Below are 55,861 nucleotides of genomic sequence, written 5' to 3'. Positions count from 1 at the left end.
CGACCTCGCCGTTCTTGCGCGTCAGCCGCGCGCGCGCCCAGCCGTTGACCCCGCTCTCGAGGCGATAGCCGACCTGGATGTAATAGCCCCATTTGCTCTTGCCCGAGCTTACGGGTCCGAAGCTGTTGGGCACCAGCGGATCATAGTTCCAGTCGAAGGCGGCAAGCTGGATCGCGGCGAGCAGCTTGTCCTGCGGGGGCGAATAGCCGTCGTACTGCGCCCGGAGATAGTCGTAGGCGCGGACCCGGGCGAGCGCGGCCTGATAGGCGCGCTCCCAGTCCGAGAAGTCCTTGTATTCGACGCTGACCGCGCGGAAATCGAGGTCGACCTTGACCAGCGCGTTGGGCACGCTCGTCACCTTGCCGATGAAATTCTTGCTGTCGCACACGCCCGACCACATCGAGCCGTCGATCGGATCATAGAGGTCGCAGCGGGGGCCGACGCGGCGGCCGATCAGCGTGCTCTCGCGCAGGCCGCCGGTGCCGCGGAACTGGCCCTTCACCACGTCGCCTTCGAACATCAGCTCGATCTGCAGGCTGCCGCCGATCTGCTCGGGGCAGCTGCCGTCGGGGCGGATACAGTCGTTGCGCGGTCCGCCATGGTTGGTCTTGATCGAATAGACCCGGCCGCTGTGGTTGCCGAAATACAGCACCTTGCCGTGGAAATCGGGCGGCAGCACAGTCCCCTGCTCGCCGACGACGGCGGGCACGCGCGCATCCGACTGGGCAAGCGCCGGCGACGCGAAGGCCGCCAGAGCGAGTAGGACACTCGATATCAGTCGGATCATTGGGTCCTCCCTCCGCGAACCGACGTTAACCATATCTCCGATTGTGCAAATCGCCAATGCAGAAGTCGGCGGAAAAAAGGCGGGAGGCTGGAGGCGGGGTTGCATCCTCTGGCGCAACGGCTCTAACGCGCGGCGCCACGAGACACCGAACGACGTCAGGAGTGGTCATGCGCGCATTCATCTTCCCCGGTCAGGGCAGCCAGTCGGTCGGCATGGGCAAGGCGCTCGCCGACGCCAGCGCGGTTGCGCGCGAAGTCTTCCAGGAAGTCGACGAGGCGCTGGGCGACCATCTCTTCCGGCTGATGACCGAAGGCCCCGAGGACCAGCTGACGCTGACCGCCAACGCCCAGCCGGCGATCATGGCGAACGCGATCGCGGTGCTGCGCGTGCTCGAGAAGGAAGGCGGGGTGAAGCTCTCCGAGAAGGCCGATTTCGTCGCGGGGCATTCGCTGGGCGAATATACCGCGCTGTGCGCCGCGGGCGCGTTCGACCTGGCGACGACGGCGCGGCTGCTGCGGCTTCGCGGGCAAGCGATGCAGGCGGCAGTGCCGGTGGGCGAGGGCGCGATGGCGGCGCTGCTCGGCGCCGACCTCGCGAAGGCGCAGGCGATCGCCGCGGCGGCGGCCGAAGGCGAGGTGTGCACGGTCGCGAACGACAATGATCCGAGCCAGGTGGTGATCTCGGGCGCGCGCGCGGCGATCGAGCGCGCGGTGGCGATCGCCAAGGACCATGGCGCCAAGCGCGCGGTGCTGCTGCCGGTGTCGGCGCCGTTCCACTGCCCGCTGATGCAACCCGCCGCCGACGCGATGGGCGAGGCACTGGCCGGCGTGGCGATCCAGGCGCCCTTGGTGCCGCTGTACGCCAACGTCACCGCGGCGCCGACCGCGGATCCGGACGCGATCCGCCGCCAGCTGGTCGAGCAGGTGACGGGGATGGTGCGCTGGCGCGAATCGGTCGCGGCGATGTTCGACGCAGGGGTGCACGACTTCGTCGAGCTGGGCGGCAAGGTGCTCGGCGCGATGGTCAAGCGCTCGGCACCCGACGCGACGGCGACGAGCGTGGTGACGATGGATGACATCGAGGCTTTGGCGAAGGGGATTTGATTTTTTCGCGCGAAGGCGCGAAGGCGCGAAGATGCAGGATCTGGAGGCGATCGCGGCCAATGTCGTCGATGCAGCTCTGCATCTTCACCGGGATTTGGGTCCCGGCCTGCTCGAAAGTGTTTACGAGACGATCTTGGCTGCGAAGCTTGCTCGGCTCGGTCATCGGGTCTCCTGTCAACTACCGATCAGCATCGAATATGACGGACTGACCTTCTCCAAGGCATTTCGGATCGATTTGCTGGTTGATGAGTGCCTTCTCATTGAGATCAAGTCCGTGGAGAGGCTCAACGGCGGACACGCCAAACAGCTGCTCACCTATCTCCGACTGACGAGGCAGCCGCTCGGGCTGCTCATCAATTTCGGTGGCGAGACGCTCAAGGAGGGGCTTTGCCGGTCGTCAACGACTACAAGCCCTCCGCGCCTTCGCGCCTTCGCGTGAACAAATAAAGGATCATCACATGTTCGACCTCACAGGCATGACTGCACTCGTCACCGGCGCGTCCGGCGGCATCGGCTCGGCGATCGCGAGGGGGCTGGCGGCGCAGGGGGCCAGGCTTGCGGTGTCGGGGTCGAACCCCGAGAAGCTCGAGGCCTTCCGCGTCGAGCTGGGCGGGGATCATGTCGCGCTGGTCTGCAACCTTTCGGACGCCGCCGAAGTCGACGGGCTGGTGCCGCGCGCGGTCGAGGCACTCGGCAAGCTCGACATCCTCGTCAACAACGCCGGCGTCACGCGCGACAACCTGGCGATGCGGATGAAGGACGAAGAGTGGGACCAGGTCATCACGGTCAACCTCGAGGCCGCCTTCCGCCTGATCCGCGCCGCCGCCAAGCCGATGATGAAGGCGCGGTTCGGCCGCGTGATCTCGATCACGTCGGTGGTCGGCACCACCGGCAATCCCGGGCAGGCGAACTATGCCGCGTCCAAGGCCGGCCTCGTCGGCATGTCCAAGGCGCTGGCGCAGGAGCTGGCGAGCCGCAATATCACGGTGAACTGCGTCGCCCCGGGCTTCATCCGCTCGGCGATGACCGACGTGCTGCCCGAGGCGCAGAAGACCGCGCTGCTCGGCCGCATCCCGGCGGGCGACCTGGGCAGCGGCGAGGACATTGCTGCGGCGGTCGTCTATCTCGCGAGCAGGGAAGCGGGTTACGTCACCGGCCAGACCTTGCACGTGAACGGCGGAATGGCGATGATCTGATCCGCAACCTGGGGCAGGGAGTGGAGTCGATGCGTCACCTGTGGCTGGCCCTGGTCGGGCTTCTCGTCGCGTTTCCCGCTGTTGCCCAGGTTCCGGGGGGTGATCCCAGCAGCGGCATCCCGATGCGGCAGGACATCCGGCCGCTCGGCGTGCAGATGGGGCATAATTCGGTGCTCGGCATGCCGGCCTATATCGAAGCCGACCAGTGCAGGCAGGCCGGCTGCATCATCGTGATCAACAAGTCGCCCGGCTACGACATCACCGAATTCTACCTGAACGACGGCAAGCGCGACACGGCGCGCACACCGGTGTGGGGCGAGAACCAGTTCCAGGGCTTTGCGCTCCATTACAACAGGGCGGTGTGGACGCCGAAACCGGGCAAGATGAAATGCTCGCTGCTCGTCCGCGTGGTGATGCGCGACAAGGACAGCGCCAAGACGACCTCGAACGTGCGGCCGCTCAGCCTGTGCGACATGCCAAAGGGCGGGTTCGCGGTGCTCGAGGTCGAGGCGTCGCCCAAGGGCGAGATCATCGTGGGCCCGGGCCAGGCGGTGTCGCCCTGAAGCGGCTTGGCTTTGCGGGCGCGATCCGGTAGGCGCCGCGCGCTTTCCGACGCACGCCGAAGGAGGACTGACTTGTCCCTGATGCTCGCCCTGGCGCTCGCCGCCACTCCCATGCCCGCGATGGCGAGCGTTCCCGTCGCTTGCGTCTACGACAGTTTCCGCAAGACCGATTGGGCGACGATGGTGAAGGTCGCCCGCAATGGGCTGAACGGCACCACCGCCGACGAGAAGGACATGGTCTCGCGCATCGGCGAGACGGCGCAGATGTGCCGCGTCCGCTACGGCTGGAGCACCGAGCGGATGAACGTCGCGATCGGGTATTTCGTCGGCCGCGTGCTCTCCAGCAACTGCACCCATGACCTCAGGGATCGCGGAGTCGACTTCGACAAGCTCAAGACGATGCTCGGCGCGCTGAGCAAGGAGGAGCGCGAGCAGCTCATCGGCGGCGCGCAGGCGCAGATGGCGCCGCTCTACTCCAAGGCGCTGGCGGCCGGCGGAATCGATCCGGCGAGCATCCCCGAAGCCGATCGCGCGGCGTTCGACGAGAAGCTGAAGCAGGGCTTGCTCGGGCTGATCATCGAGCAGGACGCCGAGGCGCGCTTCGCGGCGATGTGACGATGGGACGCCCGCTGATCCTCGCCGCCCTGCCCGCACTGCTCGCGATCGCAGGGCCGGTGCGCGCCGCCGACCTCGCGACGATCGGCTGCGTTTCCGATAAGCTCGACGCAGCGGGGCATGAGAAGCTCGTCGCCGACATCGAGCGCAACCTGCGCGAATCGGGCAAACGCCATACATATGCGCCCGAGACCACTGCGGCGCTGAGCGCGGCGGGCAAGGCCTGCGCGGCGGAGAACGGCTGGTCCGACGCCGCGATCCGTCCGGCGCTGCTCTACACGATCGCGACCGAGGGCCAGCCGGTCGCCCGGCGCTTCCTCGCCGAGCGCAAGTTCGACACCGGCGCGCTCGAGGCGATCTGGTTCGGCCTGCCCGAGGAAGTGCGCCAGAAGCCGGTAACGCCCGAGGTCAACCGCAAGCTCTCCGACGCGACCAAGGACAGTCCCGACCAGTCGCCGGAGGCGGCCGAGCTGGTTGGCGAGTTCTTCGGGTTTCTCAGCATGGCGGAATATAGCAGCTACGATTTCTCGCAGGCGTGAGTTTGGAAACGCGCGAAAGGGCGCGTTTCAGGCGGTGCCGGCCCGCTCCCCCACCCGGCCACCCATCGGCAGTATCTTGTGGGTGGCCGGGTGGGGGAGCGGGCCGGCACCGCGATGCGCCGTGAGGCGCATTCCAATCAACACGACGCCCCCCTTGCAAGGGCACCAGCGCCGTTCTACGTGCGTTGCGATTCAAACGGCTCCCAGTGGAAGAAGGAAAATAGGGATCATGTCCGATACCGAGCAGCGCGTGAAGACGATCGTTGTCGATCACCTCGGCGTCGAAGCGAGCGAAGTGAAGCCCGAGGCGAGCTTCATCGACGACCTGGGCGCCGACAGCCTCGACATCGTCGAGCTCGTGATGGCGTTCGAGGAAGAGTTCGGGGTCGAGATCCCGGACGATGCCGCCGAGAAGATCACGACCGTCGGCGACGCGATCAAGTACATCAGCGAGCACCAGGGAGCCTGAGCGGATTCCCGCAGAGTGTGGCCGCATGGCCCGCAAGCGATTATAGGCGGCTTCCCGTCCCGGGCGTGATGGCACGAAGGGGACGGGAAGCCGTTTCGTTTTCTGGATGATTTTGCGTTCCCAAGTGAATGCGTTGAACGTTTACGGAGAGATGCGATGCGCCGCGTAGTCGTGACCGGACTCGGGCTCGTCACCCCCCTGGGGGCCGATGTCGAGACCGCCTGGAAGAACATCATCGCGTCCAAGTCGGGCGCCGGCACGATCACCAAGTTCGACGCGACGGACTTCCAGAGCAACTATGCCTGCGAAGTGAAGCCGGCCGACCATGAATATGGCTTCGACGCCAACAAGCGCGTCGACCACAAGGTTCAGCGCCAGGTCGACCCGTTCATCGTCTATGGCATCGACGCCGCGGGCCAGGCGATCGAGGACGCCGGCCTCACCGACATGACCGAGGAGGAGCGCTATCGCGCCGGCTGCTCGATCGGCTCGGGGATCGGCGGGCTGCCGGGGATCGAGAGCGAATCGCTCGTGCTCGCCGAAAAGGGCCCCAAGCGCGTCTCGCCGCACTTCGTCCATGGCCGTCTCATCAACCTGATCTCGGGCCAGGTCTCGATCAAATACGGCCTGATGGGCCCCAACCACGCGGTGGTGACTGCCTGCTCGACCGGCGCGCATTCGATCGGCGATGCGGCGCGGATGATCTCGGACGGCGACGCCGACGTGATGCTCGCGGGCGGCGCCGAGGCGGCGATCTGCCCGATCGGCATCGCCGGCTTCGGCCAGGCGCGCGCGCTGTCGACCAACTTCCGCGACGAGCCGTGGCGCGCCAGCCGGCCCTATGACAAGGACCGCGACGGCTTCGTGATGGGCGAGGGCGCGGGCGTGGTCGTGCTCGAGGAATATGAGCACGCCAAGAAGCGCGGCGCGAAAATCTATGCCGAGGTGGTCGGCTATGGCCTGTCGGGCGACGCCTATCATGTCACGGCGCCGCATCCCGAGGGTTCGGGCGCGTTCCGCTCGATGGAGATGGCGATGCGCAAGTCGGGCCTCGAGCTCGGCGACATCGACTATATCAACGCGCACGGCACCTCGACGCCGCTCGGCGACGAGCTCGAGCTGGGCGCGGTCCGCCGGCTGTTCGGCAACAACATCGGCCATCTCTCGATGAGCTCGACCAAATCGGCGATCGGCCACCTGCTCGGCGGCGCGGGTGCCGTGGAGAGCATCTTCTGCATCCTGGCGCTGCGCGACCAGATCGTGCCGCCGACGCTCAACCTCGACAATCCGAGCGAGAATTGCGCGGGCGTCGACCTCGTTCCCTTCAAGGCGAAGGAGCGCAAGGTGAAGGCCGTGCTCAACAACTCCTTCGGCTTCGGTGGCACCAACGCCAGCCTGGTGATGAAGGCTGTCTGAGGACGCGCCCGCGGCTGCCCCCAAGCGGCCGCGACGCCGCCGCAGGGGCGGCTGTTTCCTGTTCCTGCTCGTCCTGCTGCTCGCGGCGGGCGCGTTCGGCGCACTCCAGATATGGACCTGGGCGGGGCCGGCGCAGCAGAACGTCACGGTGCTGATCCCCGAAGGCGCGAGCCTCAGCCGCGCCGCGACCGAGCTCGAAAAGGCCGGCGCGATCCGCTCGGCGCGGATGTTCGTGCTGCTCTCGCGCGTTTTCGGTGGGAGCGACCCGATCAAGGCGGGTGAATATCGCGTGCCGGCGCGGCTCAGCCAGGCCGACGTGCTCAAGATGCTCCAGGGCGGCAAGACGCTCCAGCGCATGGTGATGATCGCGCCGGGGACGCCGTCGATCCTGGTCTATGAGGCGCTGATGAAGGCGCCGCAGCTGACCGGCACGATCGAGGTGCCGGCCGAGGGCACGGTGCTCCCCGACAGCTATGCCTATAACCGCGGCGACACCCGCCAGTCGGTGCTCGATCGGATGCAGCGGGCAATGACGGACTATCTCGCCAAGGCCTGGGCGGCGCGCAAGCCGGGCGCTGTGGTGACCTCGCCCGAGGCGGCGCTGGCGCTCGCATCGATCGTCGAGAAGGAGACGGGCAAGGCGAGCGAGCGGCGGATGGTGGCGGCGGTCTATTCGAACCGGCTGCGCACGGGGATGATGCTCCAGGCCGATCCGACGATCATCTACCCGGTCACGCACGGCAAGCCGCTGGGGCGCCGCATCCTGCGCTCCGAGCTCGAGGCGCGGAACGACTACAACACCTACCAAATGGTCGGGCTGCCCAAGGGGCCGATCGCCAATCCCGGGCGCGAGGCGATCGACGCGGTGCTGGACCCGGCGCCCTCGGCAGCCCTGTACTTCGTCGCGGACGGGAGCGGAGGGCATGTGTTCGCCGACACGCTCGAGCAGCACAATGCCAATGTGCAGAAATGGTATGCGATCCGGCGGGCTCGGGGGGAGATGTAGCATCTCCTCGACTGACGCACGACCAGCCTAATTTCCGTCATCCCGGCGAAAGCCGGGACCCAGGGCCACCAGCGATATCGCCTGCTGCCCCTGGATCCCGGCTTCCGCCGGGATGACGATTTATGGGATTGGGTTGGCTCAGGTCTTCACCGCGCCCGTCACCAGCACTTCGGCAATCTGCACCGCGTTCAGCGCCGCGCCCTTGCGGAGGTTGTCGCCGACCACGAACAGCGCCAAGCCGTTCGCCACACCGTCGTCGCGGCGCACGCGGCCGACGAACACCGGGTCCTTGCCCGTCGCCTCGAGCGGGTTCGGGACCTCCGACACCACCACCCCCGGGGCCTGCTCCAGCAGCGCCAGCGCCGCTTCGGGCGATAGCGGCCGCTCGAACTCGACGTTCATCGACAGCGAATGCCCGGTGAACACCGGCACGCGTACACAGGTGCCCGACACCGCCAGCTCGGGCAGCTCGAGGATCTTGCGGCTCTCGTCGCGAAGCTTGAGCTCCTCCTCGGTATAGCCGCCCTCGCCCAGCACATAGTTGAGCGGCACGACATTATAGCCGATCGGCACCGCCCATTTGCGCAGCGGCGGGAAGTCGGCCGCGTCGCTGTCGCGGGCGAGCGCTTCCATCGCGTCGGCACCGGCGCGGAGTTGCTCGGCAAGGACCTCGATCCCCTCGATCCCCCCGCCCGACACCGCCTGATAGGTGCTCGCGACCACGCGCTTGAGCCCCGCCGCCTCGTGGAGCGGCTTGAGCACCGGCATCGCCGCCATCGTGGTGCAATTGGGGTTGGCGACGATGCCCTTGGGGATGACGGCCAGCGCATGGGGATTCACTTCGGCGACGACCAGCGGCACCTTGGGGTCGCTGCGCCACGCCGAGCTGTTGTCGATCACGATCGCGCCCGCCGCGGCGGCCTTGGGCGCGAGCGCCTTCGAGGTACTGCCGCCTGCCGAGAAGAACACGATGTCGAGCCCGGCGAAATCGGCGGTGCTGGCGTCCTCGACGGTGATGCCGTCGACCACGCTGCCCGCCGAGCGTGCCGAGGCGAAGAGGCGCAGGCTGGCGAGCGGGAAGCCGCGCTCGGCGAGCAGCGCGCGCATCATCGAGCCGACGAGGCCGGTCGCGCCGACGATGCCGACGTTGGGGCGGGCGGGAAGGCTGTTCGGGTCACGCATGCTCACTCAACTCCTCGGGTCTGGGCCGAGGCGCGGGGAGCTTTGCCGGTTCCTGGATGGAGCCGCCCCGCGCTTCGGCGGGGCTCTTGCTCAGGTCGTCGCGAGGATCAACCCGCGCAGACACCCCAAGCCGCCCCGCACGCGCGGGTCGGTTTGGTGGTAATCGGCTTGATCGTCGACATGGACATTGCGGAGGCGCCTCTAGAGGCGCTCGTTGCGGATGTAAACTGCGAATTGCGCGGTCACGAAGATGCGAAGGGGTGAAAGAACCCGTGCAGAAGCTCCGCATCGCCGGCGCGCACGCGGCGCACCTTCGGCGCCTGCCACCGGGCCTTCGCGTCTGCCCGACGCTGATCGTTCGAGCTGCTCATTTCCTTCTCCATTCCTTCAGCGCCCCAGCGCCGTCGCCTCGCGGGCGAGCTGCTCGACCTGATCCATCGTCGCGCCCTTGGGGGTCACCCAGCTGCCGCCGACGCAGAGGATCGGGTCGAACGCCAGCCACTCGGGCGCGGTCGCGGCGCTGATGCCGCCGGTGGGGCAGAACTTTGCTTCGAAGAAGGGTGCTGCCAACGCCTTGAGCGCCTTCAGTCCGCCCGAGGTTTCCGCCGGGAAGAATTTGAAGTGACGCAGGCCCAGCTCATAGCCGCGCATGATGTCGCCCGCGGTGGCGACGCCTGGTAGGAAGGGGACGCCGCTCTGGACGATCACTTCGCCGAGCGTCGAGGTGAGGCCGGGCGAGACGATGAACTCGGCGTCTTCCTTCATCACGGCGTCGAACTGCGCGGTGCTCACCACCGTGCCCGCGCCGATGATCGCGCCGGGGACCTGCTTCATCTCGCGGATCGCGTCGAGCGCCGCCGGGGTGCGCATCGTGACCTCGAGCACCTTGAGCCCGCCCTTCACCAGCGCTTCGGCGAGCGGTCGCGCGGTCGCGGCGTCCTCGATCACCAGCACCGGGATTACCGGGCTGGTGCGCATGATGGTCTCGATCGGCGACATTATTGGGCATGCTCCTGCGCGAAGGCCGCCGCGGCGCCGTAGAGGCCGGGCTGGGCATAGGTGATCAGCTTGACGGGGATCGAGGCCATCAGGTTGCGGAAACGCCCCTTGGCGACGAAGCGCTCGCCGAAGCCCGATTGCAGCAGATGGTCCTTGAGGCGCAGGCCCAGGCCGCCCGCGATCACTACGCCACTGGGGCCGTGGCACAGCGCGAGGTCGCCCGCGACCGCGCCGAGGCTGAGGCAGAAACGGTCGAGCGCGGCCATCGCCAGCTCGTCCTTGCCCTCGAGCGCGAGCTCCCACAGCTTCTTGTCGTCGAGCCGTACGATCGCCTTGCCCTCGATCTCGGCGAGCGTCTCGTAGATCGCGACGATGCCGGGCCCCGCGACGATCCGCTCGGCCGAGACGCGCGTGAAAGTCTTGCGCAGTCGTTTGAGGATCGCGTCTTCGAGCGGGTCGAGCGGCGCGAAGTCGATATGGCCGCCCTCGGTCGCGATGATGTCGTAGCCCGAGCGGTGGCGGAACACCTGCGCGACACCGAGGCCGGTGCCGGGGCCGCAAACGGTGATCGAGCCCTTGTCGGGCAGCGCTTCGTCGGGGCCGCAGAGGTGCTGGAAATGGCCGGCGTCGGCATGCGCCACGAAATGGCCGATCGCGGCGAAGTCGTTGACCAGCGTCCAGGTATCCGCGCCCAGCCGCTCGGGGATGAGCTGCGGGCGGATGATCCAGGGATTGTTGGTGAGCTTGATCAGCTCGTTGTTGATCGGCGAGGCGACTGCGATCGCCGCAGCCTTGGGCAGCGCCCGCCCCAAGTTCTCGCCATAAGCCTGCCAGGCGAGCTGGAGGCTGGCATGTTCGGCCACTTTCTGGGTGACCGGCTCCGTGATCGAAAGGACGCGGCCGCCCTCCACCTCCGCGATGGCGAAGCGTGCGTGCGTTCCCCCGATATCGACCGCAACGACTTCCATTCCTACTCCTAGCTTTTCTGTTCTGCCTGTTGTCTGTTCTCTAGAGCCCCGCCGCCGCGAGCATCGCCGAGGCGCCGAGCTCGGCTTCGTCGGCCTGGCGGAGCATCGCGAAGAGCTCGCGGCCGGTGCCGTCGGCGGGCGGAGGCGCGACGCATTGCTCGCGCGCCTCCCATTCGGCCGGATCGACGAGCGCTTCGAGCACGCCATCCTCGGCGCAGAGCCGGATCATGTCGCCGTCGCGGACCTTGCCGATCGGGCCGCCGCCGAGGGCTTCGGGCGAAAGATGGATCGCGCAAGGGACCTTGCCGCTTGCGCCCGACATCCGCCCATCGGTGACCAGCGCGACCTTATAGCCGCGGTTCTGGAGCACGCCGAGCGGCGGCGTCAGCTTGTGCAATTCGGGCATGCCGTTGGCCCTGGGTCCCTGGAAGCGGACGACGACGACCACGTCGCGATCGAGCTCGCCGGCCTTGAACGCGGCCTGGACCTCGGCTTGGTCCTGGAAGACGCGCGCCGGCGCCTCGATCGTCCAGCGCTCGCGCTCGACTGCCGAGACCTTGATGCAGGCGCGGCCGAGATTGCCCTTGAGGATGCGGAAGCCGCCCTCGGGCGAGAAGGGCGCGTCGATCGTGCGGATAACGCTGTCATCGCCGGACGCCGCAGGGGAATCCCGCCAGACCAAAGCGTCCTCCTGGAGGGTCGGCTTGCGCGCATAATCGGCGAACCCGCCCGCCGAGATCGTCAGGATATCGGCGTGCATCAGCCCACCCTTGACCAGCTCGCGGATCACGAAGGTGGGGCCGCCGGCATCCTCGAAGGCGTTCACGTCCGCGGAACCGTTGGGATAGACGCGGGTGAGCAGCGGCACGGCGCGCGAGAGCCGGTCGAAATCCTCCCAGTCGATCACCACCCCGGCCGAGCGCGCGATCGCGGGCAAGTGGATGAGGTGGTTGGTCGAGCCGCCGGTGGCGAGCAGCGCGATCGCGGCGTTCACGATCGCCTTCTCGTCGACGACATGGCCGATGGGGCGATAGTCGTTCCCCGCCCAGCCGATGTCGGCGAGGCGATGGACCGCGGCGCGGGTGAGTTCCTGGCGCAGCTTCGTCCCCGGATTGGCGAAGGCGGCGCCGGGGACATGGAGGCCCATCGCTTCCATCATCATCTGGTTCGAATTGGCGGTGCCGTAGAAGGTGCAGGTGCCCTTCGAATGATAGGCGGCGATCTCGGCCTCGAGCAGCTCGTCGCGGCCGACCTTGCCCTCGGCATACAGCTCGCGGACTGCGGCCTTGTCCTTGTTCGACAGGCCCGAGCGCATCGGGCCGCCGGGGATCAGCACCATCGGCAGGTGCCCGAAGCGCAGCGCGCCGATCAGCAGGCCGGGGACGATCTTGTCGCAGATGCCGAGCAGCGCCGCTCCCTCGAAGGTGCGGTGGCTGAGCGCGACCGCGGTACCCAGCGCGATCGTGTCGCGGCTGAAAAGCGAGAGCTCCATGCCCTGATAGCCCTGTGTCACGCCGTCGCACATCGCCGGCACGCCGCCCGCAACCTGCGCCGTCGCGCCGGCTTCGAGCGCCCAGACCTTCATCTGCTCGGGGTAACGGTAGTAGACCGCATGCGCAGAGAGCATGTCGTTATAGGCGGTGACGATGCCGATGTTCATCCGGTTCGCCGGCTTCATCAGGTCACGCTGCTCGTCGGTGCCGGCATAGGCATGGGCGAGGTTGGCGCAGCCGAGCCGCGGCCGGTCGGCGCCGCTGTCGCGCTCGCGGTGGATCAGCGCGAGATAGGCGGCGCGCTTGTCCTTCGAGCGTTCGATCACGCGATCGGTGACGGCGGCGATCTCGGCGTTGAGGGCCATCATGCGCTCCAGTGAATATCCACGGGCAGTTCGGCGGCGGCGAGCACGCGGCCGATGGGGTAGGGCGAGCCGGTGCCTTCGCGGATCGCCGCTTCGAGCACGGCCTTCTTCTTCTCGCCGATCAGCGCGACCATCAGCGCGCGCGCCGAAGTGATCGCGGCGAGCGAGAGGGTGACGCGCGCGACCGGCGCCTCGGGGGGCAGCGGCTCGGGCATCACGCCCAGCGCGCGGCGGTCCTTCGGGCCGTTGAGCGCTTCGTCGAGGTCGGGGCCGGGGAAGATCGAAGCGGTATGCCCATCGGCGCCGATGCCGAGCAGGCAGAGGTCGAGCGGCCAGTGCAGTTCCTTGAGCCGCGCATCGGCGGCGCGGCCGGCGGCCTTGTAGTCCTCGGCCTTCTCGCTGGTGATCGGGATCACGCGCGCGCCCAGCGGCAGAAAGATCTTGGCGATGCCGGTGACGTTCGACAGCGGATCGCCCATCGGGACGAGGCGATCGTCGGTGGGGACGATCGTCACGCGCTTCCAGTCGAGCTTGGCCTTGGCGAGATGCTTGTAGAGCACCGCAGGCGTGGTGCCGCCCGGCGTCGCGATCACGGCGCTGCCGCGCGCGTCGATCGCGCTCTCGATGATGAACTGCACGTCACCGGCGAGCGCTTCGCCCATCTCGGCGGCGTCCTCATAGTCCCACCATTCGACTTCGTCGGTCACGCGTTCAGCTCCATCATTCGTTCCAGGTCACGCCGTCGCGCTCGGTGAGCGCGATGCCGGCGCTCGGGCCCCAATTGCCCGAAGCATAGGATTTGGGGTGCATGTCGCTGGCTTCCCAGCCCGCGCGGATTGCATCGATCCATTCCCATTGCGCCTCGACCTCGTCACGCCGGACGAACAGCGTCGGATCGCCCTCGATCAGGTCGAGCAGCAGCCGCTCATAGGCGATGCGGCGGCGGGCATGGGCGAACTCATGGTCGAGGCTGAGGTTCAGCGGCACTTCCCTCAGGCGAATGCCCTCGCGGTCGAGCCCCGGCTGCTTCGCCATCACCAGCAGGCGGACATATTCCTCGGGCTGGAGGCGGATGATCAGCGTGTTGGCGTGGAGCAGCCCGCCGCGATCGGCGAAGATCGAATGCGGCACCGGCTTGAACTGGACGACGATCTCCGAACGGCGCTCGGCGAGGCGCTTGCCGGTGCGCAGGTAGAAGGGCACGCCCTGCCAGCGCCAATTGTCGACATGCGCCTTGATCGCGACATAGGTCTCGGTGCTCGAGGGCTTTTCGAGTTCGTCGAGATAGCCCGGCACGATCTTCCCGTTCACCGCGCCGCCGGTGTATTGGCCGGTCACGGTCAAGTGCGGCACTTCGGCGGGCGTAATCTTGCGCAGCGAGCGCAGCACCTTGACCTTCTCGTCGCGGACCGACGTGCCGTCGTAGCGGGCAGGGGGCTCCATCGCGATCAGCGCGAGCAGCTGGAGCATGTGGTTCTGCACCATGTCGCGCAGCGACCCCATGTCGTCGAAATAGCCGCCGCGGCCCTCGAGGCCCACCGTTTCGGAGACGGTGATCTGGACATGGTCGATCCCGCGCGCGCTCCACACCGGCTCGAACAGCGAATTGCCGAACCTCAGCGCGAGGATGTTCTGGACCGTCTCCTTGCCGAGATAGTGGTCGATGCGGAAGGTCCGCTCCTCGGGAAAGGCCGAGGCGACAATGTCGTTGATCTCGCGGCTGGTCTTCAAGTCGTTGCCGAGCGGCTTCTCGAGCCCGATGCGGACGTTGCCGCAGGCGAGACCGGCGGATTGGAGTCCCTTGATCGTCGGACCGAACAGCCAGGGTGCGGTCGACAGGAAGATCGCGAGGCCGTTCGAGATGTCGCCCAGCTTCTCGGCGAGCGCGGCGAAGCCCTCTGTCTTGGAGGCGTCGAGCGGCTGGTAATGGAGCCGCTCGAGGAAGGATTTGACAGCGCTGTCGTCCTTGCGGTCGGCAGGCAGGAATTCGGCGAGCGCTTCCCCGGCGAAGGCGCGGAAGGCGTCGTCGTCATGGTCCGAGCGCGCGGTGCCGGTGATGGTGAGCCCCTCGGGGAGGAGGCCATCGGCGTGAAGGCCGTAGAGCGAAGGAAGCAGCATGCGCTGCGAGAGATCCCCGGTCGCGCCGAACAGAAGCAGTTTACCAGCCGGCTGAGTCATCGGCGCGCCATTCCTTCACGCAATTCGCTCGCTGTCTCGACACGAAGCGGCCGGAAAGATCAAGCGTTCGAGGGTGCAAAACGTGCCCAGGGCATTCATTCCCTTCCGGATCGCTGGCGCGCTCGTCATCGGACCGGACTCCGATTATGCGTCCGTGGCCCAGCCGAGGAACGCGTCGTGAGCGATGAACCGCCGTCGAAAGCAGATCCCGCCGACGTCTTTCAAAGCACCGTCTATCGGCTGGTGGTGCTTTTCTTCGCCGCGTATCTGGCGGCGTTCTGGTTCGTCCTCGGGCCGAGCAGCCCCTGGTATGCGATCAGCGTGGCGATGGGCACGTTCAGCCTGGGTCCTGCGATCGCCAGGCCCGTCGCGCGATGCGTTCCGCGCCGATGGTTCCGGGTGCCCAGGCGCGAGCGCATTCTCCACCTCGTCCTGGGCATCGGGGTTTTCGAATGGCTGCTCGACGTCTCGGGGTGGAATCGCCACGTGGCCGAACCCATCCGGGGCTTCTCGGGCACCCGGGCGGGTCTATCCGCCCTGGAAGAGAGCATTCGCGCCAATATCAGCGCTCATGGGACCTGCTTCGCCATTCACCTGCTGCTGGGCGCGGCCTGGCGCTGCTGGGGAGGCATCCCTGGAGCGGCGTGCTATGGATGGTGGCGCCGGCGATCGTCCTGCATCTCTACCCGGTGCTCCTGCAGCGTTCGATCCTGCTGCGGCTTCAGCCGCTGCTCGACAAGGCGATCAGAGCACCAGCCCCGCGACCGGGTCGAGCCCGGCCATGATGTTGAGGTTCTGCACCGCGGCGCCCGAGGCGCCCTTGCCGAGGTTGTCGAGCGTCGCGACCAGCCGCGCCTGGCCGCGCTCGGCGTTGCCGAAGACGCGCAGGTTCATACGGTCGGTGCCGGCGAGTTCCTCGATCGTCAGCATCTCGGTGCCTTCGACGTCGAGCACCTGGACGACCGGACTGTCCTTGTACGCGTCGCGCAACGCGGTGGTGATCGCTGCGAGCGACGGCCGGCGGGGGAGGGCATGGAGCGGCAGCGGGACCTCGACGATCATCCCCCGATAGGTGTTCGCCACCGCGGGCTCGAAGATCGGCGGATGCTCGATCTTGGCATGCTTGAGCATCTCGGGCACATGCTTGTGCGCGAGGCCGAGGCCATAGGGGCGGAAGACGGTCTTCGCCTTGCCGCTCTCGAACTCCTCGATCATCGAGCGGCCGCCGCCCGAATAGCCCGAGGTCGCGTTGACGCTCAGCGGGAAGTCGACCGGGATCAGCCCGGCGCGGACCAGCGGACGGACGAGCGCGAGAAAGCCGGTGGGGTAGCAGCCGGGGTTGGTCACCCGCGATGCCGCGGCGATCGCGGCCGATTGAGCGGGCTCGAGCTCGGCGAAACCATAGACCCAGCCGTCGCCGGTGCGGTGCGCGGTCGAGGCGTCGATCACGCGGACCGAGGGGCTCTCGATCAGTGCCACCGCTTCGCGCGCGGCATCGTCGGGCAGGCACAGGATGACGAAGTCGGCGGCGTTGAGCGCCTCGCGCCGCTTGACGCTGTTCTTGCGCAGCGCCTCGTCGAGCAGGAGGATCTCGATCTCGGGCCGGTCCTTGAGCCGATCGCGGATCTCGAGGCCGGTGGTGCCGGCGGCGCCGTCGATGAAGACGCGGATGCTCATGCGGCGTCCTCCCCAAGCGATGCAGCGTCGACATAGCCGACGAGGCCAGTGCCGGGGGAAACGCCCCACGCGCGGTCGCCGGCGAGTTCGAGCAGCTCGAACACATCACCCGGCACGAGCGCGGCGAGCGATTCGGACTCCTTCTGCGGCGCGGCGCGCAGCGTCGTCGCGACCTTGATCACGCGGGAAAGCGGCGCGGCGTAGTGCGGCGCAAAAACGCGGTCCGCCAAGCGGATATCCGCAAGATCGCGGCGCACGGCGCTGGTGCGCGGGTCGACCTGTACCGAACGTCCCTGGAGCGCGAAACGATTACGCGCTGGCCCGCCGGGCTGCTGGCTCGACGTCGTGCCCACCAGCGAGGAAATGCCCGAATTCTGCAAGAAACTCTGCCCCTTCCGCGGTACGGACGACGAAAATGTTGCGCTTGTCGCTGTCGTCTCGTTGCCGGCGCAGATAGCCGAGCGAGCCCAAACGATTCAAGGCACGCGTCACGACGGGCTTCGACACGTTGAGCGAACGCGCGAGTCCGCGGACGGTGTGCGGGCCGACATCCAGGTAAACCAGCAGCAAAAGCGCCATCTGGCGGTTCGTGAGGTCGGGTTCACCCGAGCGAACATAGTCGATCAGGGTGTTCTTCCAGCTCGAAAGCGAGTGGTCGGTCATCGCATTCACGGCACATACTCTTTTACTGGACACTTGTTGCGAAACCGATCCGTTGCCGGACCTTCCGCCAACAACGCACTTGGGCGGGGGAAGGTTTCAGTACAACTGCGGAATGTTCCTGATCGGTATCATTGCAGGGGCGTCATGGGTGACTCGCGGGCGCGGCGAGGCCGTTTTCCGAAGGGGCGGTTGATCGCGCGGGCCTGCTCCCCTATGTCGCGCCTTTCCCGAACAAGGTCCGATCCGCTCCGATGCTCTTTACGCTCCTGCTCGTCATCCAGTTCCTCATCGCGCTCGCGCTGGTCGTCGTGATCCTCGTGCAGCGCTCGGAAGGCGGCGGCCTGACTTCGGGCGGCAGCCCATCGGGGCTGATGTCGGCGCGCGGCGCTGCGGATTTCCTGACGCGCGCGACCGCGATCCTCGCGACCGCGTTCATCCTGATGAGCATCCTGCTCGCGGTGCTGGCGGCGAATCGCCACTCGACCGCGGTCGACACCACGCTCCAGCGTACCGCGCCGGCGCCGGCCGCGCAGCCGACCCCGGTCGACCAGGTGCCGTTCCAGTCGAGCGGCAACGCCACCGGCCCGGTCGTCCCGGCGCAGCAGCAAGCACCGGCGCCGCAGGGCAATTCGGCCGTCCCGCTCGGCCAGTAAGCCGTCGGAGCTTCGGCTCCATTCACAGATTTTTGTGCACCCGCCCGGATTCGGGCGCTTGCCGGTGCGCGTCCATTCAAGCTAGGGCTGTTCTCCCATGGCGCGGTATGTTTTTATCACCGGCGGCGTGGTCTCCTCGCTCGGCAAGGGTCTGATGGCGGCAAGCCTCGCGGCATTGCTGCAGGCGCGGGGCTATTCCGTTCGCATCCGCAAGTTCGACCCGTACCTCAACGTCGATCCCGGGACCATGTCGCCGTACCAGCACGGCGAAGTCTATGTCACCGACGACGGGGCGGAGACCGACCTCGACCTGGGGCATTACGAGCGCTTCACCGGCGTCGCGTCGCGCCAGTCGGACAACGTCACCTCGGGGCGGATCTACCAGACGATCATCAACCGCGAGCGCAAGGGCGACTATCTCGGCGCCACGGTGCAGGTGATCCCCCACGTCACCGACGCCATCAAGGCCTTCGCGCAGGACGACACCGAAGGGCTCGACTTCGTGCTCTGCGAGATCGGCGGGACGGTGGGCGACATCGAATCGCTGCCGTTCATCGAAGCGATCCGCCAGCTCAAGAACGAGCTGGGCCGCGGCCAGTCGATCAGCATCCACGTGACGCTGGTGCCGTACATCTCGGCGGCGGGCGAGCTGAAGACCAAGCCGACCCAGCACAGCGTGCGCGAGCTCGCTTCGTTCGGGGTGCAGCCCGACGTGCTCGTCTGCCGTTGCGAGCAGCCCTTGCCCGAGAGCGAGCGCGCCAAGATCGCGCTGTTCTGCAACGTGCCCAAGGAAGCGGTGATCGAGGCGCGCGATTCGAGCAGCATCTATGCGGTGCCGCTGCGCTACCATGCCGAAGGGCTCGACGAGCAGGTGCTCCGCGCCTTCGGGCTCGAACCCGGCCCGGCGCCGCGGCTCGACCGCTGGTCGGACATCGTCGAGCGGATCGAGAACCCCGAGGGCGAAGTGACGATCGGCGTGGTCGGCAAGTACGTCGGCCTGCCCGATGCCTACAAGTCGCTGCATGAGGCGCTGGTCCATGGCGGCATCGCCAACCGCGTGAAGGTCAATATCCGCTGGATCGACGCCGAGATCTTCGAGGGCGACGAGACCGAGACCGCCGCGAGCCTCGAGCCGATGCACGGCATCCTGGTGCCGGGCGGGTTCGGCGAGCGCGGCAGCGAGGGCAAGATCGCCAGCGTCCGCTTCGCGCGCGAGCGCGGCGTGCCCTTCTTCGGCATCTGCCTCGGCATGCAGATGGCGTGCATCGAAGGCGCGCGGGCCGAAGGGATCGAGGGCGCCTCGACCACGGAGTTCGGCCCGACCGACACGCCGATCGTCGGCATGATCACCGAATGGATGAGCCCCGAGGGGCTGCAGAAGCGCGAGGCCGGCGGCGACCTGGGCGGGACGATGCGGCTCGGCGCCTATCCGGCGAAGCTTGCGGGGAACAGCGTCGCGGCCTCGGTCTACGACGCGACCGAGATCAGCGAGCGCCACCGGCACCGCTATGAGGTCAACACCGCCTATCGCGAGGTGCTCGAGGACGGCGGGCTCGTCTTCTCGGGCATGTCGCCCGACGGGACGCTGCCCGAGATCGTCGAGCGGCCGGACCATCCGTGGTTCGTGGGGGTGCAGTTCCATCCGGAGCTGAAGTCCAAGCCCTTCGACCCGCACCCGCTGTTCAAGAGCTTCATCGGCGCGGCGCTGCGGCAGAGCCGGCTGGTTTAGTCACGCTACTTAATCGTCATCCCGGCGAAAGCCGGGACCCAGGGCCACGAGCGATACCCTCTGCAACCCTGGGTCCCGGCCTTCGCCGGGATGACGTTCCGGGGAGGGGGCGGACGAGAGCGCGTCGGTGTAATGCCGATATAATACAGTTTACACGGTTGACACTCACAATGTGAAAAACCGCCTTTGGCATGAACGAACGCGCAACCGCCCGAAAGCACTGTCGGCGCGGATCGACGATGCGAAAGAGCGACGCCGAGGTTCGCGCCTCAAATCCTATTTTGCAATCCGCCTCGAGCGCGCGAATCAAAAGGCGCCCGGACCGATCGGTCCGGGCGCCCCTGCCGCGGCGCCCAAAGGGAGGAAGACGCCGCTAGCCGTGGTGGGACTGGTTCAGGCCGCGTTGGCCGTGGTGTCGCCGCCGTCGATCGCGCGGAGCGCCGGCGCGCCGTTGACCGCGATCTTGCGGGGCTTCATCGCCTCGGGCACTTCGCGCACCAGTTCGATCGTCAGCAGGCCGTCCGACAGGCCCGCATTCTCGACCCGGATGAAATCGGCGAGCTCGAAGCGGCGTTCGAAGCTGCGGTTGGCGATGCCGAGGTGCAGGTAGCTGCCCTGGTTCTCGCCCTCTTCCTTCTTCCTGCCCGCGACGAGCAGCAGGTTCTGCTGCGCGGTCACGTCGATCTCGTCGGGCTTGAAGCCGGCGACGGCGAGCGTGATCCGGTAGCGGTCTTCCGCCACGCGCTCAAGGTTGAAGGGAGGATAATTCTCGGACGCCGAATGACGCGCGCTGGCTTCGAGCAAGTCGAAGAGACGATCGAACCCGATCGTCGAGCGGCGGAACGGCGTGAAATCAATCTGACGCATACTCAAGTCCTCCAGAGAGCAAAATGAACGTCTTCCCCGGCGCCCGATGCTTCGCGACGCCGACTTCGCCGCGGCCCTCCAAGGCACCGCGACACGCTTAATTTGGGAGCAGGGAAGGGGGTTTCAAGAGCGCCGCCCGCGAGAGACGGAGCTGCCCCGTTAACCCTTCGCTGCGCCGAAACGGGGCGGTCGCACGGCCAACAAATGCGCTTTGGGGTTTGCAAAGCGATTATTTGTCGATTATTCCTATCGGAGAAGTAGGCATTAGGACAGCCACTCTCTAGGGGGATTGCAATGAGCCTTTCGACCGTCACCGCCATGTTGCTTGCCAGTGCCGCTCCTGTTCCGGCCCCGGACACGCCTGTGCAACCCGTTGCCGCGGCGCCCGACGCCGTGACCGATACCGCTGCTGCTGCCGCCGACGATGGTCAGGCCGAGGCGGGCCAGGACATCATCGTCACCGCGCAGCGCCGCGAGGAGCGCGCGCAGGAAGTGCCGATCGCGCTCTCGGTGCTGGGTGGCCAGGAACTCGCCCAGACCGGCTCGAGCAGCGTCGCCAAGCTCCAGCAGCTCCAGCCGGCGCTGCAATTCTATTCGAGCAACCCGCGCAACTCGGCGATCAACATCCGCGGCCTCGGCGCGCCGTTCGGCCTCACCAACGACGGCATCGAGCAGGGCGTCGGCCTCTATGTCGACCAGGTCTATATCGGCCGCGTCGGCGCCGCGACGCTCGACTTCGTCGACGTCGACCGGATCGAAGTGCTGCGCGGGCCGCAGGGCACGCTCTACGGCAAGAACACCACTGCCGGCGCGGTCAACATCACCACGCGCGCGCCGAGCTTCCAGCCCGAAGCCAAGGTGGAGCTGACCGGCGGCAACTACCAGTTCTTCCAGCTCAAGACGTCGCTCTCCGCGCCGATCGCCGACGACACGCTGGCCGTCCGGCTCTCGACGACGCTCACCAAGCGCCACGGCACGGTCGACAACGTCCGCACCGGCGAGAAGCTGCACAAGCTCGACAACATCGGCGTCCGCGGGCAGCTGCTGTGGCGGCCGTCGAACAACCTCGATTTCACGCTGTCGGGCGACTTCAACCTGCAGAACCCGCTGTGCTGCGTCCAATATTACGTCCGCACCGGCGCGACGCAGCGCCCGCTGAACCGCCAGTACGCCGCGCTCGCCGCCGCGTTCAACTACAAGCCCGCGAGCTTCGATCCGTTCGACCGCAAGACCGATGTCGATGCCGACATCAATTCGCGCCAGGAGATCGGCGGCGTCGGGCTGGTCGGCAACCTCGACCTCGGCTTCGCGACGCTGACCTCGGTCTCGGCGTGGCGCTATTGGGACTGGAAGCCGGCGAACGACCGCGACTTCATCGGCCTGCCGATCACCACCGTGTCGCAGAACCCGTCGCACCAGACGCAGCTCTCGCAGGAGCTGCGCCTCTCGTCGAACGGCAACACCCGGCTGAAGTACACGCTGGGCGCCTTCTGGTTCAAGCAGACGATCAACACCCACGGCTCGCAGGTCCAGGGCTCGGCGGCGAGCCGCTGGCTGCTCAATCCGGGCAACGTCGCGGTGGGCTCGAGCGGCTGCGCCACGCCCACGGCAAACGCCTGCAACCCGCTGGTGCTCGACGGCCTGACCTCGACCAACGAGATCCACTTCGACAACACCAGCTTCGCCGTCTTCGGCAAGCTCAACTGGGAAGTGGTCGACGGGCTGAAGATCCAGCCGGGCCTGCGGCTCAACTACGACAAGAAGAGCGGCTCCTATGTCGCGACGGTGAGCATCAACAACTCGGCCTTCCCCAACAAGGTCGCGACCTGCGCCAACACCAGCGCGCTCAATGCCGACCAGCTCAACACGCTGGCGCCGCAATGCTATTCGCCGAAGTTCAGCGACTGGAACATCTCGGGCGACGCGACGATCTCCTATGACTTCTCGCGCGACGTCCACGGCTATGCGACCTTCGCGCGCAGCTTCAAGTCGGGCGGCATCAACCTCTCCGGCCTGCCGCTCAATGCGACCAACACCGGAGTCGATCTCTCGACCCAGACGGTGAAGCCCGAGAAGGAGAACCACTTCGAAGTGGGTCTCAAGACGCAGTTCCTCGATCGGCGCGTGACGTTCAACCTCGCGGGCTTCCTGACCGACATCAACGACTATCAGGCGACCGTGAACAACGGCCAGCTCACGGTGATCCGCGGCTATCTCGCCAATGCCGGCAAGGTGCGGGTGAAGGGCTTCGAATGGGACGCCTCGTTCCAGCCGAGCGAGCGCGCGCGCGTCTACTTCAACGGCGCCTACACCGATGCGAAATACGTCAAGTTCGTCAACGCGCCGTGCCCGCCCGAGCTCTCGGGCGGCAACCCGGCGCTGAACGGCGCGACGCCGGCCGCGCCGGGCACGCCCGGCCTCAGCCCGCTGGTCTGCGATATCTCGGGCCAGGTGCTGCCGGGCATTTCGAAATGGTCGCTGTCGTTCGGCGGCGAAGTGAACCAGCCGGTCGGCGAGGGCGAAGTCTATTTCGGCTATGACGGCAGCTATCGCACGAAGTTCTCGTCGAACCCGTCGCCCTCGGCCTACACCTGGATCAACGGCTATTCGCTCTCGAACTTCCGCCTGGGCTACCGCAAGGGCGACCTCAACGTCTTCGCCTGGGTGCGCAACGCCTTCGACCAGCATTATTTCGAGCTGCTCACGGTCCAGTCGGGATCGACCGGCCTGATCGTCGGCCAGCCGGGCGACGTCCGCACCTTCGGCGCGACGGTGAGCAAGACCTTCTGATCCATCGAGCTTGGCCCGCCACCATGGCCGGGGCGGTCCAGGGGAAGGGGAGTCGCGGCAACGCGGCTCCCCTTCTTGCATCCCTCCCGCCCGCGTTCGGGCGAGGGTCGATTGACGGCTGTGGCTTAATTGCCACGGGTCGGAGGATTTGGATGGAAGGGCTGTGAAAAATTGCAGAATGATGCAGTGAAGTCGATCGCAATTCGTCAATGATTATGAAGGAATTGTGACAAGTTATTCTGTGGATAATCTTGATCTATTCGGAAGATGAAGCGAAAATGAAATCGTGGATAGTTTAATGTTACGAACCGTGTAACATTAGTGTCTGCGAATCATCCTAGGGCCCCGCCGCGACGACAACACGCGAAATGGGGATTCCCAACTATGAACGACCGAACGGCTCTCCGCCTGCGCCTGCTCATGGGCGCGGCACTGATGACGGCTTGCGCCGCGCCCGCGCTCGCCGCGCCGGCGAACGACGCGACGCCTGCCGTCACGGCCGCCGACGACCAGCCCGATGCGACCGCCGGCGAAGGCGATTCGAACGGCGTCGAGGAAATCGTCGTCACGGCGATGAAGCGCGAGACCAACCTCCAGAAGACGCCGATCGCGATCTCGGTGATCGGCAGCGAGGACATCAAGGACCGCCACGTCGAGAGCCTGATCAACCTGGCGGACGGCAGCGTTCCCTCGCTGCGCATCGCCACCTTCGAGGCGCGCCAGTCGGCGCTCACCGTCGGCATCCGCGGCATCGTGCCGTTCGACCAGAACCAGACTGCGCGCGAGCCGGGCGTCGGCGTCTATATCGACGGCGTCTATCTCGGCCGCTCGCAGGGCCTCAACGCCGCGCTCTACGACGTCGAGCGCATCGAAGTGCTCAAGGGCCCGCAGGGCACGCTGTTCGGCCGCAACACCGAAGGCGGCGCGCTGAGCATCGTCACCAAGGCGCCGTCGGGCGAGTTCGAGGGCCGCGCCAGCGCGGGCGTCGGCAACTACGGCAGCTACAATGGCGAGATCCACCTCGACATGCCGGCCTTCGCCAATGTCGCGCTCAAGTTCGACGGCGTGATCCAGCACCAGGATCCGACCACCAGGGACCCGCTCGTCGGCTCGATCGGCTGGGACGCCTACAACCGCGTCGGCGGCCGCGTCGCCGCGCGCTGGCAGCCGTTCGACGGCCTCACCGCCGACTTCGCGTTCGACAAGGCGCGCGACGAGAATACGCCCTTCTACAGCCAGCTGGTCAACTACAACCCGACCGGCCTGCCCGTCGGTACCTATGTCGGCACGCAGCTGACCTACAATGGCGCGAACTGCACCGCCGGCTCGACCTGCATCGCGCCGCTGCCGGCATCGGTGAAGGTCCATCCGGAGCGCCAGGACGTCGCCGATATCGGCGTGCCGCAGCAATGGTCGGTCGACAAGACTCAGGGCGTCAGCGCGAACCTCAAGTACAAGGTCTCGCCCGCCGTGGAACTGCGCTCGATCACCGCGTGGCGCCGCGTCTCGACCAACCAGTTCGACAATTCGGGCGGCCCCGAGCGCACCCCGGCCTTCTCGCCGTTCGACCCGACCAAGGTGAAGCCGAACGGCACCTACACCACCAACGCGAGCGGCGTGTTCAGCCGGTACAGCCTTTCGGACCTGTACCAGAGCCAGTTCAGCCAGGAGTTCCAGGCGGTCGGCAGCCTGCCGCAGCTCGATTACGTCGCCGGCCTCTATTACTTCACCGAGCAGGCGCGTGAATCGGCGGCGACGCCGAGCTCGAACCTGTGGACCGACGCCACCGGCGCCACCTACACGATCCTGCCGGCGCAGGTCTCGGGCCCGATCAGCGCGGGCAACCAGGGCTGGGCCTATGGCTCGCGCCTACTGACCCGCGCCAGCTATGCCAAGGCGCGCAGCTATGCGGCGTTCGGCCAGGCGACCTATTCGCCGGACTGGGCACCCGATTTCCACCTGACCGCCGGCGGCCGCTACACCAAGGACAAGCGCAACGGCACGCTCTACATCGTCAACAACACGGCGACGAACTTCAAGCTCCACTATGACAAGGGCCGGTTCGACCCGATGGTGACGCTGGCGTTCGATCCGTCGTCGGACATCGACCTCTACGCCAAATATTCGACCGGCTACCGCGCCGGCGGCGCCAACGACCGCTCGTCGAACTTCAGCGCCTTCGGTCCGGAGACGGTCAAGTCGTACGAGCTCGGCGCGAAGATGGACTTTTTCGAGCACAAGGCGCGGCTGAACCTCGCGGGCTACATCATGGACCGCACGGGCACCCAGATCGACTTCGACTTCATCGACTCGACTCCGGGCAGCCCGACGCTCAACGCGCACACGCAGAACACCGCGAATGCCTCGGGCATCACCAAGATCCGCGGCCTCGAAGCGGACCTCACGCTGCGCCCGGTGGAGCATCTGACGCTCGGCGCGTCCTATGCCTATACCTACACGCACGTGCCGGCGACGCCGAACCCCAACCCGGATCCCGCCGGCCAGCCGGCCGGCACGATCCATGGCAAGCTGACGCAGGTGTTCATCGTCTACACGCCGGAGAACGCCGCCTCGGGCTACATCGACTATGAGATCCCGGTGGGCAGCGAGGCCAGGGTGCGCCTGCACCTCGACGCCGCTTATTCGGATCCGCAGCACAGCTTCGACTCCGAGACGACGATGACCGACTCGAGCTTCATCGTGAACGGCCGCATCGCGCTGGCCGACATCCCGGTGGCGAGCAACGGCAGCAAGGTGACGCTGTCGGTCTGGTCGCGCAACCTGTTCAACGAAGAGCATATCTATCGCATCGACAATGCGAATGCGAAGACGCTGGGCTATTATGCGAACTTCAACCCGCCGCGGACCTTCGGCGTGGACGGTTCGGTGAGCTTCTGATCCACCTTCCGGCGGCCGGTGCCCTTCGGTGCCGGCCGCCGATCCCGGTTCTCTGGGGGGAAGTCCGGCCTGGATGGCGCGAGCCGTCCGGGCTGGATTTGTTTCATTCACTCCGGGCCGTGATCCCGGCGAAAGCCTGGACCCCGGGGTTACTGAGGATATCGCTCGTGGCCCTGGGTCCCGGCTTTCGCCGGGATGACGATTTAATCGAAGGCGAAGGCTTAATCGAAGGCGAAGACTTAATCGAAAGGCGAAGACATCTCAGGCCCGCGGCACGCGCATCACGACGCGCAGGCCGGGCCTCGCATCCTCGAGCGTGATCGATCCGCGGTGGAGCCGCGCGATCGCCTCGACCAGCGGCAGGCCGAGGCCATGGCCGGCGCCGCCGCGGCTCTTGTCGAGCCGGCCGAAGCGGCGGAGCGCGAGCGTGTGCTGGCCCTCGGCGATCCCCGGGCCATCGTCGCTGACCGTCAGCAGCGCGCAACTGCCTTCGCTCGACACCGCCACGGCGATATGCGTGCTCTGCGGGGTGTGGCGCTGGGCGTTGGCGATCAGGTTGATCAGCGCCTGGGTGAGCAGCTGGCGGTCGCCCTGGATCGCGACGGGCGGGCAGGGGCCGACCGCGAGGCTGCGGCCGCTGTCGGCGACCACCGGCTCCATTACGGCGACGACTTCCTCGGCGAGCTCGCCCAGGTCGAGCCGCGCGAAACCGGCGCGGCGGTCGCCGCCCTCGACTTCGGCGATGCGCAATACCGCGGCGAACATCGCGAGCAGCTCGTCGCTCGTCGCGATCGCATCCTCGATCTCGTCGCGCACTGCCGCCGCGTCGGGGCGGCGCGCGAGCCGGTCGAGCTGGCCGCGCAGGCGGGCGAGGGGCGCGCGCAGGTCGTGCGCGACGTCGCTCGAGACATTGTGCATCGCCGCCATCAGGTCGGCGATGCGGTCGAGCATGCGGTTGAATGCATGCGCCTGCTGGTCGAACTCGCTGTGCGAGCCGTCGATCGGCACTCGGCTGGCCATGTCGCCGTCGATGATCGCGTTCGCCGTCGCGCGCAGCGCCCGGCCGCGCCGGCTGACGAGCAGGCCGAAGACCGTGAGCCCCGCGATCACGATCAGCACGATCGAGCCGAAGCCGAGCACATAGATGCGCGCGCGTGCCGCGTGGTAGTTGTCGATCGGCTCGGTCTCGGCGACGGTGGTGAGCGTGTAGCCGCCGCCCAGCTGCCGGACGAGCGCGCGGCCTTCGTTCAGCCCCTTGATCCCCTCGCGCACGCCGATCGTCGAAAAGCCTGGAGGCAGCGTGTGCGAGAGCACGACATTGCCGCCCAGCTGCCGGCCGTCGGGGCCCGTGAGCTCGAAGCCCAAGTCGCCGGTATCGCGCTCGGCGCCGGTGCGGCCGATGCGCGCGACGAGTTCCTGCGCGGTGGTGCGCTGGCCCGCACCGATCACCGCGTCGCTCGCCGCGGCGATGCGCGCGTCGACGAGCCGCTTCAGCGCTCCGCGAGTCGCGGAGTAGGTGAGATAGCCGGTGAGCGTTGTCGCCGTGAAGAAGGCGAGCAGGAAGATCGTGGTCAGCCCGCGCAGCGAGCGAAGCGGCGGAAGGAGCGCCATTCAGCCGCGGAGGAGGTAGCCGACGCCGCGCACCGTCGCGATCGGGTCCTCGCCGCCGTCGGCGGTCAGCTTGATCCGCAGCCGGCGGATATAGGCGTCGACGAGGTTGGTGCCCGGATCGAAATCATAGCCCCAGACGCGCTCGAGCAGCATCGCGCGGGTGAGCACCGTGTCGGGATTGCGGACGAACTCGGCGAGCAGCTTGAACTCGATCCGCGGCAGGTCGATCGCCTTGCCGTCGCGCCAGGCGCGGAAGCGCGTGGGGCTGAGCGTGATATCGCCGGCGCGCAGGGTGTCGCCCGAGCCGCTGCCCGTGCCGGTCCAGCCGCGGCCGCGCAGCACGGCGTGGATGCGCGCGTTGAGCTCCTCGGCGGGAACGGGCTTGACGACATAGTCGTCGGCGCCGGCCTCGAGCCCCTCGATCTTCTCCTTCGACCGGCCGAGCGCGCTGAGCATGATGATCGGCACGGTCACCTGGGTGCCGCGCAGCCGCTCGAGCACGGTCACACCGTCGAGCGAGGGCAGCATCCGGTCGAGGATAACCGCGTCATAGGGCGTCTCGCTGACCGAGCGGATCGCCTCGGGTCCGTCGGCGGCGACCTGGACCTGATGGCCGAAGCTGCGCAGCTCGTCGGCGATGATGCCGGCGAGCGCGGCATCGTCCTCGACCAGCAGGAGGTTGAGGGTAGCGGGGAGGACAGGGGCGTTCATGGCATGGGATCCGGCCGCAGGAGTGCGCGAGGGTGTAGCAGCGAGGCGGGGGCGGGCGAAGCACTACTTAGGTTTTAGGTGCGGTGCAGCAGGCCCATCGCCAGAGCGTCATCGTGCCATCCTCAACCGTCATCCGGCGAAAGCCGGGACCCAGGGCCAGGGCCATGTCGCTTGCTGCCCTGGGTCCCGGCTTTCGCCGGGATGACGAAGAAGGGTGAGGGGTGACGGCACAATAGAGAGGAAAACGGGCCCCAAAAGCGGAAGCGCCCGGGCCGTTTCCGACCCAGGCGCCCGCGTGACGAATGCTTCGTCAGCCCCCTTTGTCAGGCCTCGCCCGCACACTCGCACTTGCCTGCGAGCGGAGCTGAGGACCTCCCCGAACCACGGCCATTGCCTGCGTTTCGACATGGGCTTGCTATGCCCGGCCGGCGGCTTTGTCACCCGTTCGCGGAGCCTCCGGCGCAGATTGGCCGCACCCTGTGTCCCTTTCGCAACAGGGGCTTGCACCGCTTCTCCATTTGCCACGCTCCCCGGACCTGCCCTAGAGCAGGCGCCGTTCCTTCATCTGGCAGGCCGAACCCACCTTGATCCTGTTGTCGCGCTACGAGCGGATGATCGCCCGCCGCTATCTGCTTCCCGGCCGCGGCGAGGCCTTCATCGCCGTGGTCGCCGGCTTCAGCCTGGGCGCGGTGATGCTGGGCGTCGCCGCGCTGATCGTGGTGATGAGCGTGATGAACGGCTTCCGCGCCGAGCTGTTCGACAAGATCACCGGCCTCAATGGCCACGCCGTGATCCAGGGCTACAACGGCCAGCTGCGCAACTGGCAGCAGGTGGTGAAGGAAGCGCGCGCGACGCCGGGGATCACCAAGGCGACGCCGCTGATCGAGCAGCCGCTGTTCGCCAGCTTCAACGGCCGCGTCGAGTTCGCGCTGGTCCGCGGCATGGAAGTCGCCGACATGCTCGAGAGCCCGTCGCTGAAGGGCAGCGAAGTGCTCGGCCGATTCGCCAAGCTGCAACCGGGCGAGCAGCAGATCGCGATCGGCTCGCGGCTCGCCGAGTCGCTCGGCGCGACGATCGGCAGCGACATCGCGATCATCAGCCCCCAGGGCTCGGCCACACCGTTCGGCACGATGCCGCGGATCGTGCAGTACAAGGTCGCGGTGATCTTCGAGGTCGGCGTCTACGACTATGACAAGCAGTTCGTGATCATGCCGATGCAGGACGCGCAGACGCTGCTGCTGATGGGCGATTCGGTGGGGATGATCGAAGTCGACACGGTCGACGCCGACAAGGTGGGCACGATCCTGCCGCCGCTCGCCGAGAAGATGCAGGGGATCGCCCAGATCGTCGACTGGCGGCAGATGAACCGCGAGCTGTTCGAGGCGGTGTCGGTCGATCGCGTCGTCTCGTTCACCGTGCTCTCGATCATCCTGATCGTCGCCTCGTTCAACATCGTCTCGTCGCTGATCATGCTGGTGCGTACCAAGAGCCGCGACATCGCGGTGCTCAGGACGATGGGGGCGACGCCGGCCAGCCTGATGCGGATCTTCGTCACCGTAGGCACCACGATCGGCGCGTTCGGCGTCGCGGCGGGCGGCGTGCTGGCCTTCCTGTTCATCACCTTCCGCCAGCAGGTCGCCTCGTTCATCGGGCTGGTGACGGGGCAGAACATCTGGGACCCCTCGATGCGCTTCCTCACCGACCTGCCGGCCAAGACCGATCCGTTCCAGACCGCGGGGATCTGCGCGATGGCGATGCTCTTCACCTTCGTCGCGACGCTCTATCCGGCGTGGAAGGCGTCGCGCACCGATCCGGTGCAGGTGCTCCGCTATGAGTGAGCCGGTCCTCCAGACGATCGGTCTCCGGCGCAGCTTCACCCAGGGCGGCGAGACGATCGAAGTGCTGCGCGGCGTCGACCTCGCGGTGATGCCCGGGGAGATCGTCGCGCTGCTCGGCCCCTCCGGCTCGGGCAAGTCGACGATGCTCCAGGCGGTGGGGCTGCTCGAGGGCGGGTTCGAAGGCTCGATCCGCATCGGCGGCAAGGAAGCGGCGCAGCTGAACGACGCCGGCCGGACGGCGGTGCGCCGCGACCGTCTCGGCTTCGTCTACCAGTTCCACCACCTGCTGCCCGATTTCACCGCGCTCGAGAATGTCGTGCTGCCGCAGCTCGTCCACGGCGCGGCGCGGCCTGCCGCCGAGGCGCGCGCGCACGAGCTGCTCGCGGCGCTGGGCCTCGACAAGCGCGAGACGCACCGGCCGAACCAGCTTTCGGGCGGCGAGCAGCAGCGCGTCGCGGTCGCGCGCGCGCTCGCCAACCGGCCGGCGCTGGTGCTGGCCGACGAGCCGACCGGCAACCTCGACGAGGCGACGGCGGACAAGGTGCTCGAGGAGTTCCTGCGGCTGGTGCGCGGCCAGGGTTCGGCGGCGCTGGTCGCGACGCACAACGAGCGGCTCGCGGCGCGGATGGACCGGGTGGTGCGGCTGCACGAGGGGCTGCTGGAGTGACGCCGCCACCGAGCTGGACCGAGACCCCCACGCTCGCCGGCCGCCACGTTACGCTGCGGCCGCTCGCGCGCGAGGATCGCGATGCGCTGGTCGAGGCGAGCAGCGACGGGCGGTTGTGGGAGCTGTTCTATTCGCTTGCGCCGGGGCCAGAGAGCGTCGATCTCTGGATGGACCATAGCTTCCGCGAGAAGGCGCAGGGCCGCGGCATGCCGTTCACCGTGCTCGATGCCGAGGGCCGCGTCGCCGGCTCGACGCGCTATCTGCGGATGAACCCGGCCAATCGCCGCGTGGAGATCGGCGGGACCTTCTACGCACGGCGCGTCCAGCGCACCGGGCTCAACACCGAGGCCAAGCTGCTGCTGCTCGAATACGCCTTCGAGACGCTCGGCTGCGTTTGCGTCCAACTGCGCACCGACTGGTTCAACAAGGCCTCGCAGCGCGCGATCGAGCGGCTCGGCGCCAAGAAGGACGGGGTGCTGCGCGGCCAGCGGATCATGCCCGATGGACGCGTGCGCGATACGGTGGTGTATTCGATCCTCGAGCAGGAATGGCGTGGGGTCCGCCAGAACCTCGAGATGATGCTGGCAAGGGGGGATGCCAAATGAGCGCGATCACCGAAATCCCGGTCAAGGCGGCCGACGGCGGCGAGGTCGATCTCTCGGCCTGGGCCGGGCAGGTGCTGCTGATCGTCAACACCGCGTCGAAATGCGGGTTCACGCCGCAATATGCCGGGCTCGAGGCGCTTTGGCGCAAGTACAAGGCGCAGGGGTTCGCAGTGCTGGCGTTCCCGTGCAACCAGTTCGGCGCGCAGGAGCCGGGCGACGCGGCCGAGATCGCGAGCTTCTGCTCGCTCACCTACGACGTGACCTTCCCGGTCTTCGCCAAGGTCGACGTCAACGGCCCCGATGCCGCGCCGCTGTTCGAAGCGCTCAAGCACGACGCGCCGGGGCTGCTCGGCTCCGAGGCGATCAAGTGGAACTTCACCAAGTTCCTCGTCGATCGCGCGGGCAAGGTCGTCCACCGCTATGCGCCGACCACGGCGCCCGAAGCGCTCGAGAAGGACATCGAGGCGCTGCTGTGAGCGAACCCGAATCGCTCGCGACCGAAGAAGCGCTCACCGTCCACATCCGCCGCCACGGGCTCGACCGGCTGATCATGGTCTCGGACGGCGTGTTCGCGATCGCGGTCACGCTCGCCGCGATCGAGATCCACATGCCGCACGACGTCACCGACTTCGGCGCGCTCGTCCATGCGATGACGCGGCCGGTGCTCGGCTATCTGGTGAGCTTCGCCGTGGCGGCGATCTTCTGGATCAGCCATCGCGATCTGTTCGCGCGGCTGCGGCGAGTCGATGCGGTGCTGACGGTGCTGACGCTCATCCTGCTCGCGCTGGTCGCGCTCATCCCGGCGACGGTGGGCGGCGTCTACCTGCAGCACAGCGATGATTCGACGTTCAAGCTCTGGGCGACGACGATGGTGGGCTGCGGCACGGCGAATTCGGCGATGTGGCTGTATGCCGCGGTGCATCCCTCGCTGATGCTGCCCGACGTACCGCGAGAATTCCGCTGGACGCGGGCGATCCTGTCGACGGCGATGCCGCTGATCTTCCTGACGGTGCTCTTCCTGCCGCAGGACTCGAGTCTCTATGTCCTGCCGCCGCTCGCGGTAGCGGCGCTGGTGATGCGCCGGGTGGTGCTGCCGCGCCTGCTCGGGCGCGACGCGAAACGCTGAGCGCGGTGATGAGGGTGGGAGGAAGGAAACACCCCCACCACCGCGCTTAGGGACCGACGGGCGTGGAGGAAGGGCGCCCGCCGCTCCTTTTTCGTCAGCCCGCCAGGCTCGGCAGGCAGATCACATACTGGCCGTTCGCTTCCATTGCCCGGCCTTCGGTATCCTCGAGCACGTCGTTGCCCGCGATCAGCTTGCCGAGGTTGGCGAGCGTCGAGAACACCGAGGCGGCACCGCCCAGCGGCTTTCCGCGGCGATCGCGGCGCGGCTTGGGGCGAGCGTTGCGCGGCTCGCGGCGGCGCGGCGGCGCCGGCGGGGCGAGGCGCTGCATCCGCGCCGCGACCGAGGCGGCGTCGGCCGAGCGGCCGAACTCGCGCCACACGACGCGGAAGCCCTTGGGAACCTCGCTCCACTCGCCGCCTTCCTCGATGCGGATGAGGTCGCAGCCGCAGCGGTGGCAGGTGCAGAAGTCGAGCCCCTGGTTGTGGAAGTGGCTGGTCTCGGCGACATGGCCGGCGACGGAGCAGAGCAGGGTCATTTCAACGATACTCCAAAACGCGATACGCAGATTACACTCAGTTAAACCGTTGGTTTAACTGCGGTTCATTCCCGTTGCCCAACAATCGCCACAATAAGACCCCCTGTCTGACCCGACGATGAACCGTTCTGTTTCGTCGGCGAACCGAATTGATCGATGTTATGGTTTTCACGCAATTAACCGCGATTCGCCAGTCAGGGCGTGTACCTTACGAGGTGGCCATTAAGGGCGAATCCGGGTGATTTGGGTCCGCGCACCGGACCGCCTACAATAGCGAAATTCCTGTTGATATCCGTGCCCTGCGGGTTGGCAGATCGGGGTCCGCGCCCCTAGGTTCCGGCATGGCGCATTCGGGATTCGTGCCCCTCAGGGTCTTTTCGTCGTACACGATGCTCGAAGGGGCGATCGAGCCCAAGGCGATCGCCAAGCGCGCGCGCGAGCTGGGGTTCCCGGCGGCGGGCGTCGCCGATCGCAACGGGCTCTATGCCTCGATGATGTTCGGCGACGCGGCGGCCAAGGCGGGTGTGCAGCCGGTGATCGGCACGCTGCTCGCAGTGGCGCGGCCCGACCTGCCCGAGGGTGCGCCGCCCGCGATCGACTGGCTCGCGCTCTATGCGCAGGACGACACCGGCTATGCCAACCTCTGCGCGCTCGTCTCGATGGCGCACCTCGACCGGCCGATCGAGCTGGACGCGCATGTGCCGTTCGAGTCGCTGGCGCGGCACACCGAGGGGCTGCTCTGCCTGACCGCGGGGGGCGAGGGCGCGCTCGCCCGGCTGTTCGCCGAGGGGCAGGATTCGGCCGCCGAAGCCTATGCGACTCGGCTCGAGTCGCTGTTCCCCGGTCGGCTGTACGTCGAGATCACCCGCCGGCTCGATCCGGTCGAAGGCGCGGCCGAGCCCAGGCTGCTCGAGCTCGCCTATGCCCGCGACCTGCCACTGGTCGCGACCAACCCCTGCTGCTTCGCCGCGCAGGATTTCCACGAGGCGCATGACGCGATGCTCTGCATCGCCAGCGGCAATTACGTCGCCGGCGACGAGCGGCCGCGCAGCTCGCCCGATGCGTGGATGAAGCCCGCCAACGACATGAAGGCACTGTTCGCCGACCTGCCCGAGGCGATCGCGAATACCCTGGTGGTGGCGCAGCGCTGCGCGGTGATGGCGCCCAAGCGCAAGCCGATCCTCCCCAGCCTCGCCGGCGACCGCGAAGGCGAGGCGGCGATGCTGCGCGAGGAGGCGCGCAAGGGGCTCGACAAGCGCCTCGCCAAGATCGCCGAGCTCGAGGGCCTCGCGCCCGAGGGCGACTGGACCCAGGCCTATCGCGACCGGCTCGAGTTCGAGCTCGACACGATCGTGACGATGGGCTTCCCGGGATACTTCCTGATCGTCGCCGACTTCATCCAATGGGCGAAGGCGCACGACATACCGGTGGGCCCGGGCCGCGGCTCGGGCGCGGGCTCGGTGGTCGCCTGGGCGCTGACCATCACCGATCTCGATCCCTTGAAGCTCGGGCTGCTCTTCGAGCGCTTCCTCAACCCCGAGCGCGTGTCGATGCCCGACTTCGACATCGACTTCTGCGAAACCCGGCGCGGCGAAGTGATCCGCTACGTCCAGCAGAAATACGGCGGCGACCATGTCGCGCAGATCATCACCTTCGGGACGATGAAGGCGCGCGCGGTGCTCAAGGACACCGGGCGCGTGCTCCAGATGGGGTACGGGCACGTCGACCGGCTCGCCAAGCTGATCCCGAACCTGCCGACCGACCCCTGGACGCTCGACCGCGCGCTGAACGGCGTCGCCGAGTTCAACGCCGAATACCGCCAGGATTCGAACGTCCGCCACCTGATCGACCTGGCGATGAAGCTTGAGGGCCTGCCGCGCCACAGCTCGACCCACGCCGCGGGCGTGGTGATCGGCGACCGGCCGCTCGCCCAGCTCGTCCCGCTCTACCGCGATCCGCGCTCGGACATGCCCGTCACCCAGTTCGACATGAAATATGTCGAAGGCGCGGGGCTGGTGAAGTTCGACTTCCTCGGCCTCAAGACGCTGTCGGTGCTCAAGAAGGCGGTCGAGCTGCTCGCCGACCGAGGCATCGAAGTCGACCTCGACGCGCTCGCCTGGGACGATCCCGAGGTCTATGCGTTGCTCCAGCGCGGCGACACCGTCGGCGTGTTCCAGCTGGAATCGGACGGGATGCGGCGCACGCTCGCGGCGGTGCGCCCGTCGAACTTCGGTGACATCATCGCGCTCGTCTCGCTCTACCGCCCGGGCCCGATGGACAATATCCCGAGCTTCGGCCGCCGCAAGAACGGGCAGGAGGACATCGCCTATCCGCACGCGCTGCTCGAGCCGATCCTGAAGGAGACCTATGGGATCTTCGTCTATCAGGAACAGGTGATGCAGGCGGCGCAGATCCTCGCCGGCTACAGCCTGGGCGGCGCCGACCTCCTGCGCCGCGCGATGGGCAAGAAGATCAAGGCCGAGATGGACGCGCAGCGCGCGACCTTCGTCGAAGGGTCGGCCCAGACCCACAGGATCCCGGCGGGCAAGGCCAACGAGCTGTTCGACCTGATCGACAAGTTCGCCGGCTATGGCTTCAACAAGAGCCACGCGGCGGCCTATGCGCTGCTCGCCTATCAGACCGCCTGGCTGAAGGCGCACCATCCGCACGAATTCTACGCCGCCTCGATGTGCTTCGACATCGACCAGACCGACAAGCTCGCGGTGTTCGCCGAGGACATGAAGCGCTTGGGCGTGACGGCGAGCCCGCCCGACATCAATGCCTCCGAAGCGGCGTTCATGGTCGAATCGAAGGACGGCGAGCTGGCGGTGCGCTATGGCCTCGCGGCGCTGAAGGGCGTGGGCGAGCGGGCGATGGAGCTGCTGGTCGAGGAGCGCCAGCGTGGCGGCCGCTTCCAGAGCCTCGACGATTTCGCGCGGCGGATCGATCCGCGGCTGATCAACAAGCGCCAGCTCGAGACGCTCGCCGGCGCGGGCGCGTTCGACGCGATCGAGCCCAACCGGCCGGGCGTCTATGCCGCGGCCGAGACGATCCTCGCGGTCGCGCAGCGCACGCACGAGAGCCGGACGAGCGGGCAGGGCGGGCTGTTCGGCGAGAGCGAGCGCGGCGGCGGCGCGATCCAGTTGCCGCAGAGCGCGACCTGGTCGCTCGCCGAGCGGATCAACGCCGAGCGCGACGCCTTCGGCTATTATTTCTCGGCGCACCCGCTCGACCGCTATGCCCATCTCGCCAAGGCGCACAGCGCGCGCGCGATCGCCAGCCTGCCCGAGATCCCGATCCCCGAAGGCGCGCGCGTCGGCGCGACGATCGCCGCGCTGATCGACGATGCGCGCTGGCGCACCTCGGCGCGCGGCAACCGCTATCTGATGGCGACCTTGTCCGACACCAGCGGGATGGTGCCCGCGAGCTGCTTCGACGAGAACGTCGCGAAGGAGATGGAGGACATCGCCCGCGCCGGCGGCTGCGCGGTGCTCACCGTCGAGCTCGACAAGCGCCCGGGCGAGGACATGCCGCGCGCCGCGGTGAAGCGCGTCCAGCCGTTCGAGACGCTGGCGAGCTCGGCGCAGATGATGCTCGAGCTGGCGGTGAAGGACCCGGTGGCGCTGCCTGCGCTCGCCGGGCTGATCGGCGAGCTGCGCGGCGGACGCTGCACCGTGCGGCTGTGGGGGCCGATGGGCGATCGCGGCGAAGTCGAGCTCGTGCTGGGCCGCACCTTCCGCCTCGACGAGGAGATGCTCGACCGCATCCGCGCGCTGCCGGGCGTCGCCTCGGCAAGCTTCGGCGAATCGCAGCGGACGTTGGCAGTGGCGGCCTGAGGCCCCGTAACAACCGTTCGAATCCCGGAGGGTGGGAGCATCTCGCTCTCGACAGTTGCTACTCCGCCGGGATAGCTGAATGCGGATTTGACCGGGTTGAACCCCAACCGTCATCCCGGCGAAAGCCGGGACCCAGGGCAGCGAGCGACGTCCTCTGCGGCCCTGGGTCCCGGCTTTCGCCGGGATGACGATTCAGGGATGGGCTCGAGTCCAGGCGCCAGAGCGAGAAGGCGAGAAGCGATGCTGGGAGGGATGCAGGATTTCGAGCTGCGCGTGATGCGGCTGCTCGACCATGCGGAGCGCGAACATTGGGCGCGCGAGCATGTCACACGCTGGGCGGACGGCAGCGAGACGCGCACGACCTGGGCCGGCGTGGCGCGCGATTCGAAGAAGCTGGCGCAGGCGCTCGAGCGGCTCGGCATGAAGCCCGGCGACCGGATCGCGACGCTGGGGATGAACCACAGCCGCCACCTCGTCGCCTGGTACGGCACGATCGGGATGGGCGGGATCATCCACACGATCAACCCGCGCCTGTTCGACGAGCAGCTCGTCTACATCGCCAACCACGCCGAAGACCGCGTGCTGTTCTACGACCGGGCGTTCCAGCCCATCGTGGATCGCCTGCGAGCGCAATGGACGAGCATCGAGCATTACATCGTGTTCGACAGCGACGGCGCCGATGGGTTCGAGGCGCTGATCTCGCAGGAGGACGGCGTCTATCGCTGGCACGAGGGGCCCGAGCGCGACCCGTGCATGATCTGCTACACCAGCGGCACCACCGGCAACCCCAAGGGCGTGCTGTACGAGCATCGCTCGACGATGATCCACGCCATGGCCGAAGTCGCGCCCTGGGTGTTCAACATGTCGCCGCGATCGGTGATCATGCCGATCGTGCCGATGTTCCATGCGGCGGCCTGGGGCCTGCCCTTCGCGGGGGCGCTGGCGGGATCGAAGTTCGTCTATTCGGCGGTCAACGATCCCAAGGTGATCTGCGAGCTGATGAACCGCGAGAAGGTCACCCATTCGGCGGGCGTGCCGACGGTGTGGCTCGGCATGTTCCAGCACATCGACGAGACCGGCGAGCAGCCCCGGACGCTGCAGCACGTCACGATCGGCGGATCGGCGGCGCCGCGCGCGATGATCGACCGGATCATGGGAATGGGGATCGAGATCAAGCATCTCTGGGGCATGACCGAGACCTCGCCGATCGGCACCGCGGGCACGCTGCCGGTGAGCTGGGAGGAAATGGATCATGAGGCGCGGCTGGACCTGATGTGCAAGCAGGGGCGCGTGCCCTTCGGCATCGAGCTGCGCGTGGTCGACGACGAGGGCGTGGTCCAGCCGCGCGACGGCAAGAGCTCGGGGCGGCTCCAGGTGCGCGGGCCCTGGGTGGTGAAGCGCTATTTCAAGGCGGCCGAGGATGCGGTCGACGCCGACAACTGGTTCGATACCGGCGACGTGGCGGTGCTGCATCCCGACGGGGTGATGCAGATCACCGACCGGGCCAAGGACGTGATCAAGTCGGGCGGGGAGTGGATCAGCTCGGTCGATCTGGAAAACGCCGCGGTCGGCTGCGCGGGCGTCGCCGAGGCGGCGGCGATCGGCGTGCATCACCCGAAATGGGAGGAGCGGCCGCTGCTGCTCGTGGTCCGCAAGCCGGGGAGCATGGTGAGCGCGGAGGAGATCCAGGCGCACCTTGCCGGGCATGTCGCGAAATGGTGGCTGCCGGACGAGATATTGTTCGTCGACTCGCTGCCGCATACCGCGACGGGGAAGCTGCTGAAGACCGCGCTTCGGGACCAGTACCGGGATTATAAGCTCGCGGTTGCGTAGCCAGCCGCTCCTGATCCGTCATCCCGGCGAAAGCCGGGACCCAGGGTTACGGAGGATTTCGCTCGTGGCCCTGGGTCCCGGCTTTCGCCGGGATGACGACTGAGAGGTTTAGTTGGTGGTCAGGATCGCCTGGCTCACCGTATCCCGCCACGCGTCGCGGAACTTCGCGCAGCCACGGATCGTCTCGAGCGCGCGGTCGAGCGACAGGGTGGTGATGCTCGCCAGCCGCGGCCGCAGCATCGCGTCGATGCGGTCGGCATAGGCGGGGGTGCAGAGCTTCGAGAAATAAGTCGCCGAGCGCGCCGCGAAGATGCCGCCGTTCGAGCCCGCCAGCGCGTCGAACCGGTCGAGCATGAAGTTCGCAGCCACATCGCGCGTCGCCGGCACGCCCATCAGCGCGCGCGCGGCCGATGCCTTGTCGGCGAGGCGGAGGCGCGCGTCGTCGAAGTCCTTGAGGAACCAGCCCGCCACGTCGACATTGCCCGCGTCGCCGATCGCGCCGAGCGTGGCGCTGCGCAGCTCGCCGCTGCTGTCGTCGAGCGCGCGGGCGAGCAGCTGCTGCGCATAGGGCAGGCCGCGCTCCTCGATCGAGACGGTGAAGGCGAGCCGCATGAACTGCGGGTCGAGCGCCTTGGCGTCGCCGCCGAGCCAGGCGTCGGCCGCGGCGATGAGCCTGGCGCGCGTACCCGTGTCGCGCGCGGTGTTCGCGACCAGCTCGGCGACAGCGGCGCGGAGCTTCTGCCGGTCGGGGTCGTCGGCGGCATGCGCGCCGAGCGCCGGATCGAAGCCGAGCGCTGCGAGCCTGGGGCCATAGATGCTGCCGATCAGCGCGCGGAACCTGGGCATCGCGGCGTCGGACACCAGCTCGCGCGTCGCGAGGTCGGCGAGGCGCTTGCCGTTGTCGACCGCGACGTTCGAATCCCTGTTGCCCGCCAGCGCGCGCGCCGCCGCGAACAGCCGCGAGGGATCGCCGCCGTGCGCGTAGAAGCTTGCCCACAGGCTGTCGTCGAGCGCGAGGCCCTCGCCCGCGGGCAGGCCGGCGCCCGTGGCGATCAGCCGGTCCCAGTCGGCGGGGTCGAGCTCGAAGCGGTAATAGCCCCAGCCGCCCGCATTGGGCACGATCACGCCCGTGCCGGGCGAAGCGATCGCCTGGCTCGCCTTGTCGAGCAGGGCGCAGCGCTTCTCGGCTTCGATCCGGTAGCAGAAGGGCACGGTCCAGAGCTGTGCCGGGGCGGTCTCGCCGAAGGGGGCGTAGCGGCGCTGGGCGATGGTCAGCTGGCCGTCGGCGCGGTGGATCGTCAGCACGGGCACGCCCTGCTGGTCGACGAAGCTGCGCAGCGAGGCAAGCACCTGCGGGTCCTTGGCCGCGGCGGCGAGCGAGGCGAAGAAATCGTCGGTCGAGGCATTGCCGTAGAGGTGGCGGCGCATGTGGAGGCGCACGCCCTCGCGGAACTTCGCGTCGCCCATGTACGCCGCGATCATCGCGATGACCTGGCCGCCCTTGCCATAGGTGATCTGGTCGAACGCCGAGGTGATCGCGCCGTCGTTGGCGATCTTCTCGTGGATCGGCCGGCCGGCGACCAGCGAGTCGATCTGCATCGCCGTGAAGGCGTCCTCGATCGCGTTGGTGCCGATGTTGAGGTCGGGCCGCCATTCGTTGCCGATGCGGAAGCCCATCCAGTTGGCGAAGCTCTCGTTGAGCCAGATGTCGTCCCACCAGGCGGGGGTGACCAGGTCGCCGAACCATTGGTGCGAGAGCTCGTGCGCCACGACCATGCCGAACAGCTGCTTGTTCGCGGTGGTGGCGTTGGGGCCGAGCAGCAGGATGTCGTCGCCGTAGATGTCGATCCCGGCGTTCTCCATCGCGCCGGGCATCACCGGCGAAGCGACCTGGTCGAGCTTGGGATAGGGGAAGGCCTGGTTGAAATAGGCCTCGAGCAGCCGGACGATCTCGCCCGAATGATCGAGCGCATATTGCATCTTCGCGGCATTGGGCCTGGTCGCGATCACGCGCAGCGGCAGCGGGGTCTTGCGCTGGGGCGAGGGCGGCACGACGGTCTGGAGCGTCTCGAACGGGCCGACGACGAAGGCGACGAGGTAGGTCGGCAGCGGCAGCGTCGGCGCGAAGCGGTGGGTGACGAGCTTGCCGGCAGGGGCCTGGCTCACCTCGGGCGCGTTGCTCGCGGCGACAAAGCCGGGCTCGGTGGTGAGGCTGACGGTGAAGGGCGTCTTGTAGCCGGGCTCGTCGAACGACGGAAAGGCGGCGCGCGCATCGATCGATTCGAACTGCGTCCAGCTGTACCAGACATTCTCGACGTTGATCCGGTAGAGCCCGGCGGGGCCGTCGTTGAACGGCGCGTCATAGTCGAACTTGAGGGTCAGCTTGCCGGGCTTCATCGCCCTGCCGAAGTCGAGCCGGGCGAGGCCGAGCGGGTTCACCTGGGTGAAGGTCACCGGGAACTGCGCCTTGCCGACCACCGCGACCGCGCGGGTCACGTGCAGGTCGCGGCCGTGCATGAAGATCGACGATCCGGGCTTGAGCAGCGTCACGTCGATCTCGGCATGGCCGCTGAACCGCGCTTCCTTGGGCACGATGGTGAGGCTCAGCCGATAGGCGGTGGGCCTGGCATCGTTGGGGAGCTTGCCGGTGGGAAGCGCCTGAGCGGAGGCGGCGACGGGCGTGAACAGCGCGAGCAGCGCGAGCAGCGCGAGGATCAGGGTACGCATAGCGCGGGATTAGGCGTGCTGCTGCCCCAAGGCAACATGACGGCGCCCGGCGCCGCCGCAGCGCACAAGAGGCTTGCACGGTCGGCGGCGAGGCTTAGTCTGGTTCCAATGGATATGGTGACGATCGGGTCCGCGGGCGCGGACGGTGTCACGCTCGGCGCACGGCCCGAGGCGGTGCGCGTGGTGCCGCAGGAGACTGCGGTCGTCGTGATCGACATGCAGAACGCCTATGCTTCGCCCGGCGGCTATGTCGACGAGGCTGGGTTCGACATCTCGGGGGCGGCAGGGACGATCGGCAAGATCGCGCAGGTGCTCGACACCGCGCGCAAGGCGGGGATCCAGGTCGTCTATCTCCAGAACGGCTGGGACCCCGACTATGTCGAGGCGGGTGGGCCGGGATCGCCCAACTGGCACAAGTCCAATGCGCTCAAGACGATGCGCAAGCGCCCCGAGCTCGCCGGCAAGCTGCTCGCGCGCGGGACCTGGGACTATGCGCTGGTCGACGCGCTCGCGCCGCAGCCGGGCGACATCTGCCTCCACAAGACGCGCTATTCGGCGTTCTTCAACTCGCAGCTCGACAGCGTGCTGCGGTCGAGGGGCATCCGCACGATCGTGTTCGTCGGGATCGCGACCAACGTCTGCGTCGAGAGCACGCTGAGGGACGGCTTCCACCTCGAATATTTCGGGGTGATGCTCGAGGATGCGACGCACCATCTCGGCCCGCCGATGATGCAGGAAGCGACCGTGTACAACGTCGAGAAATTCTTCGGCTGGGTGAGCACGACGGCGGATTTCTGCGGCTCGTTCGGGCAGTTGCCGGGGTGATCGACAGAAAATACCGCCGTTATAAAATACAGCCTTCATCCCGGCGAAAACCGGGACCCAGGGCCAAGAGCGATGACCTTTGTGGCCCTGGGTCCCGGTTTTCGCCGGGATGACGAATTGAGAGGAACACCATGCCCTTCGAACCGATCAACCCGCCGCAATTCCCCACCCCGATCGCGCCCTATTCGGCCGGGGCCAGGGCGGGGAACACCGTCTATGTCTCGGGCGTGCTGGCGCTGGGGGAGGGCGGGGTGGTGCTGCATCCGGGCGACGCGGCGGCGCAGACGCGGCATGTGCTCGAGGTGATCAAGACCACGCTCCAAGCCGCCGGCGCGACGATGGCGGACGTGGCGATGAACCACATCTTCCTGAAGGACTTCGCCGATTATGCCGCGTTCAACCAAGTCTATGCGGAATATTTTCCCGGCGCCAAGCCGGCGCGCTACTGCATCAAGGCCGACCTTGTGAAGCCCGACTGCCTCGTCGAGGTCGCGAGCGTGGCGCACCTCTAGATGGCGAGCGCGGGGGGCATCTACTGGGAAGACCATGGCGGCGCGGGGCCGCCGCTGCTGCTCTCGGCCGGGCTTGGCGGGTCGGGCCATTACTGGGCGCCCAACATCGACGCGCTCAAGGCCTGCCGCCGGGTGCTGAGCTACGACCATCGCGGCACCGGCCGCTCCGAGCGGACGGTGGAGGGCGACCTCACCGTCGAGGCGATGGGCGAGGACATCCGCCTGGTGCTCGACGCCGCGGGGGTCGAGACAGCGACGATCGTCGGCCATGCCGCGGGCGGGCTCGCGGGGCTCGCGCTGGCGCTGGCCGCGCCCGAGCGCGTCGCGGCGCTGGTGATCGTCAACGGCTGGGCGAAGCTCGACCCGCATACCGCGCGCTGCTTCGACACGCGGCTGGCGCTGCTCCGCGAGAGCCCGCGCGCCTTCTACCATGCCCAGCCGCTGTTCCTCTATCCGCCGCAGTGGAATTCGGAGCATCACCAGCAGCTGGTCGAGGAGGAGGAGGCGCATCTCGCCGCCTTCCCCGGCGCCGAGATGATGCAGCGAAGGATCGCCGCGGTGCGCCGCTTCAACGTCGAGAAGCGGCTGAAGGACGTCGCCGTGCCGGTGCTCTGCATCTCGTGCGACGACGACATGCTCGTGCCCGCCGCCTGCTCGACGGTCCTCGCCAAGGCGATCCCCGAGGCGGGACGCGTGCGGATGCGCTATGGCGGGCATGCGTGCAATGTCACGCGGCCCAAGGAGTTCAATGACTGGCTGCTCGCGTGGCTGGACCGGGAGGGATGATATGCAGGTCGGCGTCTTCGTGCCCATCAACAACAACGGCTGGCTGATCAGCGAGAATGCGCCGCAGTACATGCCGAGCTTCGACCTCAACAAGGAGATCGCGCTGAGGGCCGAGAAATACGGGCTCGATTTCCTCCTCTCGATGATCAAGCTGCGCGGCTTCGGCGGCAAGACCGAATTCTGGGAGTATGGCCTCGAGAGCTTCACGCTGATGGCGGGCCTCGCGGCAGTGACCGAGCGGATCAAGATCTACGCGACCTGCCCGACGCTGGCGATCCCGCCCGCCTTCGCCGCCAGGATGTGCAACACGATCGACAGCATCAGCCATGGCCGCTTCGGGCTCAACCTGATCACCGGCTGGCAGCGGCCCGAATACAGCCAGATGGGCCTCTGGCCCGGCGACGAGCATTTCCGCAACCGCTACCAGATGCTCGACGAATACGCGCACATCCTGCGCGAGCTCTGGGAGACCGGGCGGAGCGACTACAAGGGCCGATATTACCAGATGGACGACTGCCTCGTCCGCCCGACGCCGACGGGCGAGATGAAGATCATCTGCGCAGGGTCCTCGGACGAGGGCCTCGCCTTCTCGGCGAAATGGGCGGACTATGCCTTCTGCCTCGGCAAGGGCGTGAACACCCCGAAGGCCTTCGCCTTCAACAACGAGCGGCTCGCCGGCGCGCTCGAGAAGACCGGGCGCGACGTCCAGGTGTTCGTGCTGATCATGCTGATCATGGCCGAGACCGACGAAGAGGCCGAGGCCAAGTGGAAGTCGTACAACGACGGCGTCGACATCGACGCGATCCGCTGGCTGATCGACCAGGGGGCCGCCGACAAGCACAACGCCACCACCAACGTCCGCCAGCTCGCCGCGCCCGAAGGGGCGGTGAACATCAACATGGGGACGCTGGTGGGGAGCCATGCGAAGATCGCCGCGATGCTCGACGAGATGGCCGAAGTGCCCAACACCGGCGGCGTGCTGCTGACCTTCGACGACTTCGTCCAGGGGGTGGAGGACTTCGGGACGAAGGTGCAGCCGCTGATGAAGAGCCGGGCGGTGCGTTAGGAAGCGGCACCTCGACCGTCATCCCGGCGAAAGCCGGGACCCAGGGCCGCGAGCGATGCCCTCCGTAACCCTGGGTCCCGGCTTTCGCCGGGATGACGGTTAAGTTGCGCGGGCTGCGTTAGTCCTCGCCCCATTCCGGAATCCGCAGCCCCAGATTGCCCCGCAGCGTCTCCGCCTCATAAGCCGTCCGGAACAGCCCACGTCGCTGCAACTCCGGCGTCACCCGCGCGACGAAATCGTCGAGGCCCTCGGGCAGGGTCGCGGGCATGATGTTGAAACCGTCGCACGCGCCGCCCGCGAACCAGTCCTCCATGTGATCCGCCACGTCGGACGCAGTGCCGATCACCACCTTGTGGCTGCGCTGGCCGACCACATGCTGGTAGGTCTGGCGGATCGACAGGCCTTCGCGCCGGGCGAGGTCGAAGATCACCATGCGGTGGCCGACGCGGTCGTCGACCTGTTGGTAGGGCATCGGCCCGTCGATCGGATATCTCGAAAGATCCATCCCTACCGCGGCGGAGAGCATCGTCAGCCCCAGCCGCTCGTCGATCAGCCCCTGGAGCCGGGCATATTTGTCCTCGGCCTCGCCGCGGGTGGCGCCGGTGACGGGGACCATGCCGGGAAGTATCTTGACCTGGCCGGGATCGCGGCCGTGCCCGGCGACGCGCTCGAGCAGGCCCTCCCGGTAGCTGCGCGAGAGGTCGCGGTCCTGCTGGACGGCGAAGACGAGATCGGCGAACTCGGCGGCGGTGTCCATGCCCGCGTCGGACTGGCCGGCCTGGACGATGATCGGCCGTCCCTGCGGCGAGCGCGGGATGGTGAGCCGGCCATGGATCTTGAACCATTCGCCGTCATGCTCGAGCTTGTGGATCTTCGCCGGGTCGACATAGCGGCCGCCGGCCTGGTCGGCGACGAGCGCGTCGGGCTCCCAGCTGTCCCAGAGTTGCTTGACCACCTCGGCGAACTCGCGGGCACGGCCGTAGCGTTCTGCCGAGGTCGTACGGTCGTTGCGGCCGAAGTTCGCGCCCGCCGAGGTGGTAACCAGGTTCCAGCCCGAGCGGCCGCCGGATAGCTGGTCGAGGCTCGCGAAGAAGCGCGCGACGTGGAAGGGCTCGTAGATGCCCGTGCTCGCGGTCGCGACCAGTCCGATGTGGCGGGTGACGGCGGCGAGCGCGCCCATCAGCGTCATCGGTTCGTGGCGCGAGACGCGGGTGGTGGCGCCGATCACGGTCGGATCGTCGGGGCCGAACATCGTGAAGGTGTCGGCGGTGAAGAGCAGGTCGAACAGGCCGCGCTCGGCGGTCCGCGCCATCTCGACGAAATGGCGGAGGCTCTGGCGCGCGCGCGGATCGACCCGGGGGTCGCGCCAGGCGGCGGTGTGGTGGCCGAGGCCCTCGAAGAACAGTCCCAGCTTCATCTGCCTGGCGGCCATGATCGCATCTCCTTATGCTTGCCGAGCGAGGGCGCGCCGTGAGGGCGGTGGGTCAAGCGGACCCAGTCACCACCGTCCGCCTTTGGCGCATTCCGCACATCGATTGGCGCCTTTCGCCTGTGCGCGCGGCCAGCGAGGCAATAGGATCGCGCCGATGACCGACGCCGCCGACAAATGCCTGACCCCCCGCGCCTTCTGGCGTGCGCTCGAGGATCGCGGGGTGGCGCCGGCGGCGGTGCTGCGCCGCGCCGGGCTGCCGGCGAGCCTGCACCTCAACCCCGAGGGCTATGTCACGACGGCGCAGCTGTTCGCGATCTGGAAGGCCGTCGAGGCGCTGACCGGCGACCGCGGCTTCGGCATCGCGCTGGTCGAGCGCCGCGGCACCGGCGCGCGCCGGCCGGCGCTGCTCGCCGCGCATTATGCCGCGAGCTTTCGCGACGCGCTGGCGCTGCTGGCGGACTCGAAACGCTACGGCGGCTGTTTCGAGCTGCACGTCGAGGAGGGCGGCGGCGAATTCGCGATCGAGAAACGCTGGCTGTTCGCCGCCGAACCCGAGCCGCCGCTCTCGGCCGACGTCAGCTTCGCCTCGCTGCTCGACCTCGCGCGCAAGGGCACCGGTCGGCATCTGGTGCCGCTTCGCATGGAGTTCGCCGCGCCCGGTCCCGCGACCGACGCGCACCGCGCCTATTTCGGCTGCCCGATCCGCCATGACGCGCCGCGCAACCGCCTCGTGCTGCGCGCGGCCGACGTCGACTTGCCCTTCGCGGGGCACAATCCCGAGATGCTCGCCCTGCTCGCGCCCGCGCTCCGCCAGATGCCCGGCGAGCTTCGAAGCCTCGGCGAGCGGATCAAGGCGACGGTGCAGGAGGCGCTCGCCGAGGGCCGCCCCGAGCTCGGCGAGGTCGCGCGCCGGTTGGCGATGAGCGAGCGCACGCTCCAGCGTCGCATCGCCGAGGAAGGCACGGGCTTTCGCGCGCTGGTGCAGGATGCGCGCCGCGACCTCGCCCGCCGCCTGCTCACCGACCCCGCGATCGAGATCGACCGCGTCGCGGCGCTGCTCGGCTACGGCAACACCAGCGCCTTCTGCCGGGCGTTCCGGGCGTGGGAAGGGGTTACGCCGGGGGAATGCCGCGCGGGGATGATCTAAGCCACCCCGCCCGCCGCGGCGATCGTGCGGTTGCTCGCGTGGAGCTTGCTCCGCACCGCCCGCGCGAAGCCGCGCTCGAGCGGCACGCTCATCTGCGGGTCCGCCTCGAGCAGCGCGTGGAGCGTCTCGGCGGGCATGCACCAGAAGCGTGCCGGGCCGGCGAGCACCACCGTCGCGGTCGCAGGGTCGCCGGTGAGGATCGAGGCCTCGCCGATCAGGTCGCCCGCGCGGCAGGTGGCGACCTGGCGGCCGTCGCTCTGGACCAGCGCCTCGCCGTTCGCGAGCCAGACGAGGCGCGGAACCTTCTCGCCCTCGCGGGTCAGCTCGTCGCCCACCGTGCCGTTCAGCCACACGCCCGCGTCGAGGAAGTGGCGCGCGGCGTGGCGCGGGATGCCGGCGAGGAAGGTCATGAGCATCGCTTCCTCATCTTCGGTGAAGCGCGCGCGGCGATTGGAGAGCCAGTCGCGCCCCAGCACCACGAGGCAGGCGCCGAGCAGCAGCGCCATCCAGCCGATCGTCGCGATGCTGCCGGTCCAGAGGATCGCATGGAGCAGCGCGGTCGTCGCAGAGATGGCGAGGAACAGGCGGGTGTGCCCGCGTGTGCTCACCGCGGCGAGCACCAGGCAGAGATAGCTGAACTGCAGCACGATCGACGCGGTCGAGAACATCTTCCCCCCTTTGAAGCCTTTATGCGGCAAAGCGGGGCGGACGGGAAGCCGCGGCTAGAAGATGTTCCGCCCCGCGCGGATCTCGCGCTTCTTGGTGAAGAGCGTGCGCGCCGCGCGCGCGGCATCGCGGAAGACGAGCGTGACCTTGTCTCCCGCCTCGATCCGCTCGTCGAGCGCGGGGCGGGGAATCTGCGTCCCGTCCACGCGCGCGATCGCGACGACGAAGAAGGCGCCCTCCGCATTGCGCTGCGCCTGCTCGACGGTCATCCCGCACACCGCCGCCTCGGGCGCGGCGATCACCTGCTCCACGCTCAGCCCCAGCGTGTCGAGCTCGCGGCGCAGCGTCACGATCCGGTCGTCGTCGAGCAGGTCCTCGCTCGCGGGATAGAGGATCAGCCGCGCGATCTTCTCGGCGCCGATGTGGGTGGGGAAGATCACGTGGTTGGCGCCGGCGTGGATCAGCTTTCGCTCGGTGGTCGGCGCCTCGCCGCGCGCGATGATCTCGAGCTTCGGATTGAAGCTGCGCGCCGAGAGCGAGATGAACACGTTGGCGGCATCGTCGGGCAGCACCGTGGCGAGCGCGCGGGCGCGGTCGATCCCGGCTTGGACGAGCACGTCCTCCTCGGTCGCGTCGCCGGCGTAGGTGATGTGCCCCGCCGCCTCGGCCTCGGCGAGCCGCGCGGCGCCGCGCTCGACCACGATCAGCGGCACGCCGGCGCGCTTGAGCTCGGTCGCGAGCATCACGCCGATCCGGCCGTAGCCGCAGATCACGACATGGTCGGTCAGCTTGGCGATCTTGCCGTTCATGCGGTTGCCCCCCAGGAGTTCGCGGATCTGCATCACGGTGAGGAACTGCACCAGCGCGCCCGTGAGCAGGATCATGCCGGTGCAGCCGAGCACCATCGTCGCCATGGTGACGAAATGAAGCCACGGCGTGTCGATCGGCCGGACCTCGCCATAGCCGACGGTGTAGATGGTGAGGACCACCATGTAGCTGGCTTCCTCGAAGCTCCAGCCGGCGGCCATGTACGCGAGGATCGCGAGCACCGCGACCGCAGCGACGAAGGCGAGGATCGACACGAGGTTGCGCAGCGGCGAGCCCAGCACGCTTTGCGTATCGTTGAAGAAATGCCCCCGCATCGCCGGCAAGCGTGCCGCCTGGGCAGGCACGACGCAACTCGAAACGGGCCGGCCACGTTCTCCTGGGAGAAATAAGGGCCGAAGGAGCTGGGTCGCGTGAAGACAAGGGTAGGAATCGCAGCAATTTGGGCGATGGCAGTGGCGGGAACGGCGTCCGCCTCGGCCGCGGCGCCGGTGCCGCCGGTCGACATGGACGTGCTCCATGTCCAGGTGATCCTCGATCATCTCGGCTTTTCGCCGGGCGTGCTCGACGGGCGGCCGGGCCAGTCGCTCACCGCGGCGCTCGAGGCGTTCCAGGAGAGCCGGGGTATTCCCGAGACGGGGAAGATCGACCGGCAGACGATCTGGGCGCTTCACCCCTATGCGCATTGGCGCCCGGTGGTTCGGATCGCGCTGACCGAGGAGATGCTGGCGGGGCCGTTCGTCTCGCCATTCCCCAGGGACCCCGAGGCGCAGGCGAAGCTGCCCGCGATGGCCTATCGCAACGCGATCGAGAAGCTCGCCGAGCGTTTCCACACCAAGCCGCAGGTGCTCGTCGCGCTCAACAGCTATGAGACGCGGGTGAAGGTCGGCGCGGTGCTGCGCTTCCCCAATGCGGTGCCCGATTCGACCGACTATCCCGCGAGCCTCGACCCCGAATGGCGCAGGACGCTGGCGGGGCTCAACGTCGAGGCGAAGGTGCCCGAGGCGGCCGAGGTCGTCGTCGACAAGTCGGAGAAGACGCTGAGCGTCTATGACGCCGATGGCCGCCGCGTCGCGATGTTCAGCGCGACGATGGGGAGCGAGCATGATCCGCTGCCGATCGGCACGTGGAAGATCCAGGGTGCCTCGTACAACCCGAAGTTCCACTACAACCCCCAGCTGTTCTGGGACGTGAGCGACGCCAAGCGGAAGCTGCTGCTCCCCGCGGGGCCGAACGGGCCGGTGGGGGTGGTGTGGCTCGACCTCAGCAAGCCGCACTACGGCATCCACGGCACCCCCGCGCCCGAGACGATCGGCCGTGCCGAGAGCCATGGCTGCATCCGGCTGACCAATTGGGATGTGGCGCGGCTGTCGCTGATGGTAAAGCCGGGGACGCCGGCGATCTTCCAGGAATAGGGCCATGGCGCGGGTCGCGACGATCGGAGGCGGGGTGATGATCGCGGCGCTGCTTCTGCTTGCGAGCATGGTCCGCATCACGATCAACCCCAGGCCGCCGAGCGCGCCTGCGCCGACGCCGGTCGTCGCCCAGCTCGCGATCGCCCAGCCGCGCGGCGCGCCCGCCGCCGATCCGCAGGACGTCGGCGACCATCCGCTGCTCGGCGTGCCGGTAGCGGGCGTGGCGCGCGCGAGCATCCACGACAATTGGGGCGACCCGCGCGACAACGGCCTGCGCGAGCACCACGGCACCGACATCATGGCCCCCCAGGGCACCCCCGTGGTCGCCGCGGCGCCGGGAACGGTCGAGAAGCTCTTCTATTCGAACGGCGGCGGCGGGATCACCGTCTATGTCCGTTCGCCCGATCGGCTGTGGAGCTATTATTACGCGCACCTCCAGGGCTATGCGCCGGGGCTGCGCGAGGGGCAGGGGGTGGCGGCCGGCGATTCGATCGGCTTCGTCGGCGACACCGGCAATGCCGGCGCGGGCAATTTCCACCTCCACTTCGGTCTCTCGCGGATGAAGCCCGAGGATCGCTGGTGGCAGGGCGAGGCGGTGAACCCGTATCCGCTGCTTGCGGCGGGCGTTGATCGCTGAAGGTGCGGCGTGACACGATTGACGCCTTTCGATAGGCCGCCCGCGATTGCCCGTCGTCTAACGGTAGGACAGCGGATTTTGATTCCGCCAATCGTGGTTCGATTCCACGCGGGGCATCCACGGCCGACTCCGCCCATCTTGCCCCTTCGCCCGCGCGCGGCTAAAGGGCGCCCCTCGCTCTTTCGCAGCTCACAGGCAGACCATGAAGATCAGCGGCGTGGACATCCGTCCCGGCAACATCATCGAATATGAAGGCGGCATCTGGCGTGCGGTCAAGATCCAGCACACCCAGCCCGGCAAGGGCGGCGCCTATATGCAGGTCGAGCTCAAGAACCTGCGCGACGGCCGCAAGAACAATGTCCGCTTCCGCTCGGCCGAGACGGTGGAGCGCGTGCGGCTCGACACCAAGGACTTCCAGTTCCTCTATCCCGAGGGCGACATGCTCGTCTTCATGGACAAGGAAACCTACGACCAGACGACGCTGCCGCGCGACCTGCTCGGCGACGCGGCGGCGTTCCTCCAGGACGGCATGGACGTGGTGATGGAGCTCTACGACGAAGAGCCGATCAGCGTGCAGCTGCCCGACACGATCGAAGCGACGATCGTCGAGGCCGATGCGGTGGTGAAGGGCCAGACGGCGTCGTCGTCGTACAAGCCCGCGCTGCTCGACAACGGCGTGCGCATCATGGTGCCGCCGCACATCGGCAGCGGCACGCGCGTGGTGGTCGACGTCTATGAGCAGACCTACGTCCGGCGCGCGGACTGATCGCAGATGGTTGCTGCCTATTCCGGCCTGCTCACCGTCATGGACCGCGCCGCGCGCAAGGCGGCGCCGCGCCTGCGGCGCGACTTCAACGAGGTCCAGCACCTCCAGGTGAGTCGCAAGGGCCCCGCCGACTTCGTGAGCCAGGCCGACCAGCGCGCCGAGGCGACGCTGATCGAGGAGCTCAGGAAGGCGCGGCCCGACTGGGGCTTCCTGGTCGAGGAGACGGGCCGGATCGACGGTGACCCGGACAAGCCGCGCTGGATCGTCGATCCGCTCGACGGCACGACCAACTTCCTCCACGGCATCCCGCATTTCGCGATCTCGATCGCGGTGGAGGATCCCAAGGGCGCGCAGGGCAAGCCCGAGATCACGCACGGCCTGATCTACCAGCCGCTCACCGACGAGAGCTTCTGGGCCGAGAAGGGCCGCGGCGCCTGGCTGCAGGACCAAAGGCTGCGCGTCTCGGCGCGGCGCAACCTCGACGAAGCGCTGATCGCGACGGGGATCCCGTTCCTCGGCCACGGCGACTTCGCGCAGTGGAGCCGGATCTTCGGCGTGGTCGCGCCTGAAGTCGCCGGCATCCGCCGCTTCGGCTCGGCGGCACTCGACCTCGCCTGGGTCGCGGCGGGCCGCTACGACGGCTTCTGGGAATCGAGCCTCCAGCCCTGGGACGTCGCGGCGGGAATGCTGCTGGTCAGGGAAGCGGGCGGCTTCGTCACCGACTTCCGCGGCAGCGACCGCGCGATGGAGCGCAGCGAGTTCCTCGCCGCCAACGACGCGCTGCATTCGAAGCTGCACAAGCTGGTGGCGAGCGCGCTTCGCTGAAGCGCGCTCGCCCCGGCCCGGATCACTCCGCGTAGACGAAGTCCGGGAACTGCTTCATCAGGATCAGCCAGAACTTGTAATTGTCCTCGAACAGCGGGCGCGGCATGCCGCCCTGCATGTCGACGTCCATCTCGACCACCGGATCGCCGACGCCGTCGATATAGGCGCGGCCGAAGCGCTTGGTGCGATTCCAGTCGTTGAGCTTGGCGGCATCGACCTTGGAATCGGTGTAGCCCGCGTAGAATTGGACCGACTGGCACTTGGCGTGGTTGGTGCAATTGTAGAAATAGACCGAGAACTTCTGGTTCTCGCCGAGCGAAGCCTCGATCAGCGGATCGCCGTCCTTGTCGGTCTTCACATCCGCCGTCGCGCCCTGGCCGCGCAGGAAGCCGGCGACCGCCGACGGATCGGCGGTGATCGCCTGTGCCTGCACGGGCGCCGCGGCGATCATGCCCGCCGAGAAGATCAGGGCCGCGAATACGCTACGATAACCGATCATGCCTTTCCCCCTCTATATTGGCCGGCGACGCTAGCGCATCCGAGGCGGCCTGCCTAGGCGCGGGTCAATGCGGCGGCTGTACCGGAGCGAGAGCGGCGGGGCCCGCGGCGATGAGCTCGGGATGCGGCGTCACCGGAGTCCATCGCACCGTGCGCGTGAGCACGCCGGGCGCGCGCTCATAGCGGATCGGCGCCATCTCGAACCTGGCGAGCGCGACGCCCTGGTTGAGCAGGCCATCGTGCGGGTAGGCGGCGCGGGTGCCGGGCGCGAAGGCGGCCGTGCCCTTGACGCCCAGCCGTTCGATCAGCGCGTGCACGCGTTCGGGGCTGTCGGTCGCCGTCCTCGCGCCGAGCCATTCCGAGCCGAGGACGACCCACACGATGCGGCGGCGGTGGTCGCGATAGGCCGCGGCGGCGACCGACGCTCCTTCCTCGGCGGGCGGGCCGTCGATCATCCAGATGCCGCCCAAGGCGGCGATGACGTCGCCGACGTCGCCGGCGCGATTGTCGCCCTTGGGCGGCAGCGTCGCGGCGAAGCGCATTGCGGGGACGAGCGCCGCCGCCGCGAGCGCCACGCCGACCAGCGCCGGCGCTGCTTCGCGGCGTAGGAAGGGCAGCAGGCCGACCCCGGCAAGGATGACGAGCCAGGGGAGCATCGGCGCGGCGGGGCGCAGGCCGTCCGCCGGGAAGACCAGCGTCGCGATCGTCACGGCGACCGCGAGCCCGGCGATCCGCGCCTCGCCCGAGCCGGGGACGCGGAACGAGCGCCAGCCGCCCCAAAGCGCGAGCGCGATGCCGATCGGCCCGAGATTGCTCCAAAGCGATTCGAATGCCGATAGCGGATCGATGCCGAGCGTCCGGCTCGAGGCGACCAACGCGTACCAGCCTGCGACGGGCAGGATGGCGAGCGCCATGGCAAGCCAAAAGGTCGGAAGGCGCAGCAGGCTCCAGCGTCGGGTCAGGAGGATGTCGATCGCCGGGACGAGCAGGATCAACGCGCCGTTGCCCTGGACGAGGCCCGAGAAGGCGGCAGCGGCGGCGAACCCCAGGAGGCGCCCCGGGCGTGGGTCTTCCGACGCCCTTGCCCAGGCGATGGCGGCCACGCCGACCGCGAGCGCCACCGGCTGGTCGAGCAGGATGTAGCGCGTCGCTTCCGCCGGGATCGGCAACAGTGCGTAGGTGCAGGCGAGACCGAGTCCGAACCACCTCCGGTCGAGCCGAGCGAACGCCCAGAAGATCACGCCGCCGGGCAATCCAGCGAAAAAGGCCGAGATCGCCGCCGCCATCGTGGGCGAGGGGCGGAAGAGCGCGAAGATCGGCGCCTCGACCAGATACCAGCCGGGCGGCCAGCGGCCGATCGAAAGCGTCGGGAAATGCTCGCGGAAATCGCGCGCGCACGCCGGAAGCCACGGCGCCCCGCCGCGGAGCCAGTCGCCGAGGAAGAGTGCGTTGATGTAATGCGCGCCTTCGTCCGGATTGCTCAGGCTCGAGGAATAGCCATAAGTGAAGACGAGCAGGTTGAGCGATACCCCGCCGACGATCAGCGCGGCGAAGACAGGCATCGGGATCATGCGCACCAGCTTCATGCGCCTCAATCTATAGGCGATGCGCCGGCAAAGGGGAGGGGCTGCGCGCGCAAGGCCGGGATCGTGGCGGCGGCGCCGCTCGCGGCGACCGCGCCGGCGTCCCGCGTTCGGCGGCCGAGTTCGCGGCGATGGGCGGCGAGTTGAACCGGCCAAAACGACAGTATCGTCGCCTGAGCAGGGTCCGGCCGGCACCCCGACAGGGTTGTCGGAAACCGTTCTTATTGCGATTCATTCTCACCCTTGGAACCGTTGCGTCCCCTCGCGCAGCGGCCTAAAGCCGCCTCAGATTCCGCAACCGCGAGAGAGACCTTGATCGATCTGTCGCAATATCTGCCGATCCTGCTGTTCCTCGGCGTCGCGCTGGTGCTGTCGAGCGCCTTCGTGTTCCTGCCGATGATCGCGGCCCGGTTCACGGGGGCGCACAAGCCCTACCCCGAGAAGCTCACCGAATATGAGTGCGGCTTCCCCGCCTTCGAGGATTCGCGCAGCCAGTTCGACGTGCGCTTCTACCTCGTCGCGATCCTGTTCATCGTCTTCGATCTGGAAGCCGCATTCATCTATCCCTGGGCCGTCTCGGTCTTCAAGCTGGGCTTCCACGCCGGCTGGGCCGCCTGGGTCTCGATGATGGTGTTCATCGCCGAGCTCGCCCTCGGCCTCGTCTATGCCTGGAAGAAGGGGGCACTCGATTGGGAGTAGAACTCACTGCGCCGCCTCCCGGCACGCTTCCGAACCGCGCGTTCTTCGATGACCTGAACGCCGAGCTCGGCGACAAGGGATTCCTCGTCACCTCGACCGAGGACCTGTTTCAATGGGCCCGCACCGGCAGCCTGTGGTGGATGACCTTCGGCCTCGCCTGCTGCGCGGTCGAGATGATCCACGTCAACATGCCGCGCTACGACATGGAGCGCTTCGGCGCCGCGCCGCGCGCTTCGCCGCGCCAGTCGGACGTGATGATCGTCGCCGGGACCTTGTGCAACAAGATGGCCCCGGCGCTCCGCAAGGTCTACGACCAGATGTCGGAGCCCAAGTACGTCATCTCGATGGGCAGCTGCGCCAACGGCGGCGGCTATTACCATTACAGCTACTCGGTGGTGCGCGGCTGCGACCGGATCGTGCCGGTGGACATCTACGTCCCCGGTTGCCCGCCGACCGCCGAGGCGCTGCTCTACGGCGTGATGCAGCTGCAGCGGAAGATCCGCCGCTCGGGGACGATCGAACGGTGATGAAGTC

53 protein-coding genes and 1 tRNA gene (2 of these 54 only partly in view) are annotated in these 55,861 nt (G+C 67.9%); 33 read left to right on the top strand and 21 right to left on the bottom strand.

Annotated features, from left to right (window positions below; all coding sequences use genetic code 11):
• On the bottom strand, positions 1-787 hold the 5' portion of the coding sequence (locus tag J7495_RS04455) for a hypothetical protein (RefSeq protein ID WP_294054874.1). 179 nt of this gene lie to the left of the window's left edge; the window shows 787 of its 966 coding nt (coding positions 1-787); it begins with the start codon at positions 785-787; its stop codon lies off the left edge, out of view.
• A 167-nt stretch (positions 788-954) separates the two neighbouring features.
• Between J7495_RS04455 and fabD the strand changes: the two genes are divergently transcribed.
• The 9 genes from fabD to mltG all read left to right on the top strand — a co-directional run bounded on the left by fabD (position 955) and on the right by mltG (position 7,694).
• Positions 955-1,890 (top strand): ACP S-malonyltransferase, encoded by a 936-nt coding sequence (gene fabD / locus J7495_RS04450; protein ID WP_294054873.1) that lies wholly within the window; start codon positions 955-957, stop codon positions 1,888-1,890.
• Between the two features lie 31 nt (positions 1,891-1,921).
• The gene (locus tag J7495_RS04445) at positions 1,922-2,329 is read left to right on the top strand and encodes a GxxExxY protein (RefSeq protein ID WP_366810756.1); all 408 of its coding nucleotides are present in this window, start codon (positions 1,922-1,924) and stop codon (positions 2,327-2,329) included.
• Between the two features lie 19 nt (positions 2,330-2,348).
• Positions 2,349-3,086, top strand: a complete 738-nt coding sequence (gene fabG / locus J7495_RS04440) for a 3-oxoacyl-[acyl-carrier-protein] reductase (RefSeq protein WP_294054872.1) — start codon at positions 2,349-2,351, stop codon at positions 3,084-3,086.
• A gap of 29 nt (positions 3,087-3,115) precedes the next feature.
• Entirely contained in the window at positions 3,116-3,649 is a 534-nt protein-coding gene (locus J7495_RS04435; RefSeq protein ID WP_294054871.1) for a hypothetical protein, read from the top strand.
• Positions 3,650-3,721: 72 nt separating this feature from the next.
• Entirely contained in the window at positions 3,722-4,264 is a 543-nt protein-coding gene (locus J7495_RS04430) for a hypothetical protein (RefSeq protein ID WP_294054870.1), read from the top strand.
• Positions 4,265-4,266: 2 nt separating this feature from the next.
• Positions 4,267-4,803, top strand: coding sequence for a hypothetical protein (locus tag J7495_RS04425; RefSeq protein ID WP_294054869.1), 537 nt, complete (start codon positions 4,267-4,269; stop codon positions 4,801-4,803).
• A gap of 229 nt (positions 4,804-5,032) precedes the next feature.
• Positions 5,033-5,272, top strand: coding sequence for an acyl carrier protein (locus J7495_RS04420; RefSeq protein WP_294054868.1), 240 nt, complete (start codon positions 5,033-5,035; stop codon positions 5,270-5,272).
• Between the two features lie 156 nt (positions 5,273-5,428).
• Positions 5,429-6,688: a beta-ketoacyl-ACP synthase II gene (gene fabF, locus J7495_RS04415; protein ID WP_294054867.1), complete on the top strand. Its 1,260-nt coding sequence runs from the start codon at positions 5,429-5,431 to the stop codon at positions 6,686-6,688.
• A complete protein-coding gene (mltG, locus tag J7495_RS04410; RefSeq protein ID WP_294055067.1) occupies positions 6,681-7,694 on the top strand; it encodes an endolytic transglycosylase MltG in 1,014 nt (337 codons plus the stop codon). The genes fabF and mltG overlap by 8 nt, the downstream gene beginning before the upstream one ends.
• 138 nt (positions 7,695-7,832) lie before the next feature.
• On the opposite strand, the gene J7495_RS04405 is transcribed toward mltG, so the two are convergent.
• The 10 genes from J7495_RS04405 to J7495_RS04360 all read right to left on the bottom strand — a co-directional run bounded on the left by J7495_RS04405 (position 7,833) and on the right by J7495_RS04360 (position 17,219).
• Entirely contained in the window at positions 7,833-8,876 is a 1,044-nt protein-coding gene (locus tag J7495_RS04405; RefSeq protein WP_294054866.1) for an aspartate-semialdehyde dehydrogenase, read from the bottom strand.
• A gap of 242 nt (positions 8,877-9,118) precedes the next feature.
• A complete protein-coding gene (locus J7495_RS04400) occupies positions 9,119-9,247 on the bottom strand; it encodes a hypothetical protein (protein ID WP_294054865.1) in 129 nt (42 codons plus the stop codon).
• A gap of 16 nt (positions 9,248-9,263) precedes the next feature.
• Complete coding sequence (gene eda, locus J7495_RS04395; RefSeq protein WP_294054864.1) at positions 9,264-9,875, bottom strand: bifunctional 4-hydroxy-2-oxoglutarate aldolase/2-dehydro-3-deoxy-phosphogluconate aldolase; 612 nt, start codon at positions 9,873-9,875, stop codon at positions 9,264-9,266.
• Positions 9,875-10,843 (bottom strand): glucokinase, encoded by a 969-nt coding sequence (gene glk / locus J7495_RS04390; protein WP_294054863.1) that lies wholly within the window; start codon positions 10,841-10,843, stop codon positions 9,875-9,877. The genes eda and glk overlap by 1 nt, the downstream gene beginning before the upstream one ends.
• A 40-nt stretch (positions 10,844-10,883) precedes the next feature.
• The gene (edd, locus tag J7495_RS04385; RefSeq protein ID WP_294055065.1) at positions 10,884-12,701 is read right to left on the bottom strand and encodes a phosphogluconate dehydratase; all 1,818 of its coding nucleotides are present in this window, start codon (positions 12,699-12,701) and stop codon (positions 10,884-10,886) included.
• Positions 12,701-13,408: a 6-phosphogluconolactonase gene (pgl, locus tag J7495_RS04380; protein ID WP_294054862.1), complete on the bottom strand. Its 708-nt coding sequence runs from the start codon at positions 13,406-13,408 to the stop codon at positions 12,701-12,703. The genes edd and pgl overlap by 1 nt, the downstream gene beginning before the upstream one ends.
• Before the next feature lie 13 nt (positions 13,409-13,421).
• Positions 13,422-14,879, bottom strand: a complete 1,458-nt coding sequence (zwf, locus tag J7495_RS04375; protein ID WP_294054861.1) for a glucose-6-phosphate dehydrogenase — start codon at positions 14,877-14,879, stop codon at positions 13,422-13,424.
• A gap of 744 nt (positions 14,880-15,623) precedes the next feature.
• A complete protein-coding gene (argC, locus tag J7495_RS04370; RefSeq protein ID WP_294054860.1) occupies positions 15,624-16,556 on the bottom strand; it encodes an N-acetyl-gamma-glutamyl-phosphate reductase in 933 nt (310 codons plus the stop codon).
• A complete protein-coding gene (locus J7495_RS04365; RefSeq protein WP_366810751.1) occupies positions 16,553-16,936 on the bottom strand; it encodes an SH3 domain-containing protein in 384 nt (127 codons plus the stop codon). Before J7495_RS04365 ends, argC begins: the two co-directional genes overlap by 4 nt.
• Positions 16,866-17,219, bottom strand: a complete 354-nt coding sequence (locus J7495_RS04360) for a MarR family transcriptional regulator (protein ID WP_294055062.1) — start codon at positions 17,217-17,219, stop codon at positions 16,866-16,868. The genes J7495_RS04365 and J7495_RS04360 overlap by 71 nt, the downstream gene beginning before the upstream one ends.
• A gap of 251 nt (positions 17,220-17,470) precedes the next feature.
• On the opposite strand from J7495_RS04360, the gene secG reads away from it, so the two are divergent.
• Together secG and J7495_RS04350 are read left to right on the top strand one after the other, a co-directional pair.
• Positions 17,471-17,872 (top strand): preprotein translocase subunit SecG, encoded by a 402-nt coding sequence (gene secG / locus J7495_RS04355; RefSeq protein WP_294054859.1) that lies wholly within the window; start codon positions 17,471-17,473, stop codon positions 17,870-17,872.
• A 97-nt stretch (positions 17,873-17,969) separates the two neighbouring features.
• The gene (locus J7495_RS04350; protein WP_294054858.1) at positions 17,970-19,601 is read left to right on the top strand and encodes a CTP synthase; all 1,632 of its coding nucleotides are present in this window, start codon (positions 17,970-17,972) and stop codon (positions 19,599-19,601) included.
• A 393-nt stretch (positions 19,602-19,994) separates the two neighbouring features.
• On the opposite strand, the gene J7495_RS04345 is transcribed toward J7495_RS04350, so the two are convergent.
• The gene (locus J7495_RS04345) at positions 19,995-20,468 is read right to left on the bottom strand and encodes an Hsp20 family protein (RefSeq protein WP_294054857.1); all 474 of its coding nucleotides are present in this window, start codon (positions 20,466-20,468) and stop codon (positions 19,995-19,997) included.
• A 294-nt stretch (positions 20,469-20,762) separates the two neighbouring features.
• On the opposite strand from J7495_RS04345, the gene J7495_RS04340 reads away from it, so the two are divergent.
• The gene (locus J7495_RS04340; protein WP_294054856.1) at positions 20,763-23,258 is read left to right on the top strand and encodes a TonB-dependent receptor; all 2,496 of its coding nucleotides are present in this window, start codon (positions 20,763-20,765) and stop codon (positions 23,256-23,258) included.
• 384 nt (positions 23,259-23,642) lie between these two features.
• Positions 23,643-26,156: a TonB-dependent receptor gene (locus J7495_RS04335; protein WP_294054855.1), complete on the top strand. Its 2,514-nt coding sequence runs from the start codon at positions 23,643-23,645 to the stop codon at positions 26,154-26,156.
• Between the two features lie 261 nt (positions 26,157-26,417).
• On the opposite strand, the gene J7495_RS04330 is transcribed toward J7495_RS04335, so the two are convergent.
• Positions 26,418-27,767 (bottom strand): ATP-binding protein, encoded by a 1,350-nt coding sequence (locus tag J7495_RS04330; protein WP_294054854.1) that lies wholly within the window; start codon positions 27,765-27,767, stop codon positions 26,418-26,420.
• Positions 27,768-28,478 carry a response regulator transcription factor gene (locus tag J7495_RS04325; RefSeq protein WP_294054853.1) on the bottom strand — a complete coding sequence of 237 codons (711 nt, stop codon included), beginning with the start codon at positions 28,476-28,478 and terminating at the stop codon, positions 27,768-27,770. It lies immediately after the preceding gene.
• 587 nt (positions 28,479-29,065) lie between these two features.
• Here J7495_RS04325 and J7495_RS04320 point away from each other — a divergent pair.
• From J7495_RS04320 to J7495_RS04300, 5 genes are read left to right on the top strand one after another with little or no spacing between them, the layout of a single operon-like run.
• On the top strand, positions 29,066-30,316 hold the full coding sequence (locus tag J7495_RS04320; RefSeq protein ID WP_294055060.1) for a lipoprotein-releasing ABC transporter permease subunit: 1,251 nt from the start codon (positions 29,066-29,068) through the stop codon (positions 30,314-30,316).
• Positions 30,309-30,983 (top strand): ABC transporter ATP-binding protein, encoded by a 675-nt coding sequence (locus tag J7495_RS04315; RefSeq protein ID WP_294054852.1) that lies wholly within the window; start codon positions 30,309-30,311, stop codon positions 30,981-30,983. The genes J7495_RS04320 and J7495_RS04315 overlap by 8 nt, the downstream gene beginning before the upstream one ends.
• On the top strand, positions 30,980-31,588 hold the full coding sequence (locus J7495_RS04310) for a GNAT family protein (protein WP_294054851.1): 609 nt from the start codon (positions 30,980-30,982) through the stop codon (positions 31,586-31,588). The genes J7495_RS04315 and J7495_RS04310 overlap by 4 nt, the downstream gene beginning before the upstream one ends.
• Entirely contained in the window at positions 31,585-32,064 is a 480-nt protein-coding gene (locus J7495_RS04305) for a glutathione peroxidase (protein WP_294054850.1), read from the top strand. Before J7495_RS04310 ends, J7495_RS04305 begins: the two co-directional genes overlap by 4 nt.
• Positions 32,061-32,714 (top strand): TMEM175 family protein, encoded by a 654-nt coding sequence (locus tag J7495_RS04300; RefSeq protein ID WP_294054849.1) that lies wholly within the window; start codon positions 32,061-32,063, stop codon positions 32,712-32,714. Before J7495_RS04305 ends, J7495_RS04300 begins: the two co-directional genes overlap by 4 nt.
• Before the next feature lie 94 nt (positions 32,715-32,808).
• Here J7495_RS04300 and J7495_RS04295 read toward each other — a convergent pair whose 3' ends face one another.
• Complete coding sequence (locus J7495_RS04295) at positions 32,809-33,249, bottom strand: hypothetical protein (RefSeq protein WP_294054848.1); 441 nt, start codon at positions 33,247-33,249, stop codon at positions 32,809-32,811.
• Between the two features lie 341 nt (positions 33,250-33,590).
• Here J7495_RS04295 and dnaE point away from each other — a divergent pair, with 341 nt between their 5' ends.
• Together dnaE and J7495_RS04285 are read left to right on the top strand one after the other, a co-directional pair.
• The gene (gene dnaE / locus J7495_RS04290; protein ID WP_294054847.1) at positions 33,591-37,085 is read left to right on the top strand and encodes a DNA polymerase III subunit alpha; all 3,495 of its coding nucleotides are present in this window, start codon (positions 33,591-33,593) and stop codon (positions 37,083-37,085) included.
• 240 nt (positions 37,086-37,325) lie between these two features.
• On the top strand, positions 37,326-38,918 hold the full coding sequence (locus J7495_RS04285; protein ID WP_294054846.1) for a long-chain fatty acid--CoA ligase: 1,593 nt from the start codon (positions 37,326-37,328) through the stop codon (positions 38,916-38,918).
• A gap of 108 nt (positions 38,919-39,026) precedes the next feature.
• Here J7495_RS04285 and J7495_RS04280 read toward each other — a convergent pair whose 3' ends face one another.
• A complete protein-coding gene (locus J7495_RS04280; protein ID WP_294054845.1) occupies positions 39,027-41,645 on the bottom strand; it encodes a M1 family metallopeptidase in 2,619 nt (872 codons plus the stop codon).
• Positions 41,646-41,753: 108 nt separating this feature from the next.
• On the opposite strand from J7495_RS04280, the gene rutB reads away from it, so the two are divergent.
• From rutB to rutA, 4 genes are all read left to right on the top strand, one after another.
• Positions 41,754-42,470 carry a pyrimidine utilization protein B gene (gene rutB / locus J7495_RS04275; protein WP_294054844.1) on the top strand — a complete coding sequence of 239 codons (717 nt, stop codon included), beginning with the start codon at positions 41,754-41,756 and terminating at the stop codon, positions 42,468-42,470.
• A 131-nt stretch (positions 42,471-42,601) separates the two neighbouring features.
• Positions 42,602-42,982: a pyrimidine utilization protein C gene (gene rutC, locus J7495_RS04270; RefSeq protein ID WP_294054843.1), complete on the top strand. Its 381-nt coding sequence runs from the start codon at positions 42,602-42,604 to the stop codon at positions 42,980-42,982.
• Positions 42,983-43,768, top strand: a complete 786-nt coding sequence (rutD, locus tag J7495_RS04265) for a pyrimidine utilization protein D (protein WP_294054842.1) — start codon at positions 42,983-42,985, stop codon at positions 43,766-43,768.
• A 1-nt stretch (position 43,769) separates the two neighbouring features.
• Positions 43,770-44,834: a pyrimidine utilization protein A gene (gene rutA, locus J7495_RS04260; protein WP_294054841.1), complete on the top strand. Its 1,065-nt coding sequence runs from the start codon at positions 43,770-43,772 to the stop codon at positions 44,832-44,834.
• 118 nt (positions 44,835-44,952) lie between these two features.
• On the opposite strand, the gene J7495_RS04255 is transcribed toward rutA, so the two are convergent.
• A complete protein-coding gene (locus tag J7495_RS04255) occupies positions 44,953-46,266 on the bottom strand; it encodes an LLM class flavin-dependent oxidoreductase (RefSeq protein WP_294054840.1) in 1,314 nt (437 codons plus the stop codon).
• A 154-nt stretch (positions 46,267-46,420) separates the two neighbouring features.
• Between J7495_RS04255 and J7495_RS04250 the strand changes: the two genes are divergently transcribed.
• A complete protein-coding gene (locus J7495_RS04250; protein WP_294054839.1) occupies positions 46,421-47,413 on the top strand; it encodes an AraC family transcriptional regulator in 993 nt (330 codons plus the stop codon).
• On the opposite strand, the gene J7495_RS04245 is transcribed toward J7495_RS04250, so the two are convergent.
• Positions 47,410-48,081 (bottom strand): cyclic nucleotide-binding domain-containing protein, encoded by a 672-nt coding sequence (locus J7495_RS04245; protein ID WP_294054838.1) that lies wholly within the window; start codon positions 48,079-48,081, stop codon positions 47,410-47,412. The genes J7495_RS04250 and J7495_RS04245 overlap by 4 nt on opposite strands.
• A 54-nt stretch (positions 48,082-48,135) precedes the next feature.
• A complete protein-coding gene (locus tag J7495_RS04240) occupies positions 48,136-49,221 on the bottom strand; it encodes a TrkA family potassium uptake protein (protein WP_294054837.1) in 1,086 nt (361 codons plus the stop codon).
• 132 nt (positions 49,222-49,353) lie between these two features.
• Between J7495_RS04240 and J7495_RS04235 the strand changes: the two genes are divergently transcribed.
• The 5 genes from J7495_RS04235 to J7495_RS04215 all read left to right on the top strand — a co-directional run bounded on the left by J7495_RS04235 (position 49,354) and on the right by J7495_RS04215 (position 52,547).
• Positions 49,354-50,319, top strand: a complete 966-nt coding sequence (locus tag J7495_RS04235) for a L,D-transpeptidase family protein (protein ID WP_294054836.1) — start codon at positions 49,354-49,356, stop codon at positions 50,317-50,319.
• A gap of 4 nt (positions 50,320-50,323) precedes the next feature.
• Positions 50,324-50,956, top strand: a complete 633-nt coding sequence (locus tag J7495_RS04230; RefSeq protein ID WP_294054835.1) for a M23 family metallopeptidase — start codon at positions 50,324-50,326, stop codon at positions 50,954-50,956.
• A 47-nt stretch (positions 50,957-51,003) separates the two neighbouring features.
• Positions 51,004-51,076, top strand: a tRNA-Gln gene (locus J7495_RS04225).
• 82 nt (positions 51,077-51,158) lie between these two features.
• Positions 51,159-51,722, top strand: a complete 564-nt coding sequence (gene efp, locus J7495_RS04220) for an elongation factor P (RefSeq protein ID WP_294054834.1) — start codon at positions 51,159-51,161, stop codon at positions 51,720-51,722.
• Between the two features lie 6 nt (positions 51,723-51,728).
• The gene (locus J7495_RS04215; protein WP_294054833.1) at positions 51,729-52,547 is read left to right on the top strand and encodes an inositol monophosphatase family protein; all 819 of its coding nucleotides are present in this window, start codon (positions 51,729-51,731) and stop codon (positions 52,545-52,547) included.
• Positions 52,548-52,569: 22 nt separating this feature from the next.
• Here the strand turns inward: J7495_RS04215 and J7495_RS04210 are convergent, their stop codons facing one another.
• Both J7495_RS04210 and J7495_RS04205 read right to left on the bottom strand, forming a co-directional pair.
• Positions 52,570-53,046 carry a YbjN domain-containing protein gene (locus J7495_RS04210; RefSeq protein ID WP_294054832.1) on the bottom strand — a complete coding sequence of 159 codons (477 nt, stop codon included), beginning with the start codon at positions 53,044-53,046 and terminating at the stop codon, positions 52,570-52,572.
• Positions 53,047-53,110: 64 nt separating this feature from the next.
• Positions 53,111-54,616, bottom strand: coding sequence for a hypothetical protein (locus J7495_RS04205; RefSeq protein ID WP_294054831.1), 1,506 nt, complete (start codon positions 54,614-54,616; stop codon positions 53,111-53,113).
• Positions 54,617-54,940: 324 nt separating this feature from the next.
• Between J7495_RS04205 and ndhC the strand changes: the two genes are divergently transcribed.
• The 3 genes in view from ndhC to J7495_RS04190 are tightly spaced (each overlapping or abutting the next) and all read left to right on the top strand, a layout consistent with a single transcriptional unit that may run on beyond the window.
• The gene (gene ndhC / locus J7495_RS04200) at positions 54,941-55,327 is read left to right on the top strand and encodes an NADH-quinone oxidoreductase subunit A (RefSeq protein WP_294054830.1); all 387 of its coding nucleotides are present in this window, start codon (positions 54,941-54,943) and stop codon (positions 55,325-55,327) included.
• Positions 55,318-55,854 (top strand): NADH-quinone oxidoreductase subunit B family protein, encoded by a 537-nt coding sequence (locus J7495_RS04195; protein ID WP_294054829.1) that lies wholly within the window; start codon positions 55,318-55,320, stop codon positions 55,852-55,854. Before ndhC ends, J7495_RS04195 begins: the two co-directional genes overlap by 10 nt.
• Positions 55,854-55,861, top strand: the beginning of a protein-coding gene (locus tag J7495_RS04190) for an NADH-quinone oxidoreductase subunit C (RefSeq protein ID WP_294054828.1). 742 nt of this gene lie beyond the right edge of the window; only the first 8 of its 750 coding nucleotides appear in the window; its start codon is at positions 55,854-55,856; its stop codon lies beyond the right edge, outside the window. The genes J7495_RS04195 and J7495_RS04190 overlap by 1 nt, the downstream gene beginning before the upstream one ends.

Source organism: Sphingomonas sp., from assembly GCF_017745215.1.
Taxonomy (GTDB): Bacteria; Pseudomonadota; Alphaproteobacteria; order Sphingomonadales; family Sphingomonadaceae; genus Sphingomonas.
The sequence above is the reverse complement of the archived record's forward strand: the minus strand, read 5'-3'. Positions and strand labels throughout refer to the sequence as shown.

What these genes read in the sequence shown, in the direction of transcription:
- zwf (WP_294054861.1), bottom strand. Translation starts at nt 14,879, where the DNA reads ATGACTCAGCCGGCTGGTAAACTGCTTCTGTTCGGCGCGACCGGGGAT.
- J7495_RS04280 (WP_294054845.1), bottom strand. Translation starts at nt 41,645, where the DNA reads ATGCGTACCCTGATCCTCGCGCTGCTCGCGCTGCTCGCGCTGTTCACG.
- edd (WP_294055065.1), bottom strand. Translation starts at nt 12,701, where the DNA reads ATGGCCCTCAACGCCGAGATCGCCGCCGTCACCGATCGCGTGATCGAA.
- secG (WP_294054859.1), top strand. Translation starts at nt 17,471, where the DNA reads ATGCTCTTTACGCTCCTGCTCGTCATCCAGTTCCTCATCGCGCTCGCG.
- J7495_RS04420 (WP_294054868.1), top strand. Translation starts at nt 5,033, where the DNA reads ATGTCCGATACCGAGCAGCGCGTGAAGACGATCGTTGTCGATCACCTC.
- fabF (WP_294054867.1), top strand. Translation starts at nt 5,429, where the DNA reads ATGCGCCGCGTAGTCGTGACCGGACTCGGGCTCGTCACCCCCCTGGGG.
- J7495_RS04205 (WP_294054831.1), bottom strand. Translation starts at nt 54,616, where the DNA reads ATGATCCCGATGCCTGTCTTCGCCGCGCTGATCGTCGGCGGGGTATCG.
- argC (WP_294054860.1), bottom strand. Translation starts at nt 16,556, where the DNA reads ATGAGCATCCGCGTCTTCATCGACGGCGCCGCCGGCACCACCGGCCTC.
- J7495_RS04400 (WP_294054865.1), bottom strand. Translation starts at nt 9,247, where the DNA reads ATGAGCAGCTCGAACGATCAGCGTCGGGCAGACGCGAAGGCCCGGTGG.
- J7495_RS04445 (WP_366810756.1), top strand. Translation starts at nt 1,922, where the DNA reads ATGCAGGATCTGGAGGCGATCGCGGCCAATGTCGTCGATGCAGCTCTG.
- rutD (WP_294054842.1), top strand. Translation starts at nt 42,983, where the DNA reads ATGGCGAGCGCGGGGGGCATCTACTGGGAAGACCATGGCGGCGCGGGG.
- J7495_RS04285 (WP_294054846.1), top strand. Translation starts at nt 37,326, where the DNA reads ATGCTGGGAGGGATGCAGGATTTCGAGCTGCGCGTGATGCGGCTGCTC.
- J7495_RS04210 (WP_294054832.1), bottom strand. Translation starts at nt 53,046, where the DNA reads ATGATCGGTTATCGTAGCGTATTCGCGGCCCTGATCTTCTCGGCGGGC.
- rutA (WP_294054841.1), top strand. Translation starts at nt 43,770, where the DNA reads ATGCAGGTCGGCGTCTTCGTGCCCATCAACAACAACGGCTGGCTGATC.
- J7495_RS04330 (WP_294054854.1), bottom strand. Translation starts at nt 27,767, where the DNA reads ATGGCGCTCCTTCCGCCGCTTCGCTCGCTGCGCGGGCTGACCACGATC.
- J7495_RS04435 (WP_294054871.1), top strand. Translation starts at nt 3,116, where the DNA reads ATGCGTCACCTGTGGCTGGCCCTGGTCGGGCTTCTCGTCGCGTTTCCC.
- dnaE (WP_294054847.1), top strand. Translation starts at nt 33,591, where the DNA reads ATGGCGCATTCGGGATTCGTGCCCCTCAGGGTCTTTTCGTCGTACACG.
- J7495_RS04255 (WP_294054840.1), bottom strand. Translation starts at nt 46,266, where the DNA reads ATGGCCGCCAGGCAGATGAAGCTGGGACTGTTCTTCGAGGGCCTCGGC.
- fabD (WP_294054873.1), top strand. Translation starts at nt 955, where the DNA reads ATGCGCGCATTCATCTTCCCCGGTCAGGGCAGCCAGTCGGTCGGCATG.
- J7495_RS04350 (WP_294054858.1), top strand. Translation starts at nt 17,970, where the DNA reads ATGGCGCGGTATGTTTTTATCACCGGCGGCGTGGTCTCCTCGCTCGGC.
- J7495_RS04345 (WP_294054857.1), bottom strand. Translation starts at nt 20,468, where the DNA reads ATGCGTCAGATTGATTTCACGCCGTTCCGCCGCTCGACGATCGGGTTC.
- J7495_RS04250 (WP_294054839.1), top strand. Translation starts at nt 46,421, where the DNA reads ATGACCGACGCCGCCGACAAATGCCTGACCCCCCGCGCCTTCTGGCGT.
- rutB (WP_294054844.1), top strand. Translation starts at nt 41,754, where the DNA reads ATGGATATGGTGACGATCGGGTCCGCGGGCGCGGACGGTGTCACGCTC.
- J7495_RS04340 (WP_294054856.1), top strand. Translation starts at nt 20,763, where the DNA reads ATGAGCCTTTCGACCGTCACCGCCATGTTGCTTGCCAGTGCCGCTCCT.
- J7495_RS04230 (WP_294054835.1), top strand. Translation starts at nt 50,324, where the DNA reads ATGGCGCGGGTCGCGACGATCGGAGGCGGGGTGATGATCGCGGCGCTG.
- J7495_RS04295 (WP_294054848.1), bottom strand. Translation starts at nt 33,249, where the DNA reads ATGACCCTGCTCTGCTCCGTCGCCGGCCATGTCGCCGAGACCAGCCAC.
- glk (WP_294054863.1), bottom strand. Translation starts at nt 10,843, where the DNA reads ATGGAAGTCGTTGCGGTCGATATCGGGGGAACGCACGCACGCTTCGCC.
- J7495_RS04405 (WP_294054866.1), bottom strand. Translation starts at nt 8,876, where the DNA reads ATGCGTGACCCGAACAGCCTTCCCGCCCGCCCCAACGTCGGCATCGTC.
- J7495_RS04245 (WP_294054838.1), bottom strand. Translation starts at nt 48,081, where the DNA reads ATGTTCTCGACCGCGTCGATCGTGCTGCAGTTCAGCTATCTCTGCCTG.
- J7495_RS04425 (WP_294054869.1), top strand. Translation starts at nt 4,267, where the DNA reads ATGGGACGCCCGCTGATCCTCGCCGCCCTGCCCGCACTGCTCGCGATC.
- J7495_RS04325 (WP_294054853.1), bottom strand. Translation starts at nt 28,478, where the DNA reads ATGAACGCCCCTGTCCTCCCCGCTACCCTCAACCTCCTGCTGGTCGAG.
- J7495_RS04305 (WP_294054850.1), top strand. Translation starts at nt 31,585, where the DNA reads ATGAGCGCGATCACCGAAATCCCGGTCAAGGCGGCCGACGGCGGCGAG.
- fabG (WP_294054872.1), top strand. Translation starts at nt 2,349, where the DNA reads ATGTTCGACCTCACAGGCATGACTGCACTCGTCACCGGCGCGTCCGGC.
- efp (WP_294054834.1), top strand. Translation starts at nt 51,159, where the DNA reads ATGAAGATCAGCGGCGTGGACATCCGTCCCGGCAACATCATCGAATAT.
- J7495_RS04335 (WP_294054855.1), top strand. Translation starts at nt 23,643, where the DNA reads ATGAACGACCGAACGGCTCTCCGCCTGCGCCTGCTCATGGGCGCGGCA.
- J7495_RS04315 (WP_294054852.1), top strand. Translation starts at nt 30,309, where the DNA reads ATGAGTGAGCCGGTCCTCCAGACGATCGGTCTCCGGCGCAGCTTCACC.
- J7495_RS04235 (WP_294054836.1), top strand. Translation starts at nt 49,354, where the DNA reads ATGGCAGTGGCGGGAACGGCGTCCGCCTCGGCCGCGGCGCCGGTGCCG.
- eda (WP_294054864.1), bottom strand. Translation starts at nt 9,875, where the DNA reads ATGTCGCCGATCGAGACCATCATGCGCACCAGCCCGGTAATCCCGGTG.
- J7495_RS04360 (WP_294055062.1), bottom strand. Translation starts at nt 17,219, where the DNA reads ATGACCGACCACTCGCTTTCGAGCTGGAAGAACACCCTGATCGACTAT.
- J7495_RS04215 (WP_294054833.1), top strand. Translation starts at nt 51,729, where the DNA reads ATGGTTGCTGCCTATTCCGGCCTGCTCACCGTCATGGACCGCGCCGCG.
- J7495_RS04240 (WP_294054837.1), bottom strand. Translation starts at nt 49,221, where the DNA reads ATGCGGGGGCATTTCTTCAACGATACGCAAAGCGTGCTGGGCTCGCCG.
- rutC (WP_294054843.1), top strand. Translation starts at nt 42,602, where the DNA reads ATGCCCTTCGAACCGATCAACCCGCCGCAATTCCCCACCCCGATCGCG.